The 57671-nt window shown below is 68.2% G+C and carries 39 protein-coding genes, 1 other RNA gene and 1 pseudogene (2 of these 41 only partly in view); 19 read left to right on the top strand and 22 right to left on the bottom strand.

Features of this window, described 5'->3' with window-relative positions; translation table 11 throughout:
- From WAF18_RS04685 to aqpZ, 3 genes are all read left to right on the top strand, one after another.
- Positions 1–5029: the 3' portion of an autotransporter-associated beta strand repeat-containing protein gene (locus tag WAF18_RS04685; protein WP_337244102.1), read on the top strand. The gene continues 1757 nt to the left of window position 1, outside the view; 5029 of the gene's 6786 nt are visible here — the last part of the coding sequence; its start codon lies beyond the left edge, outside the window; it ends in the stop codon at positions 5027–5029.
- A 178-nt stretch (positions 5030–5207) separates the two neighbouring features.
- A complete protein-coding gene (locus WAF18_RS04690; protein WP_337244103.1) occupies positions 5208–11594 on the top strand; it encodes an autotransporter-associated beta strand repeat-containing protein in 6387 nt (2128 codons plus the stop codon).
- A gap of 108 nt (positions 11595–11702) precedes the next feature.
- Positions 11703–12404 carry an aquaporin Z gene (gene aqpZ / locus WAF18_RS04695; protein WP_337244104.1) on the top strand — a complete coding sequence of 234 codons (702 nt, stop codon included), beginning with the start codon at positions 11703–11705 and terminating at the stop codon, positions 12402–12404.
- An 86-nt stretch (positions 12405–12490) separates the two neighbouring features.
- On the opposite strand, the gene WAF18_RS04700 is transcribed toward aqpZ, so the two are convergent.
- From WAF18_RS04700 to WAF18_RS04715, 4 genes and pseudogenes are all read right to left on the bottom strand, one after another.
- Complete coding sequence (locus WAF18_RS04700) at positions 12491–13291, bottom strand: hypothetical protein (RefSeq protein ID WP_337244105.1); 801 nt, start codon at positions 13289–13291, stop codon at positions 12491–12493.
- Between the two features lie 798 nt (positions 13292–14089).
- Positions 14090–14179 (bottom strand): annotated as a pseudogene (locus WAF18_RS04705) (prepilin-type N-terminal cleavage/methylation domain-containing protein); the annotation flags it as partial.
- A 388-nt stretch (positions 14180–14567) separates the two neighbouring features.
- Entirely contained in the window at positions 14568–15659 is a 1092-nt protein-coding gene (locus WAF18_RS04710) for a hypothetical protein (protein ID WP_337244106.1), read from the bottom strand.
- A 965-nt stretch (positions 15660–16624) separates the two neighbouring features.
- Positions 16625–18094: an ATP-binding protein gene (locus WAF18_RS04715; protein ID WP_337244107.1), complete on the bottom strand. Its 1470-nt coding sequence runs from the start codon at positions 18092–18094 to the stop codon at positions 16625–16627.
- An 88-nt stretch (positions 18095–18182) separates the two neighbouring features.
- Between WAF18_RS04715 and WAF18_RS04720 the strand changes: the two genes are divergently transcribed.
- Complete coding sequence (locus WAF18_RS04720; RefSeq protein ID WP_337244108.1) at positions 18183–20117, top strand: diguanylate cyclase; 1935 nt, start codon at positions 18183–18185, stop codon at positions 20115–20117.
- 91 nt (positions 20118–20208) lie between these two features.
- Here WAF18_RS04720 and WAF18_RS04725 read toward each other — a convergent pair whose 3' ends face one another.
- Together WAF18_RS04725 and WAF18_RS04730 are read right to left on the bottom strand one after the other, a co-directional pair.
- Positions 20209–21606, bottom strand: coding sequence for a sigma-54 dependent transcriptional regulator (locus WAF18_RS04725; protein WP_337244109.1), 1398 nt, complete (start codon positions 21604–21606; stop codon positions 20209–20211).
- Positions 21607–21783: 177 nt separating this feature from the next.
- Positions 21784–23358: an ATP-binding protein gene (locus tag WAF18_RS04730; RefSeq protein WP_337244110.1), complete on the bottom strand. Its 1575-nt coding sequence runs from the start codon at positions 23356–23358 to the stop codon at positions 21784–21786.
- A 194-nt stretch (positions 23359–23552) separates the two neighbouring features.
- Here WAF18_RS04730 and sucC point away from each other — a divergent pair, with 194 nt between their 5' ends.
- From sucC to rpoD, 7 genes are all read left to right on the top strand, one after another.
- Positions 23553–24716, top strand: a complete 1164-nt coding sequence (sucC, locus tag WAF18_RS04735) for an ADP-forming succinate--CoA ligase subunit beta (protein WP_337244111.1) — start codon at positions 23553–23555, stop codon at positions 24714–24716.
- A 26-nt stretch (positions 24717–24742) separates the two neighbouring features.
- Positions 24743–25615, top strand: a complete 873-nt coding sequence (gene sucD / locus WAF18_RS04740; RefSeq protein WP_241945328.1) for a succinate--CoA ligase subunit alpha — start codon at positions 24743–24745, stop codon at positions 25613–25615.
- A gap of 309 nt (positions 25616–25924) precedes the next feature.
- Positions 25925–26227, top strand: coding sequence for a type II toxin-antitoxin system CcdA family antitoxin (locus WAF18_RS04745; RefSeq protein ID WP_337244112.1), 303 nt, complete (start codon positions 25925–25927; stop codon positions 26225–26227).
- Entirely contained in the window at positions 26224–26538 is a 315-nt protein-coding gene (locus WAF18_RS04750; RefSeq protein WP_337244113.1) for a CcdB family protein, read from the top strand. The genes WAF18_RS04745 and WAF18_RS04750 overlap by 4 nt, the downstream gene beginning before the upstream one ends.
- Positions 26528–28177, top strand: coding sequence for an NAD+ synthase (locus WAF18_RS04755; RefSeq protein ID WP_337244114.1), 1650 nt, complete (start codon positions 26528–26530; stop codon positions 28175–28177). The genes WAF18_RS04750 and WAF18_RS04755 overlap by 11 nt, the downstream gene beginning before the upstream one ends.
- Positions 28178–28737: 560 nt before the next feature.
- Positions 28738–29175 carry a D-aminoacyl-tRNA deacylase gene (gene dtd / locus WAF18_RS04760; RefSeq protein ID WP_337244115.1) on the top strand — a complete coding sequence of 146 codons (438 nt, stop codon included), beginning with the start codon at positions 28738–28740 and terminating at the stop codon, positions 29173–29175.
- 54 nt (positions 29176–29229) lie between these two features.
- On the top strand, positions 29230–31116 hold the full coding sequence (rpoD, locus tag WAF18_RS04765; RefSeq protein ID WP_337244116.1) for an RNA polymerase sigma factor RpoD: 1887 nt from the start codon (positions 29230–29232) through the stop codon (positions 31114–31116).
- Positions 31117–31621: 505 nt separating this feature from the next.
- Here the strand turns inward: rpoD and rpiA are convergent.
- The 7 genes from rpiA to WAF18_RS04800 form a co-directional block, all read right to left on the bottom strand.
- On the bottom strand, positions 31622–32269 hold the full coding sequence (gene rpiA / locus WAF18_RS04770; protein WP_337244117.1) for a ribose-5-phosphate isomerase RpiA: 648 nt from the start codon (positions 32267–32269) through the stop codon (positions 31622–31624).
- Positions 32266–32745, bottom strand: coding sequence for an EVE domain-containing protein (locus WAF18_RS04775; protein WP_337244118.1), 480 nt, complete (start codon positions 32743–32745; stop codon positions 32266–32268). The genes rpiA and WAF18_RS04775 overlap by 4 nt, the downstream gene beginning before the upstream one ends.
- A 9-nt stretch (positions 32746–32754) precedes the next feature.
- A complete protein-coding gene (locus WAF18_RS04780; protein WP_337244119.1) occupies positions 32755–33348 on the bottom strand; it encodes a 5-formyltetrahydrofolate cyclo-ligase in 594 nt (197 codons plus the stop codon).
- 54 nt (positions 33349–33402) lie between these two features.
- A non-coding RNA gene (ssrS, locus tag WAF18_RS04785) (6S RNA) lies at positions 33403–33587 on the bottom strand.
- A 151-nt stretch (positions 33588–33738) separates the two neighbouring features.
- The gene (locus tag WAF18_RS04790; RefSeq protein ID WP_337244120.1) at positions 33739–34038 is read right to left on the bottom strand and encodes a cell division protein ZapA; all 300 of its coding nucleotides are present in this window, start codon (positions 34036–34038) and stop codon (positions 33739–33741) included.
- A complete protein-coding gene (locus WAF18_RS04795; RefSeq protein ID WP_241945337.1) occupies positions 34035–34256 on the bottom strand; it encodes a TIGR02449 family protein in 222 nt (73 codons plus the stop codon). The genes WAF18_RS04790 and WAF18_RS04795 overlap by 4 nt, the downstream gene beginning before the upstream one ends.
- Before the next feature lie 44 nt (positions 34257–34300).
- Complete coding sequence (locus WAF18_RS04800; protein WP_337244121.1) at positions 34301–36496, bottom strand: EAL domain-containing protein; 2196 nt, start codon at positions 36494–36496, stop codon at positions 34301–34303.
- 67 nt (positions 36497–36563) lie between these two features.
- Here WAF18_RS04800 and WAF18_RS04805 point away from each other — a divergent pair, with 67 nt between their 5' ends.
- Positions 36564–37175, top strand: a complete 612-nt coding sequence (locus WAF18_RS04805) for a UPF0149 family protein (protein WP_337244122.1) — start codon at positions 36564–36566, stop codon at positions 37173–37175.
- A 13-nt stretch (positions 37176–37188) separates the two neighbouring features.
- On the top strand, positions 37189–38499 hold the full coding sequence (locus WAF18_RS04810; RefSeq protein ID WP_337244123.1) for an aminopeptidase P N-terminal domain-containing protein: 1311 nt from the start codon (positions 37189–37191) through the stop codon (positions 38497–38499).
- A 171-nt stretch (positions 38500–38670) separates the two neighbouring features.
- On the opposite strand, the gene pepQ is transcribed toward WAF18_RS04810, so the two are convergent.
- From pepQ to rph, 4 genes are all read right to left on the bottom strand, one after another.
- Positions 38671–40020 carry a Xaa-Pro dipeptidase gene (gene pepQ / locus WAF18_RS04815; RefSeq protein ID WP_337244124.1) on the bottom strand — a complete coding sequence of 450 codons (1350 nt, stop codon included), beginning with the start codon at positions 40018–40020 and terminating at the stop codon, positions 38671–38673.
- A gap of 69 nt (positions 40021–40089) precedes the next feature.
- On the bottom strand, positions 40090–41244 hold the full coding sequence (gene hemW, locus WAF18_RS04820; protein ID WP_337244125.1) for a radical SAM family heme chaperone HemW: 1155 nt from the start codon (positions 41242–41244) through the stop codon (positions 40090–40092).
- A gap of 64 nt (positions 41245–41308) precedes the next feature.
- Positions 41309–41923, bottom strand: coding sequence for an RdgB/HAM1 family non-canonical purine NTP pyrophosphatase (gene rdgB / locus WAF18_RS04825; protein WP_337244126.1), 615 nt, complete (start codon positions 41921–41923; stop codon positions 41309–41311).
- 1 nt (position 41924) lies between these two features.
- A complete protein-coding gene (rph, locus tag WAF18_RS04830; protein WP_337244127.1) occupies positions 41925–42653 on the bottom strand; it encodes a ribonuclease PH in 729 nt (242 codons plus the stop codon).
- A gap of 129 nt (positions 42654–42782) precedes the next feature.
- Between rph and WAF18_RS04835 the strand changes: the two genes are divergently transcribed.
- A complete protein-coding gene (locus WAF18_RS04835; protein WP_337244128.1) occupies positions 42783–43643 on the top strand; it encodes a YicC/YloC family endoribonuclease in 861 nt (286 codons plus the stop codon).
- A gap of 656 nt (positions 43644–44299) precedes the next feature.
- Here the strand turns inward: WAF18_RS04835 and WAF18_RS04840 are convergent.
- The 5 genes from WAF18_RS04840 to WAF18_RS04860 all read right to left on the bottom strand — a co-directional run bounded on the left by WAF18_RS04840 (position 44300) and on the right by WAF18_RS04860 (position 52797).
- Entirely contained in the window at positions 44300–47284 is a 2985-nt protein-coding gene (locus WAF18_RS04840; RefSeq protein WP_337244129.1) for a TonB-dependent receptor, read from the bottom strand.
- 112 nt (positions 47285–47396) lie between these two features.
- Positions 47397–48908, bottom strand: a complete 1512-nt coding sequence (locus tag WAF18_RS04845) for an amidase (protein WP_337244130.1) — start codon at positions 48906–48908, stop codon at positions 47397–47399.
- A 157-nt stretch (positions 48909–49065) separates the two neighbouring features.
- A complete protein-coding gene (locus tag WAF18_RS04850) occupies positions 49066–51156 on the bottom strand; it encodes a S9 family peptidase (RefSeq protein ID WP_337244131.1) in 2091 nt (696 codons plus the stop codon).
- A gap of 101 nt (positions 51157–51257) precedes the next feature.
- Positions 51258–52250, bottom strand: coding sequence for a FecR family protein (locus tag WAF18_RS04855; protein ID WP_337244132.1), 993 nt, complete (start codon positions 52248–52250; stop codon positions 51258–51260).
- Positions 52240–52797, bottom strand: a complete 558-nt coding sequence (locus WAF18_RS04860; RefSeq protein ID WP_183427572.1) for an RNA polymerase sigma factor — start codon at positions 52795–52797, stop codon at positions 52240–52242. The genes WAF18_RS04855 and WAF18_RS04860 overlap by 11 nt, the downstream gene beginning before the upstream one ends.
- Positions 52798–53058: 261 nt before the next feature.
- On the opposite strand from WAF18_RS04860, the gene gmk reads away from it, so the two are divergent.
- The 5 genes from gmk to recG all read left to right on the top strand — a co-directional run.
- The gene (gmk, locus tag WAF18_RS04865; protein ID WP_183427625.1) at positions 53059–53676 is read left to right on the top strand and encodes a guanylate kinase; all 618 of its coding nucleotides are present in this window, start codon (positions 53059–53061) and stop codon (positions 53674–53676) included.
- A gap of 138 nt (positions 53677–53814) precedes the next feature.
- Positions 53815–54117, top strand: coding sequence for a DNA-directed RNA polymerase subunit omega (gene rpoZ, locus WAF18_RS04870; protein WP_047135361.1), 303 nt, complete (start codon positions 53815–53817; stop codon positions 54115–54117).
- 168 nt (positions 54118–54285) lie between these two features.
- On the top strand, positions 54286–56457 hold the full coding sequence (locus WAF18_RS04875) for a bifunctional (p)ppGpp synthetase/guanosine-3',5'-bis(diphosphate) 3'-pyrophosphohydrolase (protein WP_337244133.1): 2172 nt from the start codon (positions 54286–54288) through the stop codon (positions 56455–56457).
- 71 nt (positions 56458–56528) lie between these two features.
- Entirely contained in the window at positions 56529–56912 is a 384-nt protein-coding gene (locus tag WAF18_RS04880) for a RidA family protein (protein WP_337244134.1), read from the top strand.
- Between the two features lie 19 nt (positions 56913–56931).
- A protein-coding gene (gene recG / locus WAF18_RS04885; protein ID WP_337244135.1) for an ATP-dependent DNA helicase RecG crosses the window boundary here: on the top strand, positions 56932–57671 show its 5' portion. Its footprint extends 1354 nt past the window's final position; 740 of the gene's 2094 nt are visible here — the first part of the coding sequence; the start codon lies at positions 56932–56934; its stop codon lies off the right edge, out of view.

Genomic DNA, 57671 nt, shown 5'->3' on the forward strand with positions numbered 1-57671 from the left:
CATCGAGGCCGGCACGCTGCAACTGGGCGACGGCGGCACAGCGGGTGCGGTCGCCGGCAACATCGTCAACAACGCCGCACTGGTGGTAAATCGCAGTAACGCCGTGGCGCTTGGCGGGGTGATCTCCGGCAGCGGTACCGTGACGCAGTCGGGCTCGGGTATCACCACTCTTGCCGGTGCCAACAGCTACACCGGCGCGACCAACGTCACCGCCGGCACGCTGCTGGTCAATGGCGACCAGCGCCTGGCGACCGGTGCGACCAGTGTCGCCAGCGGCGCAACGATCGGCGGTGCCGGCACGCTGGGCGGCGATGTCGCCGTTACCAGCGGCGCAACACTCGCGCCGGGTGTGGCCGCGGGTGCGCCCGGCACACTGACCATTGCCGGCGATCTGTCGCTGGCCGATGGCGCGGTGCTGAACTACCAGTTCGGCCAGGCCGGCACGGTCGGTGGTCCGCTCAACGATCTGGCCATCGTGGAAGGCAACCTGACGTTGAATGGCACCTTGAACGCGACCGCCTCGCCAGGCGGCACCTTCGGTGGCGGCCTGTATCGCGTCATCAGCTACAACGGCAACCTCACCAACAATGGGCTGACACTGGGCACCGGGCTCAACCCGGCGACGTTCAACGTGCAGACCTCGGTGGCCAGGCAGGTCAACCTGGTCAATACCGCTGGGCTGAGTCTGAACTTCTGGGACGGCAAGGCAGGTGGTCGCAACGATGGTTTCATCGATGGCGGCGACGGCTCCTGGCAGGCGCGTACCGCTGGCGGCGACGACAACTGGACCGACGCCGATGGCGCGATCAACGCGACCTATTCGGATGGCGCCTTTGCGATTTTTGCAGGCACCGCCGGCACAGTGAACGTGAATAACGATGCTGGCGCGGTGACTGCGGGCGGCCTGCAGTTTGCAACCAACGGCTATGTGGTGCAGGGCGATGCGCTGACGCTGGTCGAGGAGGTGCCGGAGAGCGCAATGATCCGTGCGCTGGGCGGAGCGACAGTTCGCGTCGGCGATGGTACGGCGGCCGGTGTCGACTACACCGCGACGATCAATGCGGTGCTGCAAGGCGATGCGGCGGTGACAAAGACCGATGCCGGCACCCTGGTGCTGGGTGCCGACAATACGTACGCAGGTGGGACGACGATCGAGGACGGCACCCTGCAGTTGGGCAATGGCGGCGCCACGGGCAGTGTGCTCGGCGACATCGCCAACGAAGGCACGCTGGTGCTCGACCGCAGCAATGCCGTTGTGATGGCGAACACCATCTCCGGCACCGGCGAGGTCACCCAGGCCGGCACCGGCGCGACGACGTTCACCGCCAACAACACCTACACCGGCGGCACGACGATCTCGGCCGGCACGCTGCAGCTGGGTAATGGCGGTACGACCGGTGGTCTGGTTGGCGAAGTGGTCAATGACGGCGCGCTGATCGTCAATCGCAGCAATGCGGTGACGATGGCGGGCACGATCTCGGGCACCGGCAAGGTGACCCAAGCGGGCACCGGCACCACGACGCTGATGGCCGACAACACGTATACCGGTGGCACGACGATCTCGGGTGGCACGCTGCAACTCGGCGATGGCGGCACCACGGGTAGTGTCGTCGGCAACGTCGTGAACGACGGTGCGCTGGTGATCGACCGCAGCAACGCGGTGGCGATGGCCGGTGTGATCTCCGGCAGTGGCACCGTGACCCAGGACGGGAGCGGCACCACCACGTTGTCTGGCGCCAATACCTATACCGGTGCGACCAATGTCGCCAACGGCACGCTGCTGGTCAACGGCAACCAGCGCGGTGCGACCGGTGCCACCAGCGTCGCGACCGGCGCGACGATCGGCGGCTCTGGCGTCATCGGTGGTGATGTCGCCGTGGCCAGTGGTGCGACGCTGGCGCCGGGTGCTACAGCCGGTGCGCCCGGCACGCTGACCATTGCCGGCGACCTGTCGCTGGCGGATGGCGCGGTGCTCGACTACCAGTTCGGCCAGGCCGGCGTGGTGGGCGGTCCGCTCAACGACCTGACCCTGGTCGAAGGCGACCTGGTGCTCGATGGCACCTTGAACGTCACCCAGTCGGCCGGCGGTGCGTTCGGCGGTGGTCTGTACCGCGTGATCGGCTACAACGGCGCGCTGACCAATAACGGCCTGGCCCTCGGCGCCGATCTCGACCCGACCACGTTGAACGTGCAGACCTCGGTTGCGAACCAGGTCAACCTGGTCAACACCGCCGGGCTGAGCCTGAACTTCTGGGACGGTGAGGCGGGCGGGCGCAACGACGGCACGATCACCGGTGGCGACGGCACCTGGCAGGCGCGGGCGTCGGACAGCAACGACAACTGGACCGACGTCGACGGCGCGATCAACGCCGCATACTCCGATGGCGCGTTCGCGATCTTTGCGGGCACTGGCGGTACCGTCGATGTGGACAACAGTGTCGGCGCGGTTACGGCGAGCGGTCTGCAGTTCGCAGCTGACGGCTATGTCGTGCAGGGCGATGCGATCACGCTGGTTGACGAGGCCGCGGACGGCACCGTGATTCGCGTGGGTGACGGTACGACCGCGGGTGCAGGATTCACGGCCACCATCGATTCGGTGCTGCAGGGCGACACCGGCTTGGTCAAGACCGATGCCGGCACGCTGGTGCTGGGCGGTGCCAACACCTACACCGGTGGCACGACCGTCACCGGTGGTGCGGTCGCGATCTCCGAAGATGCCAACCTCGGTGCAGCGACCAGCGGGATCACCCTCGACGGCGGCACGCTGCGGGCGCTGGCGGATCTGGACAGCGATCGCGCGATCGCTGCGCAGGCCGGCGGCGCGACAGTCGACACGCAGGCCCACGCGGTGACGCTGGGTGGTGCGATCGACGGCGCTGGTGCGCTCACCAAGGCCGGCACCGGCACGCTGACGCTGACGGCCGACAACGGCTATGCCGGCGGCACGACGATCTCGGCCGGCACGCTGCAACTGGGCGATGGCGGCACGACCGGTCATATCGTCGGCGACATCGTCAACAACGGCACGCTGGCAATCGACCGCAGTGACGCCGTGACGCTGGCCGGTGCGATGTCCGGCACCGGTCACCTGGCCCAGATGGGCACGGGCACGACCGTGCTGACCGGCGCCAACACCCACACCGGCGGCACGACGATTGCAGCGGGGACGCTGCAGGTTGGCGACGGCGGCACCACGGGCAGCCTGGCCGGTGACATCGTCAACAACGCGGACCTGGTGATGAACCGCTCCGACGAGACGATGCTGACCGGTGTGATCTCCGGCACTGGCCATCTGACTCAGGCGGGCACCGGCACCACCGTATTGGTCGGCGACAACACCTACACCGGCGGTACGACGATCTCGGCCGGCACGCTGCAGGTCGGTAACGGCGGCGACACCGGCAGCCTGATCGGTAATGTCGACAATGGCGGCACGCTGGCGTTCGATCGTGCAGGTACGACCCGCTTCGACGGCACGATCACCGGCGCAGGCCGCGTGGTGCAGTCCGGTCCGGGGGCGGTGCTGTTCGGCAATGCCAACACCTATGCCGGCGTGACCGAAGTGGCCAGCGGTTCACTGCAGGCGGGCATGGCCAATGCCTTCAGTGCCAACTCGCGGCATGACGTGGTCAAGGGCGGCACGCTGGATCTGGCCGGCTACGACCAGACCGTGGGCGGCCTGCGCAACAGCGGCACCGTGTCGCTGATGGGGGCCACCCCCGGCACGACGCTGACCGTGCGTGGCGACTATGTCGGCGATGGCGGCGTGCTGCGGATGAGCACGACGCTGGAGGATTCGTCCAGCCCGACCGACCGCCTGGTGATCGATGGTGGCGCGGTGAGTGGCCGCACGTTGATCGACATCACCAACCGCGGCGGCCTCGGCGCGCAGACGACCGGTGACGGTATCGAACTGGTGCGCGCGATCAATGGCGCCACGACCACCGCGCAGACGACCAAGGATGGCTTTGCGCTGGTCGGTGAGTACGTCGATGCCGGTGCCTACGAGTACCGCCTGCACGCGGCCGATGCCGCTGGCCTGGGCGAGAACTGGTACCTGCGCTCGACCAACCGTGGCGAAGTGCCGCTGTTCGCCTCGCTCAGCGGTCAGCTGCGTGAGTCGTCGGCCGGCATGCTCGGCAACCTGCATCAGCGCATGGGCGACGCGACGATGGGCAGCGGCTCCGAATCGGCGGGCTACCGCCAGTCCTGGGGCCGTCTGGTCAGCATCGATCGCAGCCTCAAGCAGGGCGGCGATGCGACGCCGAGCAGCCGCGGCCGCCAGAACGGCCTGCAGATCGGCTCTGACGTCTGGGCCGGCGGCAACTGGCACGTGGGCGCGTACTTCGGCACGTTGGCCGGTGAGATGCAGGTCGAGGGTTCCGCCCGCGGCAGTAGCAATCTTGCCGTCGGCCGCACCGACCTCGACAGCAAGTTCGTCGGTCTGTACGGAACGTACGAGGGCGAGAACGGTTTCTACGTCGACACGGTGCTGCAGGGCGGCCGCCTGCGCTACAAGCTCGTGCCCACGGCCAGCGACATGGTCTCGGGCAAGGGCGACAGCCGGACGGTGTCGGTGGAAATCGGCCAAGCGTTCCCGATCGGGCGCGACTGGCAGATCGAGCCGCAGCTGCAGCTGATGCACCAGCGTCTGAGCAATGACGACGTGCAGATCGCCAATGCCTTGATCCAGCAGGACACGGCCAACAGCCTGACCGCGCGCGTGGGCGTGCGGCTGAAGGGTGAGTTCGAGACCGGCGGCGGGCTGCTACAGCCCTACACCCGGGTGAACTACTACCGCACCCGCTCGGACGAGGATGTATCGCGCTTCATCGGCCCGTCGGCGACGGCGGACATCGTGACCCCGACCGGCGGCCGCAGCAGCGAGGCGGCCATGGGCATGACGTTGTCGGTCAACAGGGAAGTGAGTCTGTTCGGCGAGGTCAGCAAGCTGTGGGCGCATGGCGATGAGAGCCGGGCGCGCAGCGACGACCTGTCTGCCAACGTCGGCGTGAAGATGGGTTGGTAACACCGACACGTCATCCCTGCCGCGCGCCGGTGACGGTCGCGCGGCAGGGCGATGACGGATGTCCCGAATGCCTTGCTTTGACTGGATTCAAGGCCGATCGATGCCTCCGCATCGACAGGACCTGCAAGACCCACGTCGCCATAGAGCGACGCCCCTATAAAACTCAGGACTTTGTCGCATGAATCGCATCTACGCACTCCGCTGGAATGTCTCCATCCGTCGCTGGGTTGTGACCAGCGAACTGGCACGACGCCGTCGTCCCGCAACCAGTGAATCGGCAGCAAGCAGCCGTACGCTCGGTGCGGCCTTGCTGTCGGTCAGCCTGTTTGCGGCGGGCATCCCCTTCGCGCATGCCCAGGATGGCGCACCCGGCGGGACGTTCAACAGCACGAACTTCATGAACAATACCGGGGCGCTCATCGGGGGCGAGCCCGGAACGGCCGCCAATACCGGTGGTTGGGGCGCGTTGATTTCAGGCGGGGACGACCATCGCAACAGCGGGACGATCGTCGGCGGGGGGAGTGGCGCGGTCAATGGCAACGCTGGCAATGGCGTTTCCTTAACTCAGAATGGTACAGACCTAATCAACACTGCCACGGGCCGGATTTCCGGCGCGAACGGCGGTCCAGGCCGCAGTGGCGGGCACGGTCTTGTCATCAGTGCGCCCGACCCGGAGACAGAAGATCCACGAATCAGCAATCTCGGCACGATCACCGGCGGCAACAGTGGCGGCGGCGGACAACCCGGCGGTAATGCCATCCGCGGCAACAACGCCTACGTGATCAACTCCGGCGTTCTCACCGGTGGTCAGAACGCCGACGGCAGTCGAGCCAACGCGATTCTCTTCACCGGCGGGCGAAACTCGGTCGAAGTGCAGCCGGGCAGCGTCATCAATGGGAATGTCGTCGCGTTCAGCCGCGCGGACGGGTTGTACCTCGGTGGCGTGGACGGGGTCGCTGGCACATTCAACGCCAGCGAGATCGGCGATGCCGCGAAGTACCGGGGCTTCGGTATCTTCCTCGTGCCGGCGTCGAATTGGACGTTGACTGGCACGACAACTGCGGTCACGCCTTGGCAGGTGCTCCTCGGCTCGCTGGCGGTGGCCTCCGACGGTGCCCTTGGCGCGAGTTCCGGGACCCTCAGGCTGCTGGCCAACGGTACGTTGCGTGTGACGGGCGATACGTTCACCAGCACCGCGCGGCGCATTGAACTCACGGCGGGTGGCGGTGCCTTCGACATCGCTAGTCCGACCAACACATTCACGATTTCCCAGGCGCTGACTGGCGATGGGCAGCGTGTCGGCAAGCGCGGCCCCGGCACGCTGGTCTACACCGGCAATAACACCTACACCGGCGGCACGACCATCGAAGCCGGAACGCTGCGTCTGGGCAATGGCGGCACGACCGGCAGTGTGGTCGGCAACATCGTCAATAATGGTGCGTTGGTGATCGACCGGTCGAACGCCTATACGCTTGGCGGCGGAATGTCGGGCCGCGGCAGCCTGACCCAGGCCGGCGCCGGCACGACAACGGTGACCGCCGCTCAGACCTATACCGGCGGCACGACCATTTCGGCCGGCACCCTGCGCCTGGGCAATGGCGGAACGGCCGGCAGTGTGGTCGGCGATATCGTCAACAACGCGGCGCTGGTGGTCGATCGCAGCAACGCGATCACGCTTGGTGGCGCGATCTCGGGCAGCGGTACCGTGACCCAGTCGGGTGCGGGCACCACCACGTTGACCGGCGCCAACCGCTACACCGGCGCAACCCAAGTGGCGGCCGGCACGTTGCTGGTCAATGGCGACCAGCGCGCCGCGACCGGTGCGACCACGGTGGCCAGTGGCGCGGCGCTTGGCGGCGCGGGCGTGATCGGCGGCGATGTCGCCATCGCGGGCGGCGCCTCGCTCGCGCCGGGCGCGACCGCAGGCACCCCGGGCACGCTGACCATCGCCGGCGACCTGTCGCTGGCCGGGACCAGCACGCTCGACTATCAGTTCGGCCAGGCCGGCACGGTCGGCGGCCCGCTCAACGACCTGACCGTGGTCGAGGGCGACCTGGTGCTCGATGGCACCTTGAACGCAACGGCATCGCCGGGTGGCACCTTCGGCGGTGGCCTGTATCGCGTGATCAGTTACAGCGGCGGCCTGACCGACAACGGCCTGGACCTCGGCACGATGCTCGACCCGGCGACGTTCAACGTCCAGACCTCGGTGGCGAATCAGGTCAACCTGGTCAACGCCGCTGGCCTGAACTTGAACTTCTGGGATGGCGACGCCGGCGGCCGCAACGACAGCACGATCAGCGGCGGCAACGGGACGTGGCAGGCGCGGACACCGCGCGGACGCGACAACTGGACCGATCGCGATGGTGCGATCAACGCGCTGTACACCGATGGTGCGTTCGCGATCTTCACTGGCACCGGCGGTACGGTGAATGTGGACAACGATGCCGGTGCGGTGACCGCAAGCGGCTTGCAGTTCGCGACCAGTGGCTATGGGGTCCAGGGCGACGCGCTGACGCTGGTCGACGATGGAACAGGAAGCGCGACGCTGCGTGTCGGCGACGGCACGACCGCCGGCGCCGGTTACACCGCGACCATCGATGCGGTGCTGCAGGGCGACACCGCGGTGACCAAGACCGACGCCGGCACGTTGGTGCTGGGCGCCGACAACACCTATGTCGGTGGTACCACGATCGAAGGCGGCACCTTGCAACTGGGCCATGGCGGCACCACCGGTAGCGTGATCGGCAACATCGCCAATGATGGCGCGCTGGTGATCAATCGCAGCAACGCGGCCACGCTGGCCGGCACGATCTCCGGCACCGGCAAGGTCACCCAGGCCGGCACTGGCACGACGACGTTCACGGCCGACAACACCTACACCGGCGGCACCACGATCTCGGCCGGCACGCTGCAGCTGGGCACGGGTGGCACGACGGGCGGTCTGGTCGGTGATGTGGTCAACAACAGTGCGCTGATCGTGAACCGCAGTAATGCGGTTGCGATGGCGGGCACGATCTCCGGCACCGGCAAGGTGACCCAGGCGGGCACCGGCACCACGACGCTGACCGCCGACAACACCTACACCGGCGGCACGACGATCTCGGCCGGCACGCTGCAGCTGGGCAACGGCGGTACGACCGGCGGCGTCGTCGGCAACATCGTCAACGACGGCGCGCTGGTGATCGACCGCAGCAATGCGGTGGCGATGGACGGCTTCATCTCCGGCACGGGCACTGTGACCCAGAACGGCACCGGCACCACGACCTTCTCCGGCGCCAACAACTACACCGGTGCGACCGATGTTGCAGCCGGCACGCTGCTGATCAACGGCGATCAGCGTGGTGCGACCGGCGCCACGCGTGTCGCCAGTGGCGCAACGATCGGAGGTGCCGGCGTCATCGGTGGTGACGTTGCTGTGGGCAGTGGTGCGACGCTGGCGCCGGGCGCCACGGCCGGTGCGCCAGGCACGTTGACCATTGCCGGCGACCTGTCGCTGGCCGAAGGTGCGGTGTTCGACTACCAGTTCGGCCAAGCCGGCGTCGTGGGCGGCCCGCTCAACGATCTGACGACCGTCGAGGGCGACCTGGTGCTCGATGGCACCTTGAACGTCGCTCAGGCTCCAGGCGGCGTGTTCGACACCGGGCTCTACCGGGTCGTCAGCTATGGCGGCGCGCTGACCAACAACGGCCTTGATCTGGGCACGATGCTGGATCCGGCGCAGATCAGCGTGCAGACCTCGATCGCCCAGCAGGTGAACCTGGTCAACGCGACCGGACTGACCCTGAACTTCTGGGACGGCGACGCGGGGGGGCGCAACGACGGCACGATCAGCGGCGGCAACGGGGCCTGGCAGGCGCGTGCGGGCAACGACAACTGGACCGATGCCGACGGCACGCTCAATGCCCCGCACAACAGTGGCGCGTTTGCGATCTTCGCCGGTGCGGCGGGCACAGTCGATGTCGACAACAGCCTGGGCGATGTGGTCGCCGGTGGCATGCAGTTCGCGACCGATGGCTATCGCGTGCAGGGCGATGCGCTGACGCTGGTTCCTGACGATGCGAATGGAGCCACGATCCGCGTTGGCGACGGCACGACGGCGGGCGCGGGGTACACCGCGACGATCGACGCGGTGCTGCAAGGTGACGTCGGTGTGGTGAAGACCGATGCCGGCACCCTGGTGCTGAGCGGTGCCAACACCTACACCGGTGGCACGACGGTGACCGGCGGTGCAGTGGCGATCTCCAATGACGGCAACCTCGGTGCTTCCACCAGCGGCCTGACCCTCGACGGCGGCACGCTGCGGGCATTGGCGGATCTGGACAGCGATCGCGCGATCGCCGCGCAGGCTGGCGGTGCCACGATCGACATGCAGTCCCACGCGGTGACGCTGGGCGGTGCGATCGATGGCGCGGGCGCGCTGACTAAGGCGGGCACCGGCACGCTGACGCTGACGGCCGACAACGGCTACACCGGCGGCACGACGATCTCGGCCGGCACGTTGCGGTTGGGTGACGGCGGGACCAGCGGTCATATCGTTGGCGACATCGTCAACAACGGCACGCTGGCCATCGACCGCAGTGACGCCGTGTCGCTGGCCGGTGCCATGTCTGGCACCGGCCATCTCACCCAGATGAGCGCGGGCACCACCGTGCTGACCGGTGCCAACACCCACACTGGCGGCACGACGATCTCGGCCGGTACCTTGCAGGTCGGCGACGGCGGCACCACGGGCAGCCTGGCGGGCAACGTGGTCAACGACGCGGCGCTGGTGATCGATCGCGCCGATGCCATCACGTTGGCCGGCACGATCTCGGGCACCGGGCATCTGACCCAGGCGGGGGCCGGCACCACGGTACTGACCGGCGACAACACCTACACTGGCGGGACGACGATCTCGGCCGGCACCCTGCAGGTGGGCGATGGCGGGACCACCGGCAGTCTGGTCGGCAACGTCGCCAACGCCGGCACCTTGGTGTTCGACCGGTCCGATGCGGTGCGTTTCGATGGTGTGGTATCCGATAGCGGCAGCGTGCGCCAGGATGGCGCCGGCCGGGTGACCTTCGGCGGCGGCAACACCTATGCGGGCGTGACCGAGGTCGCCTCGGGTTCGCTACAGGCGGCGATGGCGAATGCCTTCAGTGCCAATTCGCGGCATGCCATCGCGAGTGGCAGCACGCTGGACCTCGCCGGCTACGACCAGACCGTCGGCGGCCTGCGCAATGCCGGCATCGTGTCACTGATGGGGGCCACCCCGGGCACGACGCTGACGGTGCGCGGCGACTATGTTGGCGATGGCGGTGTGCTGCGGATGAGCGCGGCGCTGGGCGATTCGTCCAGCCCGACCGACCGGCTGGTGATCGACGGCGGCGCGGTGAGTGGACGCACGTCAATCGAGTTGACCAACCGCGAGGGGTTGGGCGCACAGACGACTGGCGACGGCATCGAACTGGTGCGCGCGATCAATGGTGCCACGACCACCGCACAGACCACCCAGGACGGCTTTGCGCTGGTCGGCGAGTATGTCGAAGCAGGCGCGTTCGAGTACCGGCTGCATGCAGCCGACGCCGCGGGTCTTGGCGAAAACTGGTACCTGCGCTCGACCAACCGAGGCGAAACGCCGCTGTTCGCTTCGTTGAATGCGCAACTGCGTGAGTCGGCGTCTGGCATGCTCGGCAACCTGCACCAGCGCCTCGGCGACGTGACGATGGGCAGCGGCTCGGCCGCAGCGGGCGACCGCCAGTCCTGGGGCCGTCTGGTCAGCATCGACCGCAGCCTCAAGCAAGGCGGCGATGCGACGCCGAGCAGCCGTGGTCGTCAGAACGGCCTGCAGATCGGCTCCGATGTCTGGGCCGGCGGCAACTGGCACGTGGGTGCGTACTTCGGCACGTTGGCCGGCGAGATGCAGGTCGAAGGCTCAGCCCGCGGCAGTACGAATCTGCCGGTCGGTCGCACCGATCTGGACCAACGCTTCGCTGGCCTGTACGCGACCTTCCTAGGCGAGAGCGGCTTCTACGTCGATACCGTGCTGCAGGGCGGGCGCACGCGTTACAAGCTCATCCCCACGCTGGGCGACCGGGTGGCCGGCGATGGCGACAGCCGGACGGTGTCGGTGGAAATCGGCCAAGCGTTCCCGATCGGACGTGACTGGCAACTCGAGCCGCAGCTGCAGCTGATGCACCAGCGTCTGAGCAACGACGACGTCGAGATCGCAAATGCGTTGGTGCAGCAGGACACGGCCGACAGCCTGACCGCACGCGCGGGCGTGCGGCTGAAGGGTGCATTCGAGACCGGCGCGGGGCTGTTGCAGCCGTACACGCGAGTGAACTACTACCGCACGCGCTCGGACGAGGACGTGTCGCGCTTCATCGGCCCGTCTGCGACGGCGGACATCGTGACCCCGACCGGCGGCCGCAGCAGCGAACTGGCGATGGGCGGCACGTTGTCGGTGAACCGTGAGGTAAGCGTGTTCGGCGAGGTGAACAAGCTCTGGGCGCATGGCGATCAGAGCCGGGCGCGCAGCGACGACCTGTCTGCCAACGTCGGCGTGAAGGTGGGCTGGTAACTCCCGTTTTGCTTTTGAACGTGCGCCGGCGCCCGATCCAGGGCGTCCGGCACGTTCGATTCCACCCGCCATCCGGCGGTTCATTTCCCTGAAAGAGGTGCGCTCCACATGAACTTCAAACCCCTGGTCGCGGAATTCATCGGTACTTTCTGGCTGGTCCTGGGCGGCTGCGGCGCTGCGGTGTTGGCGGCGTCGTCGCCTGGTGCGGGGATCGGCACCCTTGGTGTGTCGTTCGCGTTCGGCTTGAGCGTCGTGACCATGGCCTATGCCCTGGGCTCGATCTCGGGCGGTCACTTCAACCCGGCGATCACGTTGTCGTGCTGGGTGGCCAAGCGCATCACCGCAGGCCGCGTGGTGCCTTACGTCATCGCGCAAACGGCCGGCTCGATCTGCGCGGCGGCTGTGCTGTACTACGTCGCCAGCGGCAGCCCGGTCTTCGACCTCAGCCAGGGATTCGCGACCAATGGCTACGGTGCGCATTCGCCCGCCGGCTATCCGCTGGAAGCGGCCATCGTTATCGAGTTCGTGTTGACGATGCTGTTCACCGTGGTGGTACTGGGCGTGACCGCCAAGCCGGTGACCGCGCCGTTCGCGCCACTGGCGATCGGTCTGGCGCTGACCCTGATCCACCTGGTGAGCATTCCGGTCACCAATACCTCGGTCAACCCGGCGCGCAGCACGGGCGTGGCGTTGTTCGCGGCGGGCCCGGCGTTGCAGCAGCTGTGGGTGTTCTGGCTGGTGCCACTCGTTGGCGGCGCGGCTGGCGGTGTGCTGCATCGGCTAGTGCTGGCGCCGCGTCGCGAGCTCTGAGGAAGCGGCGACACCGTAAGGCGCACGGGCCGCGGATCGATCCGCGGCCCGTGCTTTTGATAGTGACCCGCGCTTCGGTGGGCGGGTCAGTGCGGGCGCGGTCGAGTGGATGCGTGCGTTCCCAGCGGCGGGTGTGCCGACAGCGGCCAGCCCGGGATGGCGGCATTGTCGTCGTGCATGGCGTTCACACCGTAGGCTGCCCGCGGCTCGCGCACGCTACTGCGCTTGGTCGGCGGCAGGATCATCTGATCTTCCACCGTTTCCATCAGCTTCCGGAGTGCGTCAGCGCCGCCCACGATCGCCTGGCTGAGCGCGGGCAGCGTGGCATCGGCCAGGGCGTTGTCCTCGCTCGAGGCGATGACATCACCATGCGCCGCGAGCGTCATGATGATCTCACCGAGCGCATCCGCCTGATCGACGCTCATGCCGAACACCAGCCGGTCGCCACCTGGATCGACCCAGCGGCCTGCCGCATCCACGGCGGCGACCTGGCCTTCGAACCCAAGCTCGGGTTCTGCCACAGTCGATGCATCGGCCGTGGCGTGCGCCGTGCTGGTAGCGGGAGCGTCTGCAACCTCGTCGCTCTCGTCTTCGTCTTCGTCTTCGTCGTCCTCGGCCGCATCCGCCTCGCCTGCCATGCGCGGGAAGTCGGCGCCCCACGTCAGGTCGTTCAACACCAGCTCTGCCTGGTCGGCCAGCAGGGCCAGGCAGGTGGCCAACTCGTCCATGCCGACCTCCGGCGCCCACTCACTGGCCCCGTCGTGCGTACGCGGGCGTGCCAGCCGGGACAGGAAATGAATGTAGGTGTGCAACTGCTTCAGCCGAAGCTGGCTGTCTTCCGGCAGGAAATAGCCCGTGCCCGGATCGTTCAACGTGTCATGCGACATCTCAACCTCCTCATTCCATGAAAGGCCCCGCGCACCGGGAATCGGCGACGGGAAGTCGGGAGGTTAGAAACCGCTGCAAGACGGCGGGCGTATTTCCCCGAAGGGTGTTGTATTAGCCGCCCTCCCGACGCAGGCAGCGCGTCGGTCTGCGACCGTCAGGATACGGGCGCGAAAAACCCACCGGTTTGACGGAGGTGGAGACCGCTTGCAGAGGAGTTTCTACGCTCCTTGAGGCCGAGTTTGCCGAGGCCTGCGGCGAGGGTAAGCGCGCGGGTGTCAGGGAATCCCTTGATGGGCGCAGGGATTTCCTGCTTCCTGTGACCGAATTGCGTGACTGCGGCCATGGACTGAGACGGATGATCGTCGCGTCGCCAAGCGTAGTGGGTCATGGCGATTGCAAGGCTTCTGCTCTGTGGCTTGCAACAAAAAGCCCCGCCTAGGCGGGGCTTTTAAGCGATCGCAATGAGCGATCACAAAAAATAGTACTCGCTATCAGCCGCCGGTGTTACCGCCACCCGTATTGCCGCCACCGCTGGTGCTGGCGGTCAGAGCGCAGCTAGCGGTACCCGCATTGCAAGTAGTCGAAGTTTGGCCGGCAGGACTGCTGGTCGGATTAAACACGACGGAGCCCTTCGAAGCGACGGTTGCTGCAGTTACTTCCCCCGTCTTGCTCGCGCATGCCTTCGGAACGTAATCATCGATAGTCATGTTGGCATGCACCGCAGAAACGGCCGAGTTCATGTATGCCTTTGCCTCACCGAGGCAAGCGTTCTCTGCTGCCTTGACGCGATAGTTGTTGTAAGCCGGCAGCGCGATGGCGGCCAGGATGGCGATGATCGCAACGACGATCATCAGTTCGATCAGGGTGAAACCTTTCTGCGTCTTCATGGAGCAACTCCCCAAGGGTGGATGGATTCACGTGCCTGGAAGGCGGCGGGTGCCGATCCGTGGGCAGCCGTGCGACATGCACGTGACTAGGGGTATCGCATGGGTCGTGCCAATCGTGCGAGCGCGTTGGCTCGGGCTTTCTGAACGCGTTTTAGGTGAACAACCGTGAGCGTTCCGCCCCGAAGCTGTCAGTTAGGGGCGTGTTGTGACGTTTCGCGTCAGGTGGTGGCAGTGGTCTTGTGTGATGCCCGTCGCAGATCAAGCTAGGTAGCTCATGCGTCGAGATTACGGAACTGATATCGACGGCGTATCGCTTAACTTGAGCCAGCGTTGTTATGCAGGTCACTAGGCGACGCCGCCCGCTGCTTTAGACACAGGCGTGAGCGAGTCAATGGAGGTCTTGTGCAGCCTGAGCTTGTTCGTCGTTTGCTCGTTGTTCGGCGTCCCGGCAGTCGATACCGGCCATGGCCAGGATGGCGTCGCGCCGTATGAAGTAGGTGGTCTCCGGCGCGCCGGGTCGTTGGACGAGCAGCGTGTCGCCGGCCGGCGCGACGACGCGTAGCCGGCGGTCCACGCCTTCGGGCGCGCGATCAGGGACCCAGGTGATCTGGACGCAAGCCGCGCCGCCGGTAAGTGGGGCTCGTAGTGCGAAGCTCGCCAATGCGGAACCTGCGGGCGGGATGGCGATCGTGACAAGCAGCATCAGTACCGCGCCGGCTGCCAATGCTTCGCCCAGCGGATGCGGACGGCATCGAAGTCGCTGGACAAATTGATAGGTACCCAGTTGGACGATGCTCACCATGACGAGCGTTGCGGCCGCCATGCTCAGGGTTGTCGGCCAGTCGGGTGCGTGCCGCGGGTAAAGTAAAAGCAATGACAGCATGCAAACCAGTTGGGCGAAGGCTATAGCGAGCGCGTTCCAGTACGTGCTGAATGACCAGCGGCGCGTTGGTTGTGGGGGGATTTGCAAGACGACAAGTGCGCCGAGCATTACAGTCGCTAATGCGCTGGTTAGGACTGATAGCCCAGGCGGCCAAGTTTCCGTCAGCTGACCGACGAGTAGCAATGTAAGCGCCTGTGCAATCGATGTGCCTATCCAGCCGAAACCGAGACGGCGGCGGGCGGCGAGCATCTTCTTGGCAGCTTTAGGGTTGGCATCCAACGGTTTCAACGATTCGCCTAGCGGCGGATCCCCGACATATAAGGACCATGAAAGCAGCCACGATGGTGTCAAGAAGATCAGGGATAATAAAGCGGACGCAAGTACGATTAAAGCGAACAGCACTGGTACTGCGGTGATCACTGACGGCGAAGTCAGATCAAGGGGGATCCTCTCCTGCCTGGCGTAGTGCAGCAGACACACCAAGGTTGCGACTAAACCGATGCCGCCTATTGGCCATGCACGTTTGTGCAGCCATTCCAGCGTGGGGCCGAGGTCAGCTGCTAAGCGTGTGTGAAGCGGGGGTTGCGTGTCGGACATTTCATATTTCCATGAAACTGTGATTCTCTGCGCTGCCATTGCGCTGCCAACTGTCCATCGGCGGAAGCCGGAGAAAATTGAGGGGCTCAGTCGCGGTGCTGGGTTTGACGTCGCCGAAGCGATGCAGTGCAATTCGCTTTCGCGTTTGGTGTCTGAGGATCCAACATTGTCGGTAAACAGCCGGTTCTCAAATGTTCGTTGGCTAAATCAGTCGCCTTCGCGAACGTAGATGCGGCACTTCTAGAGGTCCTGATGCCCGCTCAGCAGTCGGCATCCTCGCCGGTCCCACACCTGCCGCGCATCAGCGCTCATGCCGACTGGCCTACTTCTTGAGCAGTTGTTCCCGCTTGGGAAGCGGCCTGGTGTTAGCGCATGGGTTGCGGGGGTTTCGATACCCTCGGTCGCTGGCTTGCCGCAGACTTCTCGCGGTGATGACGCAGATACCACTGAAGTGCTTGATCGCTAAATGTCGTTCTCATGGTCGGAAGTCGGACGGCAGCGGATTGAATTGTATCGAGCGCGGTCTTGGCACCTCGCCAGAGACTCGCAACCCGGGTTACCTCTCGGCCTGTGGTGCGGCATTAAAATATTGTTCGCCGCGACCAACGCCCCTTCTCCGACAGCTTCAAGGCCTCTACTGACATTCTCGAGGAGGCTGAACGCCTGCGTCGCTCTCTGGTGGTTCGAGACGATCGGTCGTCGCCCCCACCCCAGCCCTCCCCCGCAAGCGGGGGAGGGAGTGAGGCGCGCAATGCGCGATGACTTGATCGCGAGTGATCGTGCTCACAAGAAGTTCTGGATCGCGCGTTCCTACTCGGGAACCGGAGGCAGCATGTCCTTCAACGCCTCTTGATGGCGTGCGTTGGCGGCGAAGGCAGCTTGGCGAACGTCAATCCCGAGGGCGTCAAGCACGGTCGAGCCCGCGTCTTCTCGCGTCTTACTCCTGCCGGCTGTCGATCAAGACGTCAGCTATTGCGGCCTGTCTGAGGGACCCGCTGTGTCTGCACCTTCGGAGTCCGAGACGGGCGAGTGCGCGGCGCTGTCTCCTGCACCTGTTCTTGCCGCGGCAGCACGATACGGAAGGCGCTGCCTTGGCCCGGTGCGCTCTCGACGGTGATGTCGCCGCCGGCTTCGCGGACGAGATGGGCGGCGACGGCAAGGCCGAGGCCGGTGGCCTGGGCGGGGGGGCGGGTGGTGAAGAACGGCTCGAAGCAGCGTGCGCGGGTGGTGGCGTCCATGCCGCGTCCGGTGTCGCGGGCGATGATCTCGACCCGGTCGAGAGCGTAGGGGGCGACGGACAGCGTGAACCGTCCGCCGTCGGGCATCGCCTGCTGGGCATTGGTGGCCAGGCCGAGCAGGATCAGTTCGAGGTGGGCGCGGTCGAAGTGGATCGCCAGGGCGGTGCTCGGGTCGAGGTCGAGGACCACGTCGACCGTGGACAGGAAGGTCCGTCGTAGCACGGGCTCGAGGTCGGCAATGGCCTCGACGGCGTCGAAGGTCTCGGGCGCGGTGTCCTCGTGGCGGCTGAAGTCGACGAGGCGGTGGCTGGCCTCGCCGGCGCGGCGCGCGGCGGATTCGGCGCCGCGCAGCGCCGCTTTCATCTCTGCCGGGTCGTCGCTGGCGAGGCCACGGCCGGCATGGCCCATCACCAGTGCCAGCAGGTGGTTGAAGTCGTGGGCGATGGTCGAGGCCAGGCGGCCGACGGCCTCCATCTTCTGGGCGTGCAGCAACTGGGTCTGCTGGCGCTCGCGCTGTTCGATCTCCAGCAGCAGCCGGTCGCGGGCGCGCGCGAGTTCGGTGCCGCGCTGGCGGGCGAGGCCCAGGCTCTGGTGCAGAGCGATCAGGGCTTGGTCGAGGACGAAGGCGACGAGCGTCAGGCCGACCAGCGCCGCGCTCACGTTGAACGAGACGCGCCAAACGTGATCGGGGCTGACCATCAGTGCGCGCGTGTCGGTCCAGGCGCCGAGAATGAGCAGGCCGCCCAGCCAGGCGGTGGCGGCCCATAACGTACGGCGCCCGATGAGAACGCCAGCGACCAGGATCGGCAGCAGGTGCAGCATCTGTTGCGGGCCGAGGACCGTGAGGCCCCAGCGTGGGTAGGCGATCGACAGCACGACGAGGCTTCCGAACACGAACGCTTGGGCAGCCTGGCGGCAGAAACCGAGACGTGCAGCAACGAAGCTGCCCCAGATCAGTGCGATGTGGGCGAACGCCAGCCCTAGGGCGACTGGATCCGTAGGGCCGCCGAGGCGTTCCCAGCCCAGCGCGGTGGCCACGGGGTGGTACACGCCGTAAACGGCGAGCACGCCCTGCAGCGTGGCCGCATTGCGGTGGACGACCGAATCGGGCGGTGACTCATGGCCGCGCGACGGTCGTGCGGCATCGGGTCGTGGCGGTACGGTCCCTGTCGATTTGGAGCTCGGCTTGCCTGACATCATGTGTTCCCCCTGGCAGCGAGTATATTGGGTGGCGGCCCGCGTCTCCTCTCCAGCGCCATGGCGCTGCCGTCCGCCGAGGTTCCTGATGCCCCATTGTTCCGTTCGTCTCGCCCGTGCGGTGCTGTTGCTCGCGTTCGCGCTGCCTTGCGTGTCCGTGCTGGCCCAGAGCGCACCCGCCGCCCCCCCGTATGCGGATCGGATTCGGCATTGTCACCACCTGGCGGCGATCGAGCCTGCACAGGGCCTGGTCGCGGCGCAGGCGCTGCTGGCCGACGGCGGGTTGCCGGTCGAGGCCCGGGCGATGGCGACCCTTTGTCTGGGTGTGGCGCAGTTGTCGTCGGGGCAAGGCGAGGCGGCCGAGCAAACTGCGACACAAGCGCTTGCGTTGTTGGACGATCCCGGGCTGCCTGCCGAATTGCGGATAAATGGGCATAACCGGATCGCGCCACTGGTCGCCCGGACGGGTCGACCGGATCTCGCGCTCGAGTTGGTGCAGGCATCGCTGTCCGAGGCAATGCGCACCAAGAACGCGCCCGAGCAGCTCAACGCACTGATCACGATTGCCCATCTGCGAGGGAACGATTTCGACGATCCTGAAGGTGCGTTGCCGTTCTTCGAACAGGCGTTGGCGCTTGATCGCAAATTGGGTATGCCGGACACGCCGCAAAACATCACGCTGCGTCACGATCTGGCAGTGACGTTGGCGCAGATCGGCAAGCTCGAGAAAGCTTCGGTTCTGTTCGACGAGGTCGACGCAGCAGCGGCCAAGTTCCCTGACATGCAGGGTATTCGCAACAGGGTCGGGATCCACCGCGCGGAAACAGCTCGTAATGAGGGGGATCTGCAGCGGGCTGAGGCACTGTTTCGCTCGGTGATTGAACGAGCGCGCGAGATGGGGGATGCCAGCGCTGAGGCAGGCGCCACTGATGGCTTGGCCCGGGTGCTGCTGGCCAAGGGGCAAGCCGAGGCTGCCAAGCCCTACGCCGAACGTGCGTTGGCGCTCGCTGAAGACGCGCGGATGCCGTCGGGTCATCGCAGTTCGCTGTATCTGATGGCGGATGTCGCCACTGCGCTGGGCGACACGAACGCGGCGGCCGAGTATGCGAGTCGCGCGCGTGAACTCGACCGGGCGAACAGCCGTGATCAGACGGCTCGGCAGCTGGCGCGACTACAGGCTGAAGCGGAACGCGATCTGCAGCCCGAACAAGTCGTCGCGCGCCAGGCCGCGGCGCGCAATCGCACGCTGCGCGACCTCGGGCTGGCTGCGCTGGCGATCATCGCGCTGGTCTCGCTGGCGCTGCTGGTCCGCACGCGTCGGCAAAAGCATCGCTTGGCGGAGTTGAGCACGATCGATCCCTTGACCGGGCTGGCGAATCGCCGCGCCGCCGATGGCGCGCTGCAGGCGCTGACCGCCGACGGCCGGAGGGCGGCGCTGCTGCTGCTGGATGTGGATGCGTTCAAGTCGATCAACGATCGCTTCGGGCACGACATCGGCGACGCTGCGCTGGTCGAGGTCGCTCGCTGTCTGCGCGAGGCCTGCGACGCGGGCGATGTGGTGGCGCGCTGGGGTGGTGAGGAGTTTTTGGTCGCGCGTGGCGACACGTCGCGGATGGCGGCGTTTGCGCTCGCCGAGCATCTGCGTCGGCAGATCGAGCGGTTGCGCGTGGACGATGGCCGCGGCGGCACGCTGCCGTTGACGGTGTCGACCGGGGTGTCGTCGTTGCCGGTGTTCCCGGGCGACGCGCCGCGCTGGCAGGATGCGATCCGTGTTGCAGACCGGGCGCTGTACGTCGCCAAGCGCGCCGGCCGCAACGCTTGGGCGGGCGTCTGGGGGCTGGAGGCCGGTAATGGGGTGGATGTCTACAGCGTGCTGGACAATCCCACTCATGCCTTGCAGCAGGGCTGGATCGAGATCGGCGGCAACCGTCCGATGGATTGGTCACAGGTGCGGCCCAAGGCGACGGGGGGCACGCGAGGCGGCGGCGGTCCGGTGCGACAGGAGACGGTCAAGCGGCCGTGATCCAAGAAGCCGGGATCTAGTACCAAAACCGGGGTCAGAGTGCAATTTCAAAGAAATTGCACTCTGACCCCGGTTTCGCTCCGGCTCGGTTTCAGTCGATGCCGAGCTTCTTGAGCTTGTAGCGCAGGGCGCGGAAGGTGATACCGAGCACGGCTGCGGTCTTGGTCTTGTTGTAGCGGTTTTCCTGCAGTGCCTGCTGAATCGCGGCGCGCTCGATGTCTTCGATGTACGAGGGCAGGGCGGTGCCGGCGGTCTCATAGGGGCTGAGCGTGCGCGGGTCGGGTGGCAGGCGGGCACCGACCTGGGCCGCCGCGGCGTGGCTGCCGGCCATGCCGGGCTGGGCGGTCGGCAGGTGCAGGTCGGCGGCGGTGATGCGGTCGCCGTCGGCCATCGCCAGTGCGCGTTCGAGGATGTTTTCCAGTTCGCGGATATTGCCGGGGAAGGCGTGCGCTTCGAGGGCGGCGATCGCGTCCGGCGCGAGCACGGGCGCCGGACGGCGCATGGCCTGGGCGAGCCGGCGCAGGATGGCGTCCGACAGCAGCGGCAGGTCGCCGGCGCGTTCGCGCAGCGGCGGCACGGTCAGGCCGATGACGTTGATGCGGTAATAGAGGTCGTGGCGGAAGCGGCCTTCGTCGACGAGCGTCGCCAGGTCCTTGTGCGTGGCCGACAGGATGCGCACGTCGACCTGGACTTCGGCCGAGGCGCCGACTGGGCGCACCGATTTTTCCTGGATCGCACGCAGCAGCTTGACCTGCATCGGCAGCGGCAGTTCGGCCACTTCGTCGAGGAACAGCGTGCCGCCTTCGGCCGCCTGGAACAGGCCCGGCTTGTCGCTGTGCGCGCCGGTGAAACTGCCCTTGCGGTGCCCGAAGAACTCGCTTTCCATCAGTTCGGTGGGAATCGCGCCGCAGTTGACCGGCACGAACGGCCCGCCGGCGCGTGCGCTCTGCGCATGCAGCATGCGCGCGACGAGTTCCTTGCCGGTGCCCGATTCGCCGTTGATGCAGACCGGCGCCTGGCTGCGTGCCACCTTGGCCAGTGTATTGCGCAGCGTGACCATGGCCTCGGACTTGCCGAGCAGGCGGCCGCCGGCCGCGTCGTCGCTGTGGCGACCACGCTCGCCCAGTTCCAGCGCCTGGCGCACCAGGCCGCGCAGCACGTTGATGTCGACGGGCTTGCTGACGAAATCGAACGCGCCGGCCTTCAACGCATCGACTGCGGCTTCGACGTTGCCGTAGGCGGTGATCACCGCGACCGGGGTGCCGGGAAAGCGCGTGTTGATTTCGCCGACCAGGTCCAGGCCCGAGCCATCGGGTAGGCGCATGTCGGTCAGGCACAGGTCGTAGTGACCGTTGGCCAGCAGTTCGCGAGCAGCCGCGAGATTCGGCGCGGTATCGGTGCGCAGGCCCATGCGGCCCAATGTGAGGACCAGCAGTTCGCGGATGTCGTGTTCGTCGTCGACGATCAGGGCGCTGCGGTGCTCGCTCATCGAAATCTGGCTGGACGCTTGGCTTTTGCGGGGTGACCCATAGTGACAGCTTTTGCCAATAGTGACGAGGGTCACACTGGTGACGCCGGTCACACCGAACGCGGCCGGGAGCCTGTTTTCGTGAGGGTTTGTGCGTTTTCCTCGTCGTCCGGGCCTGTGCGAGAGGCAGGCTGCGGTTCAGCCGCGCAGCGTACCGCGCCGTACTGAGAGCGCGATCCGGAAGCAGGCGCCGCCACCCGGTGCCGGGACATAGTCGAGCCGTGCTTCGTTGGCGCGGCACAGTTCGTGGGCGATGTAGAGCCCCAGGCCCGTGCCGCTTTCGGAGGTAGTGAAAAACGGTCGGAACAGCTGCGCCAGGGCGGTGTCCTCGATGCCGGGGCCGCGATCGCACACGCTGATGCAGGGGCGCTCGCCGTCTTCGATGCGCAAGGTGATGCGCGCCGGCTCGCCGGGCTGGCGTCCATAGCGCACGGCGTTGTTGACCAGTGCGGTGAGCACCTGGTGCAGGTGGCGGGGGTCGACTACCGCGCGTACGCAGGCGGTGTCGCAGTCCACATCCAGGCTGGCGTTATCGTCGGTGACGATCAGCCGGTAGTCCTGCACGAACGCATGCGCAGCAGCGACCAGTTCGACGGGTTCGGGCCGGGCGCGTTCGCGGCGCGCCAGGCCGAGCACGCTTTCGACGATGCCGTTGGTGCGCACGCATTGCTGGTGGACGATCTGTAACAGGCGGCGATCGCCATCCTGGATGGCGTCCGATTCTTCGAGCAACTGCGTCGCGTAGCTGATGGCCGCCAGCGGGTTGCGGATCTCGTGGGCGAGGCTGGCGGAGAACCGGCCCATCGTGGCGAGGGTCAGCGATTCGGCACGGCGGGTGACCAGCGAGGTGTCGTCGAGGAACACCAGGGTGTTGTCGCCGTCGGCGAGCAGGCGCACGAAGCGCGGCATGACATCGACATGTTCGCGCAAGGCGAGTGGCGCGTCGTCGCTGCTGCCGCTGCGCAGCCAACTGGCCAGGCGCAGCGCCAGCGGCGGCGACAGGCGCGATAGCGGGCGGCCATGCGGGTCGCCGTCGGCATCGAGCAGCGCAAGTGCCGCCTCGTTGGCCCGGCGCACATGGCCGGCACCGTCGACGAGCAGTACGCCGGTCTGCATGCGGCGGATGATCAGCTCGTTGATCTCGGCCAGGCTTTCGGCCTCGGCCTCGTGGTGGTCGGCCAGCGCCTGGCTTTCGCGGATCTGCTTGCCCAGCAGCCGGGTCAGCGAGGCGGCGGCGAACAGGCCGAGCGCGAACATCAGCGGCTCGGCGACCGGGCGCGTCGGCGCGCGAGCGCTGGTCAGCCCCACGAGCGGGCCGATCAGCAGCGACGCGGCCGCCGCCACGCAGATCAGCAGGCTGACGCGCAGGTTCACGAACAGCGAGGCGGCCGCGACATTGAACAGCAGCAGCATCGCCACACCGGGCGCGACATCGGGCGCAGCATGGCTGGTCAGCGCTGCGACCAGGATGTCCACGCCGATGCCGACCGTCGCGTGGGCGGCGTAGTCCGGGTTGGGCGCACGGGCGTGGATCAACAGGCCCACCGAGGCGACCAGGTAGCCCAGGCTCACCGGCACCGCGATCGCGGCGATCTCCACGCCGCCCAGCGCCTCGCCCCAGGGGCTGAAGACGACCAGCGCCAGCAGTGCGGCCTCCAGGACCCGGTAGAGCGAGAACAGGGCCAGTTCGCGCTGCATCAGCGACCGGGACATCGCGGGGGCGGCCAGCGGCACGGGGGCTCCAGGGGGACGGTCCGGCGCCAGTATAGGCAGGCGCCGACAGTCCCGGCCGCCCCCCGGTTTTGCCCGGCGGGCGCGCATGCGCGAGAATGGCGGACCCCGTCGGCCCGCCGCGCCCTGTGCGCCCGCCGGCGGTCGGCGACATTTCCTTCCCGTACGGACCCCACATGAACTTCCACGAATACCAGGCGAAGCAGTTGTTTGCCGATTACGGCATCCCCGTGCCGGCCGGGCGCGTTGCGTCCACCGCCGACGAAGCAGTCGAAGCAGCCAAGTCCCTGGGCGATGGCCCCTGGATGGTCAAGGCCCAGATCCACGCCGGTGGCCGCGGCAAGGCCGGTGGCGTGAAGTTCTGCAAGACCCACGATGACGTGAAGGCCGCCGCCGAGAAGATGCTTGGCACCAACATGGCGACCTACCAGTCGGCGGGCGTCGCCCTGCCGGTGAACCTGGTGCTGGTGACCGAGGCCGGCGAGATCGCCAAGGAACTGTACCTGTCGGTGCTGGTCGACCGTGGCACGCAGTCGATCACCTACATCGTCTCCAGCGAGGGTGGCGTGGATATCGAGCAGGTCGCTGCCGAGACCCCCGAGAAGATCGAGACCCTCAACGTCGGCTTCGTCGAAGGCTTCCAGGCCTACCAGGGCCGCGACATCGGCTTCAAGATCGGCCTCAACGCCAAGCAGGCCAATCAGCTGGCCAAGATCATGGGCGGCCTGTATCGGCTGTTCAACGAGAAGGATCTGGCGCTGGTCGAGCTCAACCCGCTGGCGATCCTCGACAGCGGCGACCTGTACGCGCTCGACGGCAAGGTCAACAGCGATGACAACGCGACCTTCCGTCACAAGGATCTGGCCGCGATGCGCGACACGACCCAGGAAGACGAGGCCGAGGTGCGTGCCAGCGAGTACGACCTCAACTACGTGACGATGGACGGCAACATCGGCTGCATGGTCAACGGCGCGGGCCTTGCGATGGCGACGATGGACGTGATCGCGCTCAACGGCGGTTCGCCGGCCAACTTCCTCGACGTCGGCGGCGGCGCGACCAAGGAGCGCGTGACCGAGGCGTTCAAGCTCATCCTGTCCTCGGACAAGGTCAAGGCGATCTTCGTCAACATCTTCGGCGGCATCGTGCGCTGCGACATGATCGCCGAGGGCATCATCGCCGCGGTCAAGGAAGTGGACGTCAAGGTGCCGGTCGTGGTCCGTCTGGAAGGCACCAACGTGGAAGCGGGCAAGAAGCTGCTGGCCGAATCCGGCCTGGCCATCACCCCGGCCGACGACATCAACGACGGCGCCAAGAAGGCCGTCGCGGCCGTTGCCGCCTGACCCCACGCGACCAGGAAAATCATTCAATGTCTGTTCTGATCAACAAGAATACGAAGGTCATCGTGCAGGGCTTCACCGGCCAGCAGGGCACCTTCCACGCGACCCAGATGGTCGAGTACGGCACCCAGGTCGTCGGCGGCGTGACCCCCGGCAAGGGCGGCACCACCCACATCAACCTGCCGGTGTTCAACACCGTGCGCGAGGCGGTTGAAGCCACTGGCGCCGATGCGTCGGTGATCTACGTGCCGCCGCCGTTCGCGGCCGACGCGATCCTCGAGGCCGCAGCTGCTGGCATCAAGGTCATCGTGTGCATCACCGAGGGCATTCCGGTGCTCGACATGCTGCGCGTGAAGAACGTGCTCAAGTCGCACCCCGATGTCACCCTGGTCGGTCCGAACTGTCCCGGCGTGATCACCCCGGGCGAGTGCAAGATCGGCATCATGCCGGGCCACATCCACCAGCCGGGCAAGATCGGTATCGTCTCGCGCTCCGGCACCTTGACCTATGAAGCCGTCAAGCAGACCACGGCGGCGGGCCTGGGCCAGTCGACGGTCATCGGCATCGGCGGCGACCCGATTAACGGTCTGAACTTCGTCGACTGTCTGAAGCTGTTCAACGAAGACCCGCAGACCGAGGGCATCATCATGGTCGGCGAGATCGGCGGCGATGCCGAGGAAGCGGGCGCCGAGTACATCAAGGCGCACGTCAAGAAGCCGGTCGTGGGCTTCATCGCCGGCGCCTCGGCCCCTCCGGGCAAGCGCATGGGCCACGCCGGCGCGATCGCGTCGGGCGGCTCGGGCACGGCTGAAGGCAAGTTCAAGGCGATGGAAGCGGCCGGTGTGAAGACCGTCCGTTCGCCGGGCGACCTGGGCGCGGCGATCGCCGAACTGGTCAAGTAAGCGATCCGGGAAACCGGTGCTTCTCGAAAAGGCCGCCTCCGGGCGGCCTTTTTCGTGGTTGCGCCGCCCTTGGAATCCTGCGAGCTGAGGCCGATGGTGCCAGACGCCCTGCGGGCGACTCTGTGTCTGAACGCTCACAGCGGCGGATTGACCGCCGGTGGTGGCGTCGAGTGCCGTGGGCAAGCCCGCTCTGCGCGTCTGCGGGCTGCGGAGCGGTCACGCTCGCGCAGTCGGCAGACGTGTATCTGCACCGGTCGGCCGCCAGTCCGACCAGGCGGTTGACATGGTGTCGGTCGATGCGCATGCTCGATGCGCATCGAAGAGGGCCGCCTTATGCGCATTCGCGAAGACTATGCCGGCTACGGCAAGCGCGCGACCAATGTCAGCATCAACCAGGGATTGCTCGAACAGGCGCGTGCGCTCGACATCAACCTGTCGGCGACGCTGGAAAAGGCGTTGGAAGCCGAGGTGCGCGCCCGCAGGCGCGCGCAGTGGCGGGAGGAGAACCGCGAGGCGATGGCCGCGTACAACGCGCGCATCGCCCGCGACGGGCTCGCCAGCGACCACGTTCGCGCATTCAAGGCATCGCTGAAGGACCCGACGGGGGTATGAGCCAGTTCTGTGTCTATGCCAATGCCGATCCGGCTTCGCGTCGCGCGGTGCCCTGTTGGCTGAACGTGCAGAGCGATTTGATCGACACCGTGGAGTCGCGTGTCGTCGTGCCGCTGATTCCACCCGAGCAGGCCGGCCCGCTGCTTACCCGCCTGATGCCGGCGCTGCCGGTCGCCGGACACACGATGGTGATGGACACTGCGCAGATCACCAGCGTACCCATGCAGATGCTCGGTCGACAGGTCGCGGACCTGTCGGGCGAGCGACTGCGCATCATCGAAGCCCTGGATTTCCTGACGTATGGCCTCTGACCCCGCCCGCTCCCTGCGCATCGCCCTGGCCCAGTTCGACTTTCCAGTCGGCGACGTGGGGCGCAATGCCGAACGCATCGCCGCGATGATCGAGGAGGCGAAGACCGAGTTCGGTGCCGACATCGTCGTTTTCCCCGAACTTGCGATCAGCGGTTACCCGCCCGAAGACCTGCTGATGCGGCCGGGCTTCCTGATCGACTGCGAGGCGGCGTTGATGCAGGTCGCCAAGGACGTGCACGGCATCGTCGCGGTCGTCGGCTGGCCCGAATCGGCCGGCAGCGTGCTCTACAACGCCGCCAGTGTGCTGCGCGACGGCAAGGTCGAGCGGACGTATCGCAAGCGCGAGTTGCCCAACTACAACGTCTTCGACGAGCGGCGCTATTTCCACGTCGACCCCGATGGCGGTTCGTGCGTGATCGACGTGCGCGGCGTGCCGGTCGGTGTGTTGGTGTGCGAGGACCTGTGGTTCCCCGAGCCGCTCGACGACACCGTGCGCGCCGGCGCCGAACTGGTCGTCGTGCCCAACGCCTCGCCCTACGAGCGTGGCAAGCATCGCCAGCGCGACGCCTTGCTGGCCGAGCGCACGCGCGATGCCGGTGTGGCCTTGGCTTACGTCAATGTAGTCGGCGGCCAGGATGCGCTGGTGTTCGATGGCGCCTCAGTTGTCGCCGATGCCGATGGCACCGTGCACCCGGCGGCGGTCGCGTTCGACGACCAATGGCTGGTGGTCGATTACAACCGGCAGCGCCGCGGCTTCACGCCGGTGCTCTGGGTCGACGATGGCGATGAGAGCATCGACGCGCTGGCCTGGCGCGCGGTGGTGCGCGGGCTGCGCGACTACTGCGGCAAGAACGGTTTTTCGAAGGTGTGGCTGGGGCTGTCGGGCGGCATCGATTCGTCAGTCGTGCTGGCGATGGCGGTCGATGCCCTCGGGGCAGATAACGTCACGGCGGTGCGATTGCCGTCGCGCTACACCGCCGGCTTGAGCAACGACCTGGCGGCCGAGCAGTGCGAGCACCTGGGCGTGCGCATGCTGACCATCCCGATCGAGCCGCCGTTCCAGGGGTTTCTCGACACGCTGGTTGAGGCCTTCGGCGACGCGGCGCCCGATGTGACCGAGGAGAACCTGCAGTCGCGCACGCGCGGCGCGATCCTGATGGCGCTGTCCAACAAGCACGGTGGGCTGCTGCTGACTACCGGCAACAAGAGCGAGTACGCGGTCGGCTACGCGACGATCTACGGCGATATGTGCGGCGGTTACGCGCCGCTGAAGGATCTCTACAAGACCGAGGTCTTCGGGCTGGCGAAATGGCGCAACACGGTCGCCGGCAGCCCGGTGATCCCGCCGGCGGTCATCGACCGGCCGCCGTCGGCCGAACTGCGCGCCGACCAACTCGACCAGGACTCGTTGCCGCCCTACGACGTGCTGGACGCGATCCTGCGCCGCTTCGTCGATCAGGAGGAGTCGCGCGACGAGATCGTTGCCGCCGGCTTCGACGCGACGACCGTCGACCGAATGCTGCGGTTGGTGCGCACCAGCGAGTGGAAGCGCCACCAGGCCGCCCCCGGCCCGAAGATCTCGCGCCGCGCCTTCGGCCGCGAGCGCCGCTATCCGATCAGCAACCGGTACTCGGGTTGATGGCCAGCGCCTCACTCCTTCCCCCGCTTGCGGGGGAAGGCTGGGATGGGGGTGCAACGTCGAGGCGCCTGATGGATGGGGGCGGTCTTCCTCATTCGTCGCTCGTGTCTGGCGTCTGCATCACCTGACCGCTGGCCCCCACCCAACCCTCCCCCGCGAGCGGGGGAGGGCGACGGACAGCGCGCGACAGGCCTATTTGCAAGGAGCGCCGCAGTGCGCCTTCCCCCGCCTGCGCGGGAAGGTTGGGATGGGGGCGTAACGTCGAGGCGCGGGATGGATGGGGCGGCCTTCCTCATCCGTCGCTCGCCCTTGGCGTCTGCATCGTCTGATCGCTTGCCCCCACCCAACCCTCCCCCGCAAGCGGGGGAGGGCGACGGACAGCGCGCGACAGGCCTATTTGCAAGGAGCGTCGCAGTGCCCCTTCCCCCGCTTGCGGGGGAAGGCTGGGATGGGGGCAGCGCTTCGCTCCTTCCCCCGCGAGCGGGGGAAGGCCGGGATGGGGGCGTAGCGGCGAAGGGCGCGAGGGGACGGTCCGAGCGGCCGGCCGCGGCGGTGGCGTCATGCTCGCCTTGATCCAGCGGGTCAGCGAGGCGTCGGTGCGGGTCGACGGCGAGGTCGTGGGCCGGATCGGGCCGGGACTGCTGGCGTTGGTCGGCATCGAGCCCGGGGACAACGAGGCGCAAACCGCGCGGATGGCCGAGCGGTTGCTGGCCTATCGGGTGTTCGCCGACGAAGCTGGCCGGATGAACCGGTCGCTGGCGCAGACCGGCGGCGGGCTGCTGCTGGTCAGTCAATTCACACTGGCCGCCGACACTCGCTCAGGTAACCGGCCCGGCTTCAGTACCGCCGCGCCACCCGAGGAGGCTGAACGGACCTTCAGTCACTTGGTCGCAGCCTGCCGTGCCCGGCATGGGGGGGTGGAAACGGGGCAGTTCGGGGCCCATATGGTGGTCAGCCTGGTCAACGACGGCCCGGTCACCTTCCTGCTGCGGGCATGACCCCGGCCCTGCAGGTGGTATAATTACGGGTTCACTTTGACAACGGTGCGCCACATGGCGAATGAACGTCCCGCCCAGCAGTCCGATATCAAGCTCCTGATCAGCAAGGGCTTGGAGCAGGGTTATCTGACCTACGCCGAGGTCAACGACCACCTGCCCGACGACATGGTCGACCCGGAGCAGATCGAAGACATTATCGGCATGATCAACGGCATGGGCATCGATGTCCATGAGGTCGCACCCGACGCCGAGACGCTGCTGCTGGCGGGTGAGTCGAGCGGCAACCGCGAGGTCGACGAGACCGCGGCCGAGGAAGCCGCCGCGGCGCTGACCTCGCTCGATACCGAAGGCGGTCGCACCACCGACCCGGTGCGCATGTACATGCGCGAGATGGGCACGGTCGAGCTGCTGACCCGCGAGGGCGAGATCGCCATCGCCAAGCGCATCGAGGAAGGCCTGAACCAGATGATGGCCTCGGTGGCCAGCTTCCCGTGGTCGGTCCAGCTGCTGCTCGAGGAATACGAGCTGCACAAGGCCGGCAAGAAGCGCCTGGCCGAAGTCGTGGTCGGCTTCAACGATCAGTTGCTCGAAGAACTCGCTGCCGAGGAAGAGGCCGCTGCCGGCAATGCGCCTGCGCCGGTCGCTGCCGATGCGGACGATGACGACAGCGACGACGACGATGCCGACGACGACAGCGGCGACGAGGAAGAGAGCAGCGGCCCCAGCGGTCCGGACCCGGCCGAGGTCGCGCGCCGCATGGAGGTGTTGGCCGACCTGTTCAATAAGTTCCAGAAGGCCTATGCCAAGAACGGCGCGTCGGCCAAGCCGGTGGTCAAGCTGCGCGGCGAGATGGCCGACCAGTTCATGACCTTCAAGCTGCCGCTGCCGTTGAGCGACCTGCTGGTGCGCAAGCTGCGCGACGTCGTCGGCGAACTCAAGGACCACGAGCGCCGCATCCTCGACCTGTCGACCCGCGTCGCCAAAATGCCGCGCAAGGACTTCATCCGCGCCTGGGACGGCAACCAGACCAATACTGGCTGGGCGGACGAGATGATCAAGCGCAAGCAGAAGTGGTCGTCCGGCCTGAAGGACGTGCGCGACCAGATCGTCGCCGAGCAGGAAGCCACGTTGGCGATCGAGAAGGCCATGGGCGTGACCCTGGCTGACCTGAAGGAAATCAATCGGGCGATGGCCTATGGCGAGGCCAAGGCCCGCAAGGCCAAGAAGGAGATGGTCGAGGCCAACCTGCGCCTGGTGATCTCGATCGCCAAGAAGTACACCAACCGCGGCCTGCAGTTCCTGGATCTGATCCAGGAGGGCAACATCGGCCTGATGAAGGCGGTCGACAAGTTCGAGCACCGCCGCGGCTTCAAGTTCTCGACCTACGCCACGTGGTGGATCCGTCAGGCGATCACCCGTTCGATCGCCGATCAGGCGCGCACCATCCGGATTCCGGTGCACATGATCGAGACGATCAACAAGTTGAACCGCATTTCCCGTCAGATGCTCCAGCAGTACGGCCGCGAGGCCACGCCGGAGGAGCTGGCCAAGGAAATGGATATGCCCGAGGACAAGATCCGCAAGGTGATGAAGATCGCCAAGGAGCCGATCTCGATGGAGACCCCGATCGGCGACGACGAGGACTCGCATCTGGGCGACTTCATCGAGGACACCAACGTGGAGTCCCCGATCGACGCGACCACCAACACCAACCTGATGGAGACGGTCCGCGACGTGCTCGCCGGCCTGACCCCGCGGGAGGCGAAGGTGCTGCGGATGCGCTTCGGCATCGACATGAACACCGACCACACCCTCGAGGAAGTCGGCAAGCAGTTCGACGTGACCCGCGAGCGGATCCGTCAGATCGAGGCCAAGGCGCTGCGCAAGCTGCGTCACCCCTCGCGCAGCGAACAGCTGCGGAGCTTCCTCGACGTCGAGTGATCCGTTGATATCGAGATGCGAAGAAGCCCGCCGAAAGGCGGGCTTTTTTGTGGCCGATCGCCGAAGTGCGGGAGGAGCCTGCGTCGGGTTGGGCCAGTGGAGTGGCCTGCCGGCCGGAAGCCTGCTCCCCGTGGTCAATGCCGCTGCGCGGCTTAGCTACGCGAAGCACGCGTGGGTTGGCGTGGACTTGCGGCAGTGCTGCGCGATGGTTGTGCGCTCATGGCTTTCACAGCTCTGTACACCACGCTGCTGAGGCTCAAATCACTTCGACTTCTTCCAACAGAAAACGTTGCGCTTACCCGAAGTCCGAGTTGCGAACGCTCAAGGCAGCGGACTGGCGGCCGGTGGCCGCGTCGAGCGCGCCATGGATGGCGCGCGCCCGAGTCAAGGCAGGATGCCTTGACCGAGGGAAAAGCGGCTTCCGGCCGGCAGGCCGCTGCCCGTCCGAAGCGAACACCCGCTACTGCCCGGCAAAGGCGCTTTTGGCGGGGCGTAGCCGAGGATGTCAGAGCACCGTCGGCGTCGCGGTGCCGACGATGACGACATCGGCCTTGCGACGCGCGAACAGGCCAACGCTGACCACGCCCGGGATCTGGTTGAGCTGCGCTTCCAGGGCCACCGGATCGGTGATCGCCAGACCGTGGATGTCGAGCACCCAGTTGCCGTTGTCGGTACGCACCCCTTCGCGCCAGACCGGCTGACCGCCGGTGGTCGCCAGGATCTCGCGGGCGACGAGGCTACGGGCCATCGGGATGACCTCGACCGGCAGCGGGAACGTGCCCAGCACTGGCACCTGCTTGGCCGGGTCGATGATGCAGACGAAGCGCTCGCTGGCCTCGGCGATGATCTTCTCGCGCGTCAGCGCCGCGCCACCGCCCTTGATCAGGTGCTTGCCCGGATCGCACTCGTCGGCGCCGTCGACGTACAGCGACAACGGGCCGGTGGCGTTGAGGTCCAGCACCTCGATACCGTGCCGGCGCAGGCGCTCGGTGCTCTGATCCGAGCTCGAGACCGCGCCGTCGATGCGGTGCTTGATCTTCGCCAGCGCGTCGATGAAGAACGCCACCGTCGAGCCGGTGCCGACGCCGACGATCATGCCGTCCTCGACGTATTCGATCGCCTTCTCGCCGGCCAGACGCTTGCCTTCGCTCATCGCTTTTTCTCCAGGGACGACAACAGCTTCCACTGCGCGGCCGTGACCGGCAGCACGGACAGGCGCGCGCCCTTGCGGATCAGCGCGAACTCTTCACCCAGCGCATCCGCGTGCTCGCGGATCTCGCTCAGCGTGATGGGGTGGGCAAGTGTGCGCACGTAGCGCACATCGACGAGGAACCAGCGCGGCGCTTCCTGGCTCGCCTTCTCGTCGTAGTACTTCGACGACGCGTCGAACTGCGTCGGGTCGGGGTAGGCGGTGCTGGCGACCTCGGCGATGCCGTAGATACCGGGCACGGCCGCGTTGGAGTGGTAGAAGAACACCGCATCGCCGATCCGCATGCCGTCGCGCATGAAGTTGCGCGCCTGGTAGTTGCGAACGCCGGTCCAGGGTTCGGTGCCGACGCGGGCGAGGTCGTCGATCGAGAAGTCTTCCGGTTCGGACTTCATCAGCCAATAGCGCTTGCGGGTGCTCATCGCGTCTCGTCAGGCGGCAGGGGCGGGGGGCGAGGATGGAAACAGGGTCGCCGATTCGGTGCAGACCGCGTCGAGCGGCACATCCCAGTCGGCGGCATCGAGTGCGTCGACCTGCTGCGAGGCGAAGGCGGCGCCGACCAGCATGGGCGGCGCGCCCTGCGCCCGGCGGAACGCGAAGCTGCGGTCGTACCAGCCGCCGCCCATGCCCAGGCGATGGCCCTGCGCGTCGAAGCCGACCAGCGGTGCGACCACCAGCGCCATCTCGCGCGCATCGAGCGCCGAGGCCGGCTCGACGTCCGGTTCGGGAATGCCGTAGCGGTTGGTCACCAGCGCATCACCGGCACGCCAGGGCGCGAAGCGCAGCGTGTCGCCGTGCAGCAGCGGCAGGCAATAGACCAGGCCGGGTGGAAGACGGAGTTGGAAGACATGCAGGCCGATCTCGCCGTCGCTGGCCCAATAGCCGGCGACGTAGCCGGTGGCGGGCAGTGTGGGCAGGGCGAGCAATTGCGCGGCCAGGCCTTCGGCGGCAGCGATCCGCGTCGCGGCTGGCAGCGCGCGGCGCTGGTCGCGCAGGCGGCGGCGAAGGGCGGGGCGGTCGGTCATGCGGCCGGACTCGTCGTCGAAAAAGCGCCGGCGACGCGGCAGGCGAAAAGAAATACGTTCTCCGCACATGTCGATGCACGCGAAACGACCTTGAACCCGGGGTTCAAGTGGGAACGCCGGAATTCCTTTGGGCTTTCCGCTCGAGGGCGGATATGCACTCCCGGTTTTCCTGCATCCCCGGTGTCGTTCTTAAGGGACAAGGCGAATGTTTTGCACGCTGTCGGACACGGCAGAGAACGCAGGCGCAGTATAGCGCCGCAACGCCGATACGCGCAGCCGTTCGTCGGCGAGTGCGTTCGGCGATGGAACAAGTTCAGCCGCGTGGCGGTGGTGCGAAGAAGGCGCGGTTAGGAACGCGCCGCCATCGTTCCAGCGCCTGGTGGCCCGCGATCAGAGCTCGGCTTCGAACGCGTCGAGCCGGCGATGCAGCGACGCGATGGCCTCGGCGATCGCGCGGCCGTCGCTGCCGCCGGTCTGGCGCAGTTGCAGCAGTTCGTGGGCGAAATTCAACGCCGCGAGCACGGCGATGCGGTCGACGGCCGCCATGCGGTTGGCGCCGCGGATCTCGCGCATCTGGGTGTCGACCAGGCGCGCGGCTGCCGTCAGGCCGTCGCGCTCGCCCGGCGCAACGCCCACGGTGTACTCGCGGTCCAGCACGCGGACACTGACCGCCTCGCTGGCACTGCTCACGTGTGTTGCTCCAGGGATTTGAGGCGCGCGATCATCGCTTCGACGCGCGAGCGCGCCTGTTCGTTCTTCGACACCAACTGGGCACGTTCGACGACGATGCTTTCCTGTTGCTGGCGCAGGCTGCGGTTCTCGTCGCGGAGCAGACGGGCGCGCTCGATCAACGTCTCCACGCGCGCGGTCAGGCGGGCGAGCTGGGTGATGACGTCGGGCGTGTCCATGTCGGCACGATAGGCAGCGCCCCGGTGCCGGTCAAGGCGGCGCCTTAGCGGTGGCTGTCCGCGGCCGGGGCGGCGCCGGCGGGATGGGCACGGACGAAGGCCAGGCACTGGGCCGGTGGCAAGGGCCGCGAGATCCAGTAGCCCTGCAGTTCGTCGCAGTGGCGGTCGGCCAGGAAGCGCAGTTGGGCCTCCGTCTCCACACCCTCTGCGACAACCCGCAGGCCCAGCGCATGTGCCAGCGAGATGACCGTGGCGGTGATCGCGGCGTCTTCCCGGTCATCTGGCAGCCCGGCGACGAAGGCCTTGTCGATCTTGATCGTGGTGATCGGCAGCCGCTTGAGATAGGCGAGCGACGAGTAGCCGGTGCCGAAATCGTCGATCGCCAGCGACACGCCCATCGTGCGCAGGGCCTGCAGGCGCGCGGCCGCGTGTTCGGCGTCGGCCATCAGCACGCTTTCGGTCAGTTCCAGCTCCAGTCCTTGGGGCGGGAATCCGACGTCCTCGAGCACACGGCGCACGACGCCGGGGAAATCGCCGCGCAGCAGTTGCAGCAGCGAGACATTGACCGAGACCGAGATGTCGGCCAGCCCCTGGCGGCGCCAGTCCAGCACGGTGCGGCAGGCTTCGCGCAGCACCCACTCGCCGATCTCGTGGATCAGGCCGCTCTCTTCGGCGATCGGGATGAACTCGCTGGGCGGGATCTCGCCCAGCGTCGGGCTGTTCCAGCGCAACAGGGCCTCGACGCAGGCGATGCCGCCCTGGGCCCGGGCGTGACGCGGTTGCATGACCAGGCGCAGTTCGCCGCGGTCGAGCACTTCGCGCAGTGCGCCGGTCAGCGTGGTACGTCGGCGGGCGGCGATGTCCATCGCATCGTCGTAGCGCTTGAAGGTCCGACGTCCGGCGGCCTTGGCCTGGTACATCGCGATGTCGGCCTGCTTGAGCAGTTCGATCGCCCCGCGCGCATGGTCGGGATACACGCTGATGCCCAGCGACGGCGAGATCGTGATCTGCCGCCGGTCGTCGATGCGCAGCGGCGCCTCGAAGGCATGAATGATCTCGCGCGCCATGCGATCGGCGGCCTGCACGTCGTCGAGGTTCTCGATGACGATGGTGAACTCGTCGCCGCCCAGTCGCGCCACGGTGTGGTGCATGCCGACCGTTTGCTGCACCCGGGTGGCGGCGGCGCACAGGATGCGGTCGCCGGCGGCATGGCCCAGCGAATCGTTGATGTCCTTGAAGCGGTCCAAGTCGAGGAACAGCACCGCGATGCGGTGGCCGTTGTCGCGGGCGCGCGTGATCGCTCGCGACAGGCGCTCCGACAGCAGCGAGCGGTTAGGCAGGCTGGTGAGCGTGTCGAAGTTGGCCAGGTAGCGCAGCTCCTGTTCGGCGCGCTTCTGATGGGTGATGTCGTTGAGCACGAACACGTGCAGGGGCTGGCCCATGTCGGCGTCGTAGACGGTGCGGCACTCGACGGCGGCGAGGAACTGCTCGCCGTCCTTGCGCCGCTGCCGCAACTCGCCACTCCAGTGGCCGTGGCGCGCGGCCTCTTCGCGCAGGTGGCGCGAGACATCCTCGTCGTCGGGGTTGTCGTCGAGCAGACGGGCGTCCTGGCCCAGCACCTCGTTCTCGGTGTAGCCGGTCATGCGCAGGAAGGCGGGGTTGACCGCGACGTAGCGGAAGCCGGCATCGATGACCGCGACCGCCTCGCGCATGCTGCGCAGCACCTCGGCGGCGATTCGGTGTTCGCGCTCGGCCGCGCGCGTGCCCGTGATATCGAGCGCGGTACCGGCGATGCGCGAGATTGCGCCGTCGCGGTCACGGCCGACCGCGCGGCCGCGCACGCGGACCCAGCGCCAGTCGCCGCCGTCGATGGCGACGCGCACCTGCAGTTGCAACTGGCCGCCGCCATCGCCCGCGATATAGCGCGCCAGCGCCTCGCGGGCGCGCGGGCGGTCCTCGGGGTGCAGCAGCGCATCGATCGGCACCACGTGTTCGACCGCGGCCTCGCCGTGCGGGTCGGTCTCGCACACGGTGTGCCGGACCTCGCCGGACCCCATGTCGTAGTCCCAGTCGCGCTCGCCGGTGGCCCACAGCGCCAAGTTCAACCGCGCCGCCCGCTCGTCCCGGGGGTGGGGGCGGGCCCGCCGGCGCTGCCGTCCGAGCACCAGCACCGCGCACAGCACCAGCAATGCGGTCAGCAATGCAGTGACCGGAACGTGCAACGAACTGGGGACGATCACGCGGACTCCGCGCCGGAGGGGCGGCGTCGAGTTTAGGCATCGCGTGGCCGGGACAACAAGCGCGGCGATGAGGGGACGACGGTGCGGTTGCTACACTGCGCCGTCCCTCGCCGCCCTCGTGAGTCCTGTGTCCGAACACCTGCCCAGTCCCGCCGAGATCGACGCCGAGACCGGCCGTCTGCAGTTGGCCATCGGGGCCAGCGAATTGCATGGAAGCCTCTGCGGCTGGCTGGCCGGTGGCGGGGCGTCACGGCCCGACTGGCTGGCCCCGGTGCTCGCAGATGACGCCCTGCCTGCCCCGGTGGCCGGCAGCGCGCTCGACCGGCTGCGCGAGGTCAGCGCGGCGCAGCTGGAGGATCGCAGTTTCGGGTTTGCGCTGGTGCTGCCTGACGAGGACGCGACGCTGTCGGCGCGCAGTGCGGCGCTGTTCGACTGGTGCCGCGGGTTTCTTGGGGGCTTCGGCCTGGCTGCGGGCGCGGCCCCGGGCCTGTCGGAGGAAGGCACCGAGGCCTTGGCCGATCTCGCGCGGCTCGCGGCGGCCGACGCGCAGGCCGATGCCGAGGACGACGATGCCGAAGAAGACGCGTTCGCCGAGATCGAGGAATTCGTGCGCGTCGCGGTGCTGTTGCTGCACGGCGATGCGGCGCTGGGCCGGCGTCATCGCAACCGGTTGAACTGACGTGGCCGACGCGATGTCCGTGGCCGCCTGCCAGAAGCGGCGGCGCCAGTTGATGCGGATGGCCGGTAACGACGCTATCGTGGTGGTGCCCTCGGCGCCTGAGCGCATCCGCAGTCGCGATACCCACTTTCCGTATCGTCAGGATTCCGACCTGTGGTACCTGACCGGATTCGCCGAACCCGATGCGGTGCTGGTGCTGGTGCCGGGCCGTGCGCATGGCGAGGCACTGCTGTTCTGCCGTGAGCGCGATGCCGAGCGCGAAGCCTGGGACGGGCCGCGGGTCGGTCCCGACGGCGCGGTGGATGCGTTGGGCGTGGACGATGCGTATCCGATCGACGATCTCGACGAGATCCTGCCCGGGCTGCTCGAGGGCAGGACCCGGGTGTACTACCACTTCGGGCGCGACACCGAATTCGATCTGCAGCTCATCGGCTGGCTCAACCGTGTGCGCGCGCAGGTACGGCTGGGCGCGCAGCCGCCGCACGAGTTCCTCGAGCTTGGCCACCTGCTCGACGAGATGCGGCTGATCAAGACCGCCGACGAGCTGAAGCTGATGCGCCGGGCGGCGAAGATCAGCGTCGAGGCGCACGCTGCGGCGATGCGCGCGGCGCGGCCGGGTGTGCGCGAGTACGAACTGCAGGCGGAGCTGGAGTACGTGTTCCGCCGCCACGATGCGGTGCCGGCCTACGAGAGCATCGTCGGTGCGGGCGCCAATGCCTGCGTGCTGCACTACCGGGCCAATGCCGCGCAGGCGCGCGACGGCGACCTGGTGTTGATCGACGCGGGGGCGGAGTACCGCGGTTATGCCGCCGACATCACCCGGACGTTCCCAGTCAACGGCCGTTTCACCGCGGCGCAGCGCGCGCTGCATGAGGTCGTGGAAGCGGCGCAGCAGGCGGCACTGAGCAAGGCACAGCCTGGCAGGCCCTATGAGGCCGGGCACCACGCGGCGGTCGAGGCGCTGACCGAAGGCCTGCTGCGGCTGGGTCTGCTCAAGGGCCGTCTGGAGACGTGCATCGCCGAGGGCCGCTACAAGCGTTATTACCCGCACAAGACCGGGCACTGGTTGGGCCTGGACGTGCACGATGTCGGCGATTACCGCATCGAGGGCGAGTCGCGCCTGCTCGAGCCGGGCATGGTCTACACGATCGAGCCCGGGCTCTACGTGCCGGCCGACGACACGTCGGTCGATGCGAAGTGGCGCGGCATCGGCATCCGCACCGAAGACGACGTGCTGATCACCCGCGCTGGCCACGAAGTACTTACTGCGGGCCTCGCCCGCACGGCCGACGAGATCGAAGCCTTCATGGCGCAGGCGCGCTGACGGCCAAGTCGCTTCGGGCCAGCGCGCGCGCATGCCGATGACGGCAATGCTTCAGTCCGCAGTACAAAGCCCTCCCAGCGCGGGAGGGCGATCCGCTTGCGCGGCACTGCCGCGCGGGCCGACCGAACGCCCGGTGCGCTGCGCCGGGCCGGACGGGTGGGGTGGGGCGGCTTACTCGGCCGATGCGTCCCACGCCTCGCGCGTGAGGTTGATCGGGGCATCGTCGGTGCACACCACGTTGTCCTCGATACGGATGCCGCCGTAGGGGCGGAACGTCTCGACCCGGTCCCAGTCGACCGCATCGCCCTTGCCCGCGGCCTTGAGGTCCTCGAGCAGCATGTCGACGAAGTACACGCCCGGCTCGATCGTGACCACCATGCCCGGCGCCAGCGTGCGAGTCAGCCGCAGGTAGGGATGGCCGTCGGGCTTGGCGATGGTGCCACCGGTCTCCGAGGCCGCGAAGCCTGCGACGTCGTGCACCTGCAGGCCGATGCCGTGGCCGATGCCGTGCGGGAAAAAGGCGGCGCTGACGCCGGTCTCCAGTGCTTCCTCGGGCGAGACGCGCAGCACGCCGAAGTCGCGCAGCACGCCCGACAGCGCCAAGTGCGCGTCCAGATGCAACTGCTTGTAGTCGAAGCCGCTGCGCACCTGCGCGCACATCGCCCGCTGCGCACGGTCGACGGCATCGATCATCGCCTGGAACTCGCTGTCGGTGTCGCGCGCGTAGCTGCGGGTGATGTCGGCCGCGTAGCCGGCATGGCTGGCGCCTGCGTCGATCAGGAAGCTGTGCACCGGGTCGGGCGCCAGACGGCCGAGTTCGGTGTAGTGCAGCACCGCGGCGTGTTCGTTGAGCGCGACGATGTTGTGGTACGGCAGTTCGTTGGCGTCCTGGCCGGCGGCCTGGCAGTAGGCCAGGTGGATGCCGAACTCGCTGGCGCCGGCGCGGAATGCGCGCTCGGCGGCCTGGTGGGCGCCGACCGCGATGCGCGTGGCCTCGCGCAACATCGCGATCTCGTAGGGCGTCTTGAACGCGCGGTGGTAGTCGAGATGGTCGATCACTGCCTGCGGATTGTTCGGGCGGTAGGCGCCGTACTGGCCGAGCGCGCTCTGCGGCTCACCGAGGATCGCGCAGCGCGCGGCATTCTTGGGCAGGTGCTGCTGGGCGTCTTCCGGGTTGCGGATGACGACGATATCGAAGTGCGCCACCCAGTAACCGGAGGGCGCCTCGGGCACGACGTGCCAGTAGTCGCGCGGCTGCAGGTAGATCAGCTTCGGCTTCGCGCCGGGCGTCACCACCAGCCAGCTGCCTGGGTTGCGGGTCAGCGGCACCCAGGCCTTGAACTGCGGGTTGACCGCGTAAGGGTAGTCGCGGTCGTCGAAGACCTGGTAGTGCAGCGTGCCGCTGGGGATCACCAGGTGGTCGAGGCCTGCGCGCTCGAGCGCGGTGTGCGTGCGCTGGGACAGCGTCGCGAGGTGGTCGGCGTAGAGGTCGGCAGCGGACGGCACGGAAGTGGTGGACATCTCGATCCTGCGGGAAAAGCGTGAACGCCTATTCTGCCGCAAGCGCCCCCAAGCCTGGGGGCGGGCGGCTCAGTCTTCCAGGAACAGCGACACCACGTCGTTGGCGAAGCGATGGCCGAGCGCGGTCGGCACGATGCGGACGCCGTCGTCGTGCAGCCAGCCGGCGTCGAACGCGGCCTGCAGCGGGGCGGCGATCGCCGATGCCGGCAGGCCGGTGCAGGCCTCGAAATCGTGCAGCGTGAAGCCCTCGACCAAGCGCAGCGCGTTGAGCATGTACTCGAACGGCCGGCGCGCCTCGGCGATGCGCTCGTCGCCACCGATCGAGTCCGGCGTGCCGGCGGTCGCCAGCCAGGCCGTGGGGTGCTTGTGCTTCCAGCGGCGCGCGATCGTCTGCTCGCTGCCCAGCGTAAGCTTGCCGTGGGCCCCGGCGCCGATGCCCAGGTAGTCGCCGAAGCGCCAGTAATTGAGGTTGTGGGCGCATTGCCGGCCGGGCCGCGCGTAGGCCGAGATCTCGTACTGCGCGTAGCCCGCGTCGGCGAGCCGCGCCTGGCAGCGTTCCTGCATGTCCCAGGCCAGGTCCTCGTCGGGCAGGTCCTGCGGCGGGCGCGCGGCGTAGACGGTGTTGGGTTCGAGCGTGAGCTGGTAGTGCGAGATGTGCGCCGGCGCCAGCGCGATCGCGCGCGCGATGTCGTCCTCGGCCATCGCCAGTGTCTGGCCCGGCAGCGCGTACATCAGATCGAGGTTGACGTTGTCGAACCCCGCTTCGCGCGCCAGCGCGACCGCCGCCAGCGCCTGCGCGCTGTCGTGGATCCGGCCCAGGCGCTGCAGGCAGCCATCGTCGAAGCTCTGGATGCCGAAGCTGATCCGGTTCACGCCGGCGCGGCGGTAGTCCTCGAAGCGGCCGTGCTCGGCGGTGCCGGGGTTGGTTTCCAGGGTGATCTCCGCGCCCGGGGCGAAGCGCAGCCGCGAGGAGGCGCCTTGCAGCAGCCGGTCGATCGCGTCGGCCGGGAACAGGCTCGGCGTGCCGCCGCCGAAGAACACGCTGTGCACCGTGCGGCCCCACACCAACGGCAAGTCCTGGTCGAGGTCGGCCAGCAGCGCGTCGACATAGGCATCGAACGGCAGCGCACCGCGTTGCTCGTGCGAGTTGAAGTCGCAGTACGGGCATTTGCGCACGCACCAGGGCAGGTGCACGTACAACGACAGGGGCGGGGGAATCAGCATCGGCCGGAAGAGTGGAGGGGCCGGGTGGCCCGACACCAGGGGCGGGCGGGCCCGCCAGGAGGGATCAGGATGCCAGGCCGGTCAGGCGCTGACGCAGTGCCTGGAGCGCGCGGGCGCGGTGGCTGAGGCGGTTCTTCAGTTCGGGCGCCATCTCCGCGGCGGTCAGGCCGTGCTGGGGGTCGAGAAACACCGGGTTGTAGCCGAATCCGTGCTGGCCGCGCGGGCTTTCGAGGATGCGGCCCTCCCAGGCGCCCTCGGCGATCAGCGGCTGCGGATCGTCGGCATGGCGCAGCACCACGATCACCGCGTAGAAGCGCGCCGTGCGCCGGTCCTCGGGCACGTCGCGTAGCGCCTCGAGCAGCTTGGCGTTGTTGGCGGCGTCATCGGTTGGCGTGCCGGCATAGCGCGCACTATAGAGGCCGGGCGCGCCGCCGAGCGCATCGACGATCAGACCCGAGTCGTCGGCCAGCGCGGGCAGTCCGGTGGTGGCACTGGCGTGGCGAGCCTTGATCAGCGCGTTCTCGACGAAGGTGGTGCCGGTCTCGGGCACGTCGTCCACACCCAGTGCGCGCTGGGCCACGATCTCCAGTGGCAGGTCGGCGAGCATCGCCTGCAGCTCGGTCAGCTTGCCGGCATTGCCGCTGGCCAGCACCAGGCGCGTGCGCGTGGACGTGTCCACGTCAGCGCGCCAACGCCGCGCGCTGCAGCGCGACCAGCTCGGCCACGCCGGCCTCGGCCAGGCCCAGCATCGCGTCCATCTCGGCGCGGCGGAACGCATGGCCCTCGGCCGTGCCCTGGATCTCGATGAAGCCGCCGCCGTCGTTCATCACCACATTCATGTCGGTGTCGCAGTCGCTGTCCTCGGCGTAGTCGAGGTCGAGCACCGGCACGCCGCGGTAGACGCCGACCGAGACCGCGGCGATCGCGCCGTGGACCGGATCGCGACCGAGCTCCCGACGCGCCTGCAGCACGCGGATCGCATCGACCAGCGCGACATAGGCGCCGGTGATCGCGGCGGTGCGGGTGCCGCCGTCGGCCTGCAGTACGTCGCAGTCGAGGGTGATCGTGCGTTCGCCCAGCGCGCGGCGGTCGACGCAGGCGCGCAGGCTGCGGCCGATCAGGCGCTGGATCTCCAGCGTCCGCCCGCCCTGCTTGCCGCGCGCAGCCTCGCGGTCGTTGCGGGTGTTGGTGGCGCGCGGGAGCATGCCGTACTCGGCGGTGACCCAGCCCTCGCCCTTGCCGCGCAGGAACGCGGGCACCCGGTTCTCGACGCTGGCGGTGCACAGCACACGCGTGTCGCCGAAGCTCACCAGCACCGACCCCTCGGCATGACGGGTGAAGCCGCGCTCGAAGCGCACCTCGCGCAGTTGGTCGGGCGCGCGGCCGCTCGGGCGAGAAGAATCGGACATGTCGGGTCGCTGCAGGAAAACGGGGGGCGATTCTAGCAGCCGGCCGGTGGGTGGCTGGTCGTATCGGCTCGGCGCCAGCGGCCTTCAGGCATACTGCCGCGCTCCATCGCGCTTGATTTCGGGACCGCCATGATCCGCAGCATGACCGCCTTCGCCTCGGGCGAACGCACCACGCCCTGGGGCACGCTGAGCTGCGAGTTGCGCGCGGTCAACCACCGGTTCTTGGAACTGGGCACGCGGATGCCCGAAGAGCTGCGGGCGCTGGAACCGGTGCTGCGCGAGCGCATCGCCGCCCGCGTGTCGCGCGGCAAGCTGGATCTGGGCCTGCGCCTGCGTCCGGTCGAGGGCGGCGGCGAGCTGCAGCTCAACCGCGCGCTGCTCGATCAACTCGGCCAACTGGCGCAGGACCTGCGCACCGGCTTTCCCGAACTGCGCGCCAGCCTGACCGAACTGCTGCAGTTCCCGGGCGTGTTGCAGTCGCGCGGCGTGGACCCGGCGGCGCTGCAGGTCGAGGTTGTGGCGCTGCTCGACGAGGTGCTCGACGGCTTCATCGCCGCGCGCGAGCGCGAGGGCGCCAAGCTCGTCGCCGCGACACTGGAACGGGTCGACGGCATCGCCGCGATCGCCGCCCAGGTCCGCACGCTGATGCCGGCCATCCGCGAAGGCCAGCGCGCCAAGCTGCAGGCGCGGCTCGACGACCTGGCCCAGCCGGTCGATCCGGGGCGGATGGAGCAGGAACTGGTGCTGTGGCTGCAGAAGCTCGACGTCGACGAGGAACTCGACCGGCTCGACAGCCATGTCGACGAGATCCGCCGCGTGTTCGCGCAGCGCGAGCCGGTGGGGCGGCGGCTGGATTTCCTGCTGCAGGAATTCAACCGCGAAGCCAACACGCTTGGCTCCAAGTCGGTCGACAAGCGCAGTTCTCAGGCCGCGATCGAGTTGAAAGTGCTGATCGACCAGATCCGCGAGCAGGTGCAGAACATCGAGTAGGGCGCCGAAAGGCGCATGCCTTTCGCACACCGCAGAATCAATCGCTGCGTACTGTTTATCGGACTGGATCGCAGGTGCGCGCCGTGCCGCCGCCCGCGCTCCTCTCCCTCCACACTTGCGGGGAGGGCCGGTGCGGGGGCGGACGCTCGCGCGAACGCTTGTTCCCAAAGCGAAAAACCCAGGCGCGATGTCCTGGGCTTTTCATGCAACCGAAAGCGCCCCCACCCCAGCCCTCCCCCGCGCGCGGGGGAGGGAGCGTAAGGCCCACCTGGCGCAGCGCCCAAATCGCAACCCTCCCCCGCGCGCGGGGGAGGGAGGGGTGAGTTCGAGACCGGCGCGGGGCCGCTGCAAACCCTCCCCCGCAGGCGGGGGAGGGAGCCTCCCATGCCCAGACATATCCCGAAGACAACCCTTCCCCGCGCGCGGGAGAGGGAGCGATTGCAGCTCACCGCTGTCGGCCGGAGTGGGCGCATGCAGCTTCCTTTGCCGCCGCCCGCGCTCCTCTCCCTCCCCCCCGCCTGCGGGGGAGGGCCGGGGAGGGGGCAGACGCTCGCGCTGATGCCTGTTCCCAAAAAAAACGAAAACCCAGGACGCGATGTCCTGGATTTGCGTGTCTGTCCCGGATGCTCGAGCGAAGGCGCCCGTGCCGGCGCGCCTCAGAACCGCAGACGCGCGCCGACCGAGTAGTAGCGCCCCAGCACGTCGTAGTAGGCCGAGAATGCCGACGAGGCGGGCGGGCCCTTGTCGAGCAGGTTGTTGATGTTGGCGTAGAGCTCCAGGTCCGAGTCGGCGAAGGCCGCGGTCCGCATGCTCATGCCCAAGTCGAAGTACGTGACGCTGCCGATGTGGTTGTTGACGATGTCGACGGCCGAGTTGTAGTTGCCCGATGAGATGTAGCGGGCCCGCAGGTTGGCGCCGAAGGTGTCACCGCGATAGGCGAGGGTGTTGGTCACGCGCAGCCGCGGGATGCCGGGGCCCGAGAACGCCGAGCCCTGGGAGCCGACGTAGCTCAGCTTGACCTCGCCATCGTCGGTCGTCAGCGCATTGATCCAGGTCGCCAGCGCGCGCCACTGCACCCGCCCGCCGGCCGAGGGCACGAGCCGTGAGGCGGGAAAGGTGTAGAGGATCTCGGCGTCGATGCCATCGGTCTTGTACTGGGCGAGATTGACCGGCGTGGAGCGGATCAGCTCGATGCTGCCATTCGCATCGCGGGTGATGCGGCCGCACAGCACCTGGTTGCCGCGGGCGCAGCGGTTGACTACTTCCTGCACGCCCAGCGACATGATCACGTCGTTGATGGTGATGTCGAAGTAGTCGATCGAGATGTCCAGACCTTCGGTGAACTGCGGCGTCCAGGCGATGCCGAAGGTCGTGGTGTCGGCCTCTTCCGGGGTCAGGCCGGGATTGCCGCCGCTGATGACCTGGGCCTGTACGGTCTGTCCGGTGATGGGGTCGGCAACGTTGTTCCAGCCGGTCAGCGCAGTGGTGAACAGCTCGGTGAGGTTGGCCGAGCGGATGTCGCGCGAGCGCGTGGCGCGTGCACGCAGCCCCGGCAGGAACTCGTTGGTCGCGCCGGCCTTCCAGGACCAGATCGAACCGGTGGTGTCGTAGTCGCTGATCCGCGCGGCAGCATTGAACTCGAGCTTGTTGAGGCCGGGCACGTCGCGCACCAGCGGCACCAGAATCTCGCCGAAGGCTTCCTTGACGCGGAATGCGCCGAACATCGACGCATGGCTGAACGAGCGGAACGCACCGGCTGTGTCGAGTGCGCCCGCGGTGCTCTGCTGCCATTCCCGACGCGCCTCCACGCCGAGCGCGACCGAGACGTCGCCAGCAGGCAGGGTCCACGGGTCGCCCTGCAGGCTGAGGCCGCCGGCATCGAGCTTGATCAGGGTCTCCTGCGTGGGCGCGCCGGTGACGTAGGCGATGGCCTCGGCGGACGGCGACCCGCTGCCGAACAGGTTGATCGGCACGCAGTCGGTGGTCGGATCGGTCAGGGCCACGCGACAGATCGGCTGGCCGGTCGTGGGACTGAGCACCGAATCGACTGCGCGTGCGTAGTTGTCGCGCAGCAAGAAGCCGGGATTGCGCATGTCCTGACGGTACTCGCCATGCGTGTAGTACGAGCGCCAGGTCCAGCCAGCACCGAGTGCGCCGTCGATCGCCAGCGTGGCTTCGGTGGTCTTGCGCTGGAAATCGATCGTCGCGTACGCGAAGTCGGAATTGAACCGTCCCATCTGGAACGACGACTCGCCGGCCGCGGCCAGCGCATCGCGTACCGGTGTGGGCAGGAACGCGTTGTCGGCCGAGATCCGCAGGCGGGTGCTGCCGCGGTTGTGGTCGCCGAACCACGGGTAATCGTTGTACATCCGCGAATGCCGGACATCGAGGGTGAGCCGGGTGTCATCGGTCAGGTCGAAGTAGGCGGTGCCCATCGTTGCGTAGCGGCGCTGCGGGGTGACCAGCGGGCTGAAGTGGTCCGCGCTCGGGCCGTTGCCGCCGACCATCTGTGTGCCGCCGACCACGCGCCCGTACTCGAACGGACGCAAGGATCCGTCCGGCTCGAAGGCCTGGCCGGCGAGCGCGCCCGACAGGATCAGGCCGCCGTAGGCAGCGTCGGCGATCGACACGCCGTGGGTGAGCACGAAGCGGCCGTTGCCGTCGGGCAACGTCGCCCAGCCGGCGACGTCCGGCCGGCGCGATCTGGGCACCAGGCCATCGTTGTCGAGGAATTCGGCGCCCAGCACCAGGTGGCCGCGGCCACCGAACAACTCGCGACCGAAGGCCGCTTCGAAGCGCCGTTCGCTGGCGTCGCCGCGGTCGGAGACGCCGAACTGCGTGCCGAGCTTGGTGCCGACGAAGGTCCGGTCGATGGCGATGTTGACCACGCCGCTGACCGCGCCCGAGCCCCATGCGGCCGACGCGCCGCCGGTGACGATGTCCGCGCCCTGCACCATGACCGAAGGAATGGTGTTGAGGTCGTTGGTGCTGGAGAAGCGGCGGCCGTCGATCAGCACCAGGGTGCGGTTGACGCCGAGCGCGCGCAGGTCGACCGGCGCCGAACCGGCATCGGTATTGGTGCCGGTGGTCTGCGGCGAGACGCCGGCGCGAAACTGCGGCAGATCGTTCAACGCCGCGGCGATATTGGGCCGCCCACCGACGGCCAGGTCCTGTGCGCTGAGGCTCGTGGTCGGCGTGGGCGCGTCGAAACCCGGGCGGTCGAGCCGCGAGGACGAGGCCCGGACCTGGACCGTGTCGAGATTGGTTGCGGCATTGCCGGACGTGGCGCCGATGGCCGCGCCGGGCGTCGCGGTGCCATCGTCGGGCAATCGGATCAGGATCGATCCGTTCTCTTCGGTGACGTCCAGTGAGGTGCCGTCGAGCAAGGCCTCGAATGCAGCGCGCGGCTCGAGTAGCCCGCTGACGCCTTCGGTGCGCAGGCCCCGGACCTGGCGCGCCGGATAGATCGCATTGACGTCGAACTGTCTGGCCAGCGCGTCCAGCGCATCGGCCAGGTCGCCGGCGGCGACCTCCACCTGACGGGGTTCGGCCGCGATGGCGATCGGGGCCGACAAGGCCGACAGTGCGGCGAGGATGGCAGCATGGATGAGGCTGGATCGCAGGCGGTTCGAACGTGGCATGGCCTTCCTCGGGTTCGGCTCGGGCGCGAGCCGCTGATTGGAATGTCGAACGAGCGTGCGGTTTCCGGCAACGCGCGCGTGCGGGCCCGGGAATCCCGGGCCCGGCAATTGGTCAGGCGTCCGTGTTCAGTGCGGGCGGGCGACGCGCCGCGATCCACGGCGAGGCTTGCTCGTAGGCATGCGCGACCTGCAGCACGGCCAGGTCGGCATGCGTGGGCCCGATGATCTGCAGGCCGAGCGGCAGGTCGTCGGGTCCGCCGAAACCGGCCGGTACGGCCAGCGCCGGCAGACCCGCCATCGTTGCCGGCAGCGTCACTTCCATCCAGCGGTGATAGCTGTCCATGGGCGTGCCAGCAATCTCGCGCGGCCAGTGCTGCTCGATATCGAACGGGAACACCTGCGCGGTGGGCAACACCAGGAAGTCGAATTGCTCGAACGCCTTGCGGAAGGCTTCGTAGATCCGCGTACGTCCGGCCTGCGCATCGGCGATGCGCTCGGGCGTCAGCTGCTGGAAGCCCTCGACCTCCCATAGCGCCTCGGGTTTCATCAAGGCGCGCTTGGCCGGATCGGTGGCGTAGGCACGCAGGTCGTCGCCTACCGACAGGTGGCGCAGGGTCACGGCGGTGCGCCACATCGCCTCGGCCGGCTCCCCGAGCGTGGCCGCGTCCACGCGCATGCCGATGGCCTGGAACGCCGAGAGCGCGCGCTCGCAGGCCTCGAGCAGACCGGCTTCCATCGGCAGTGCGCCGCCCAGATCGCCCAGCCAACCGATCCGCCGGCCAGTCCAGTCGCGCGCCAGCGGCTGGGCGAAGATCGCCGGATCGTCCTTGAGCGAAAACGGTGCACGGGGATCCGCGCCGGCCTGGACCGAGAGCATCAGCGCGAGGTCGGCCACGGTGCGCGCCATCGGTCCGGAGGTGGCGTAGGTCTGACTGAAGACATCACTGGACGGCGCGGAGGGCACACGCCCGAACGACGGCCGGAAGCCGAACACGTTGTTCCAGCCTGCCGGGTTGCGCAGCGAGCCGCCGAAATCGCTGCCGTCGCCCAGCGGCGTCATCCGCAGCGCGAGCGCCACGGCGCTGCCGCCGGAACTGCCGCCGGCCGACTTGCGCGGGTCGTAGGCGTTGCGGGTCACGCCGAATATCGGGTTGTAGCTGTGCGAGCCGAGCGCGAATTCCGGCACGTTGGTCTTGCCGGTGAAGATCGCACCGGCGTTGCGCATCCGCGACACCACCAGCGAATCGGACGCAGGCACGTTGTCGCGCAGCAGCGGCGAGCCTTGCGTGCTGCGCATGCCGCGCACCGGTGCGGTGTCCTTCACTGCATGCGGGAACCCGTGCAACGGGCCGTGGAAGCGGCCCTTCGCAGCGTCTTCGTCCTGCGCCGCGGCTTGGCGCATCAACAGCTCGGGATCGACCGACGAGACGATGGCGTTGAAGCGCGGATTGAGCGTCGACAGCCGTGCGAGGTAGGCGGTCATCGTCTCGCGTGCGGAGACGCTGCGCTTGCGGATCGCCGCCGCGAGATCCACGGCGGACAGGTCCAGCACGTCCTCGCGCGGTCGTGCGAACACGGTGCCGACACCGCCTGCCGCATACGCCGCCACTGCGGCGGCCCCCATCTTCAATGCCGTGCGCCGTGTCACTGGCATGCAAGCCGCCCCTGGATCATGTGCGTCCCCTTGCCCGGCCCGAAAGGGGCCGCTGCCTATGGAGTCGAACGAGGATGCGAGTTCCGGCTATCGATCTGCGCGGCGATGCATCGCCGCGGTGGTCGCGTTACAGATGGCGCTCGAGCCAGCCCACTACGCGTTCGAGCACGTCGCGTTCCTGCTCGCGTGCCTCGAACCAGTGCGGGCCGCGCGGATAGCGCACCATCTCCACTGGCGTGCCGTTGACCAGCAGCGCGCGATGGAACTGCTCGCCCTGCGAGATCGGCACGCGGCGGTCCTCCTCGCCGTGCAGCACCAGTACCGGCACCGCCACGTTGTGCGCGCTGCGGATCGGCGAGTTGCGGTCGTAGAGCTCGCGCTGCTCGAGCACGTTGCCGAAATAGCCGGGCAGGTATTCGTAGGGCACATCGGTGGTCAGGGCCATCACGGCGGTATCGATGACGGCCGCGCCGACGATCGCAGTGCGGAAGCGGTCGCTGTGACCGACCGCCCAGGCCGACAGGTAGCCGCCATAGCTCCACCCGCCGATGGCCACGCGTTCCGGATCGGCGATGCCCTCGGCCTCGAGCGCGTCCAGCCCGTCGAGCACGTCCTGGAATGGGCCCTCGCCCCAGTCACCGCGCGCCAGCGAGGTGAAGTCGTCGCCTTGCCCGTAGGAGCCGCGTGGATTGGGCAGCAGCACTGCGTAGCCACGCATGGCCAGCGATTGCGCCCAGTCATGCCAGGACCCCAGCCAGCCCGACAGCCAAGCATCGGCCGGCCCGCCGTGCGCTTGTACCAGCGTCGGCAGCCGCGTGCCGGGGCGCCAGTCGGGCGGCAGTACGAGCACGCCATGGATCGGCCGGCCATCGCGCGAGCTTGTCCAGACGCGGTCGCGGACCTGGCCCAGCGGCCAGGCGCGCACCTGCGGATTGGTGTCGGTGAGCCAGGTCACGCGGCCGCCGCCCAGGACCTCGGCTTCCGACAACGTGCCGACCTCGGGTGGCTGCTCGGCTCGGCCATGGGCCAGCGCGACCCGACCGTTGCGCGCCAGGCTCAGGCCGCGAACAGGCCCTTGCAGTTCGGCCAGTTCCACGACCTCGCCGTCGCTCGGGTCGATCGCCAGCAGATGCGGCCGTACACCGCGCAGCCCGACCCCGACCAGCGTGCCGTCGTCGCGCCACTGCAATGTGCGCAGCGTGCCGGGCCATGCCGTTGCGAGCGCGACGTGGGTGTCGGTGGCGGGGGCATAGACCATGCGCGTGGCGGTGTGCCCATGCGGGCCGAGCTGTCCGTACAGCAGCCGGGTGCCGTCGGGCGACCACGCCAGCGGCCCACCGGAGGCACGTGTGGTGACCGTGCCCAGCATGCCGCCGTCCTCGGCCGATACCAGCACGACCCGCGAGCGGTACCACATCGCGCCGAGGCCGACCTCGTCGGAGACCCGCAGCGCGAAGCTGCGGCCGTCCGGCGACCAGGCCAGGTCCTGGACCTGCAGGTCCGGCGGGGTCAGGGCCCGGGCATCGCGGCCGTTCGCATCGCTGATCCACAGCCGCGTGAACTGCGCATCGCGTCCGACCTCAACCGCGTCGTCCTTGCGCGCGATCCGGGCAGCACGCCCGGGCGAGGGCGGGTCGATCGCCAGGTAGGCCACGCGCGTGCCGTCGGCCGACCACGAGAACGCGGTGACGTCGCCGGCCGAGGTGGTCAGCGGGCGCGGTGTCGCGCCGTCCGCGGTCGTGACCCAGACCTGGCTCGCTGCCCGCGGTGTCGCGGTGTCCTCGCCTGGCGCGGCGCGCGTGGACAAAAACCCCAGGCGCGTGCCATCGGGCGACCAGCGCGGCATCCGGTCGGCGGCGGTCTCCGGCGCGGCGAGTTCCACCGGCGCGCTGCGGCCGTCGCTGGCCACGCGCCAGATGCGCCGCAGGTTCGTTGCGCCCGCCGGGCGCGGCGTCTCTACCGTGTAGGCGATGGTGGCCCCGTCAGGACTGATCTGCGGGTCGCCAACCTCCTTGAGGTCGACGACCTGCGCCGGGGACGGAACGCCATCGCGTGCCTGCAGTGGCAGCACACAAGCCATCGCGATGCTGGCGCCGATCGATGCACGCAGCGCCAGCGCGCGCAACGTCGCGCGGGCGGGCAGGGTGGTGCGGCAACCTTCGGCGTCGGATGTCCGCATGGCCGCGTGCGCGCTGCGGCCTGGTTCGAATCTCGGCATGGGAGTCTCGGTCTCGGGCCCGGAATGGGGCCGCCAGCTTAAGAGGTCGAACGATCGCTGGCATTCCGGTAAGAGGGGCAGCACAGCGCCGAGGTTGCGCGTTACTGGCGCGCGGTCAGCACGATGCGGTCGTCTTCGGCCTGGGCCTGGACCGGGAAGCCCTGCTGGATCAGGCTGACGAACGCATCCAGTTCGGTGGCGCGGAAGATGCCGCCCACGCGCAGTGCGCCGACCGCCGGATCCTCGACGACCAGCTTGCGGGTGTTGTAGCGGTTGAACTCGGCGATCGCCTCGGCCATCGGCGTGTCACGGAAGACCAACTGGCCGGTGCGCCAGCTCAGATCCTGGGCAAGCTCCACCGGCGAGCGCGCCCGCACCAGCACCGCGTCGCCCTGCGTGCGCGCCGCCATGCCTGCCTCCAGCAGCGGCGCCTGCAGCACTTCGTCGCGGCCACCTGCGGTCTCGATCCGCACCCGGCCTTCGGTGACCACCACCTGCACATCGTCGCCATCGCGCCGCACGGAGAACGCGGTGCCGACGGCAATGACCCGCTTGTCGCCCGCTTCGACAACAAACGGCCGGGCCGGATCCTTGGCGACTTCGAAGAAGGCTTCGCCCTGGCGCAGGCGCACGCGCCGGTCGTCGCCGGCCATGTCGACGCGCAGGCGGCTGTCGGTGTTGAGCGTCAGCCGCGAGCCGTCCGGCAGCGCCACCGCCTCCAGCGCGCCGATGCGGGTGGCGTAGACGTCGTCGCGCGACCAGGACAACTGCACCAGCGCGGCCAGGCCGACAGCGCAGACCAGGCTGGCCGCGACCGCCAGACCGGGCAGGCGCCAGCGCCGCGCGCGTACCGGGATATCCGGCGGCGGCGCGGCGCGCACCGGTTCCGGCGCGGCGCCTGCTGGCCCCAGCAGCGCCTGCAGCCGGCCCACCTCCTGCCAGGCGCCCTTGAAGCGGTAGTAAGCCGCCCGATGGCCGACCGACTGCGCAAGCCAGGCCTCGAGCTCGGCGGCGTCGTGCTCGCTCCAGGGGCCGTTCTCTTGCCGCAGCAGCCAGGCCGCGGCAGCCTGTTCGTCGCGTTCCCTATTGCCCATGACGCGTTGCCATCCTTGTCCACGTGTCCTCGGTGTCACGATGTTCGCCCGATTTGCCGTACAGCGCGTCGGCCAGCAGGGCGATGCCGCGCATGAGGTGTTTCTCGACGGTCGCTTCGGCGATGCCTAGGCGGCGGGCGATCTCTTTTTGCGGAAGATCCTCGATCCGGCGCATCCACACCACCTGGCGACAGCGCGGCGGCAGACGCCGGAACAGCGTCGAGAGGCGGTGCATCTGTTCGCGACCGGCGGCGCGCCGCTCCGGCGAGAGCTCATCGATCAGCACGTTCAGGCTGTCCACGTCGGCCAGCAGGTCGAAGGCCACGATGCGTTCGCGGCGCACGCGGTCCACCAGCAGCTTGCGCGCCACGTCGAACAGAAACGCCTTGGGCGAGTGTGGGCGCTGGCGCTCGGCAGCCAGCAGCACGCGGATGTAGATGTCGTGCCGGATGTCCTGCACTTCGTTGGGGTGCACCCATTTGCGGGCCAGGAAGCGGACGAGCGCGGCCTCGTGAGGCAGGATCTCGCGCTGGAACCAGGTCTCCAATGCAGTGTCCATCGCGCCGCCGGTCCGCGCTCCCCGCGCGGTTCGTCTCCGACGCTATCCCAAGCGCCGGGCAAAATCGATTGGAGGAACCTGCCCGCTCGTTCGACTCCGGGTCGAATGGCGGGCCGGCGGGCGATGGATGCCCGCTGGCCGGCGCATGGCGACGGGCCTGCGCGTAAAGCGGTACGATGCGCGGCTTTCCGGGCGCCGGAGCCAGGCGTGACCCATCGCGAACCCGCACCCCAGATCGCCGCCGCGCCCATGCGCGGCACGCTGTTCATCGTCGCGGCCCCGTCGGGCGCCGGCAAGTCGAGCATCGTCAACGCCTGCCTGTCGCGCGATCCGGACATTGCGCTGTCGATCTCGTTCACCTCGCGTGCGCCCAGGCCGGGCGAGCGTCATGCCGAGCATTACCACTTCGTCGGCAAGGACACCTTCCAGCAGATGATCGAGGCGGGCGAGTTCTTCGAGTACGCCCTGGTGCACGGCGACTGGAAGGGCACTGCCCGCCAGTCGGTGGAGCCGCAACTGGCCGCCGGCAAGGACGTGCTGCTGGAGATCGACTGGCAGGGCGCGCGGCAGGTCCGGGCCTTGGTGCCCGAGGCGGTCAGCGTGTTCATCCTGCCGCCCTCGCGCGAGGCGCTCGACCAGCGCATGCGCAAGCGCGGGCAGGACAGCGAGGCGGTGATGGCCCAGCGCTTGGCGGCGGCGCAGGAAGAGATGTCGCACTACGACGAGTTCGACTACCTGGTGGTCAACGAGGACTTCGATCGTGCGGTCGCCGAGATGTGCGCGATCTTCCGCGCCAGCCGCCTGCGCCGCGAGCGCCAGGCCGAGCGCCACGCCGAGCTGATCGCAAGGCTGCTGTCGGGGCATTGAGCGGGCCGTTGGTCTGCGCCGCGTGGCGCAAGTGATTGATTCGTTGAGGCGCGCCTTGCGCGGCGGGTCGTCCGGCCGTATCATGCTCGGCCCTTTTCCCCGAATTCGCGCGACCTGTGCCGGTCGCCGGGAGCCCGCATGGCCCGCATCACCGTAGAAGATTGCCTGGAAGTCGTCGACAACCGCTTCGAGCTGGTCATGATGGCCGCCAAGCGTGCGCGTCAGCTTGCCAATGGCGTCGAGGCTCAGCTCGACAACAGCGAAAACGACGACAAGCCGACCGTCCTGGCGCTGCGCGAGATCGCTGCGCGCCGGATCGACCAGCCGTTCATCGACGCGGTCGACAAGTCCGAGCGCGAGCGCAAGGAGCGTGAGGCGCTGGAGTGGGCGGCGGCCGAAGTCGTTGCCGACGAGGACATGGCCAAGGGCGACGATCTCTGATCGCAGCGTGCCGCGCTGACGCCCCGCGTCGCACACAGGTTGATCGACGGCCCCGCTTTCGAGCGGGGCCGTTGCGTTTTGGCAGTCCCATTACCGGTTTCCGGTAGCGGGGCCTGCCCGCGGCGAAGCCCGGTTCACAAACGCCGACCTTGCCCGTAGGCTTCGGGGATGACGCCCGCCCCTCCCGCCAGTCTCGTCATGCCGGACGTTCCCGGCGACGACGCGCTGCCCGATTACGTCCGCGACCTCGACCGCGCCGCGCTTTATCTGCCTGATGAGCAGCGTGCGCTGTTGCGACGTGCGTGGGAAGTGGGCGCGGCGGCGCACGCGGGGCAGATGCGCAAGTCCGGCGAGCCCTACATCACCCATCCAGTCGCGGTCGCCCGGGTGTTGGCCGAGCAGAAGGTCGACGTCGAGACCCTGGTCGCGGCGATCCTGCACGACACCATCGAGGACACGCCGCTCACGCGCGAGCAACTGGCCGAACAGTTCGGCGAACCGGTGGCCGAACTCGTCGATGGCGTGACCAAGCTCGACAAGCTCAACTTCAGCAGCCGGCAGGAAGCCGACGCCGAAAGCTTCCGCAAGATGATGCTGGCGATGGCGCGCGATCTGCGCGTGATCCTGATCAAGCTTGCCGACCGTCTGCACAACATGCGCACGCTCGGCGCGCAGCCGGGGCCGTCGCGCGAGCGCATCGCGCGCGAAACCCTGGAGGTCTATGCGCCGATCGCCCAGCGTCTGGGCATGAACCGGATCAAGGCCGAGCTGCAGGATCTGGGGTTCCATGCGCTGCATCCGATCCGCCACATGGTGCTCGAGAAGCGCATCCGCAATCAGCCGCTGGTGCGGCGCGAGGCGCTGGCGAGCATCGAGGCGCAACTGGCACAGCGCCTGACCAGCGCCGGGCTGCAGTACCGTCTCGTGGGACGGGTGAAGTCGCCCTGGAGCATCTACAACAAGATGCAGGGCGAGGGGAAAACCTTCACCCAGGTCATGGATGTGTTCGGCTACCGGATCATCGTCGGCAACGCCGCCGACTGTTACCACGCGCTGGGCATCGCCCACGCCGTGTTCAAGCCGCTGGACGGGCGCTTCCGCGACTTCATCGCGATCCCGAAGGCGAACGGCTACCAGTCGTTGCACACCGTGCTGTTCGGACCGTATGGCGCGCCGATCGAGGTGCAGATCCGCACCGAGGAGATGGACCTGATCGCCGAGCGCGGCATCGCCGCGCACTGGGCCTACAAACACGGCGGCGAGGGGCCCAACAGCGCCCAGTCGCGCGCGCATTCGTGGATTGCCGGCCTGCTGGAATCCCAGCGCACGACCGGCTCGTCGCTGGAATTCCTGGAGAACGTCAAGGTCGACCTGTTCCCCGACGAGGTCTACCTGTTCACGCCCAAGGGCGACATCATGTCGCTGCCGCGCAATTCGACCGCGCTCGACTTCGCCTACTCGGTGCACACCGACATCGGCAACCAGGCGGTCGCCGCGCGCGTGGATGGCAAGCTGGTGCCGCTGCGCACGCAGCTCGCGAGCGGCCAGCGGGTGGAGATCGTCACCGCCAAGTCCTCAATGCCGCGGCCGCAGTGGCTGGAGTTCGTCGCCACCGGCAAGGCGCGGACCGCGATCCGCGCCCAGCTCAAGCAATTGCAGCACGAGGACGCGGTGCAACTGGGCCACCGCATGCTCGACCGCGCGCTGGAAGGGCTGGGGACCTCGCTCGATCGGCTGCCGCAGGAGCGGCTCGACACCTATCTGGCCGAGGCGCGCTACCCGCGGCTCGAGGAGTTGATGGCCGACATCGCGCTGGGCAACTGGATGCCCGCGCAGGTTGCATCGGCCCTGGCGCAGCACGATGCCGACGCCGAGGGCGATCGACCGGCGGCGCGGGCCGGCGAGACGATCCGCATCCGCGGCGACGAGCGCGGGGTCATCGCATTCGCCAACTGCTGCATGCCGATCCCGGGCGACGACATCATGGGCTACCACACCACCGGGCGTGGCATCGTCGTGCATCGGCTGGATTGCCCCAATGTGGCCGAGTTCCGCAAGTCGCCCGAGCGCTGGGTCGCGATCGACTGGGACCGCGAGGTCGTCGGCGACTACAACGTCGCGCTGCGCATCGAGGTCGAGAACCATCCTGGCGTGCTGGCGCAGGTGGCCGCGGCGATCGCGCGCGCGCATTCCAACATCGATGGCGTCGAGTACCTCGAACGCGACAGCACGGTCGCCGCAATCCGGTTTTCGATCGAGGTCAAGCACCGCAAGCACTTGGCCGACGTCATCCGTCGCACCCGGCGGCTGCCGGTCGTCCACGGCGTGCAGCGGATGTAGCCCGCCGCCGCCCGGGCGACCGCGCGCGGGCATCACCCTACAATGGCGGGATCTTCCACCGGAGTTCCGCCATGCCCCGCACGCCTATCAACACCCAGGACGCGCCCGCCGCGATCGGCCCGTATTCCCAGGCCGTCCGCGCCGGCGACACCGTGTACTTCTCCGGGCAGATCCCGCTCGATCCGGCGACCGGCGAGATCGTCGAAGGCGACATCTCGGCGCAGGCGCGCCGCGCCTTCGACAACCTCAAGGCGGTAGCCGAAGCGGCCGGCGGCAGCATGGCCGATATCGTGCGCGTGGGCCTGTACGTCACCGATCTGGGCGAGTTCGCACAGGTCAATGCGGTGATGGCCGATTACTTCGACGCGCCGTATCCCGCGCGCTCGACGATCGAAGTGCCGGCGCTGCCGAAGGGCGCGCGCTTCGAGGTCGACGCGGTGATGGTGCTCGCCTGATCCCAGGCGTGCTGCGCAGATGAGCAGGCCGGCGCTCGCCGCCGCCGGCGCCGCCTCGGTGTCGACGCTGCCCGGCGTCGGCCCGAAGGTCGCCGACAAGCTGACCGCGCGCGGGCTGGCCACGGTCGGCGATCTGTGGCTGCACCTGCCGCGCCAGTACGAGGACCGGACCCGGGTCGTGCCGATCCGTGCATTGCGTGGCGGTGTACCGGCGCAGGTGCAGGGCCGGGTCGAGGCGGTGGATCGTGCGTTCCGTCGGCGTCCGATGCTACGCGTCGCGATCGGCGACGGATCGGGGGCGACCCTGGTGTTGCGGTTCTTCCATTTCCGTGCCGCCCAGTTGGCGCAGTTCGCAGTCGGCACGCCGCTGTGCGTCTACGGCACGCCGCGGCCGGGGCAGCACGGCCTGGAAATCGTCCATCCCAGCTACCGGGTGATCGGCGATGCCGCCGATCCGGTGGTCGAGGACGCGCTCGACCCGGTCTATCCGGCTATCGAAGGCATCGGGCCGGCGACGCTGCGCCGCATGATCGGGCATGCGCTCGACCGCTTGCCCGACGGCGACGCGTTGGAGCTGGTGCCGGCCGACCTGCTCGCCGGACTCGCATTGCCGAGGTTGCGTGAGGCGCTGCTGACGGTGCATCGCCCGCCGCCGGATGTGGACCTGGGCGCGTTGTTGTCCGGACGTCATCCGGCGCAGCGGCGGCTGGCCTTGGAGGAGCTGCTGGCCCATCACTTGAGTCTGCGGCGGCAGCGGAT

This window comes from Luteimonas sp. gir (genome assembly GCF_037198055.1).
Taxonomy (GTDB): domain Bacteria; phylum Pseudomonadota; class Gammaproteobacteria; order Xanthomonadales; family Xanthomonadaceae; genus Luteimonas; species Luteimonas citri_A.

Excerpts from the sequence above, each read along its gene's own strand:
- WAF18_RS04690 (WP_337244103.1), top strand. The coding sequence starts at position 5,208 with ATGAATCGCATCTACGCACTCCGCTGGAATGTCTCCATCCGTCGCTGG.
- aqpZ (WP_337244104.1), top strand. The coding sequence starts at position 11,703 with ATGAACTTCAAACCCCTGGTCGCGGAATTCATCGGTACTTTCTGGCTG.
- WAF18_RS04700 (WP_337244105.1), bottom strand. The coding sequence starts at position 13,291 with ATGTCGCATGACACGTTGAACGATCCGGGCACGGGCTATTTCCTGCCG.
- WAF18_RS04710 (WP_337244106.1), bottom strand. The coding sequence starts at position 15,659 with ATGTCCGACACGCAACCCCCGCTTCACACACGCTTAGCAGCTGACCTC.
- WAF18_RS04715 (WP_337244107.1), bottom strand. The coding sequence starts at position 18,094 with ATGTCAGGCAAGCCGAGCTCCAAATCGACAGGGACCGTACCGCCACGA.
- WAF18_RS04720 (WP_337244108.1), top strand. The coding sequence starts at position 18,183 with ATGCCCCATTGTTCCGTTCGTCTCGCCCGTGCGGTGCTGTTGCTCGCG.
- WAF18_RS04725 (WP_337244109.1), bottom strand. The coding sequence starts at position 21,606 with ATGAGCGAGCACCGCAGCGCCCTGATCGTCGACGACGAACACGACATC.
- WAF18_RS04730 (WP_337244110.1), bottom strand. The coding sequence starts at position 23,358 with ATGTCCCGGTCGCTGATGCAGCGCGAACTGGCCCTGTTCTCGCTCTAC.
- sucC (WP_337244111.1), top strand. The coding sequence starts at position 23,553 with ATGAACTTCCACGAATACCAGGCGAAGCAGTTGTTTGCCGATTACGGC.
- sucD (WP_241945328.1), top strand. The coding sequence starts at position 24,743 with ATGTCTGTTCTGATCAACAAGAATACGAAGGTCATCGTGCAGGGCTTC.
- WAF18_RS04745 (WP_337244112.1), top strand. The coding sequence starts at position 25,925 with ATGCGCATCGAAGAGGGCCGCCTTATGCGCATTCGCGAAGACTATGCC.
- WAF18_RS04750 (WP_337244113.1), top strand. The coding sequence starts at position 26,224 with ATGAGCCAGTTCTGTGTCTATGCCAATGCCGATCCGGCTTCGCGTCGC.
- WAF18_RS04755 (WP_337244114.1), top strand. The coding sequence starts at position 26,528 with ATGGCCTCTGACCCCGCCCGCTCCCTGCGCATCGCCCTGGCCCAGTTC.
- dtd (WP_337244115.1), top strand. The coding sequence starts at position 28,738 with ATGCTCGCCTTGATCCAGCGGGTCAGCGAGGCGTCGGTGCGGGTCGAC.
- rpoD (WP_337244116.1), top strand. The coding sequence starts at position 29,230 with ATGGCGAATGAACGTCCCGCCCAGCAGTCCGATATCAAGCTCCTGATC.
- rpiA (WP_337244117.1), bottom strand. The coding sequence starts at position 32,269 with ATGAGCGAAGGCAAGCGTCTGGCCGGCGAGAAGGCGATCGAATACGTC.
- WAF18_RS04775 (WP_337244118.1), bottom strand. The coding sequence starts at position 32,745 with ATGAGCACCCGCAAGCGCTATTGGCTGATGAAGTCCGAACCGGAAGAC.
- WAF18_RS04780 (WP_337244119.1), bottom strand. The coding sequence starts at position 33,348 with ATGACCGACCGCCCCGCCCTTCGCCGCCGCCTGCGCGACCAGCGCCGC.
- WAF18_RS04795 (WP_241945337.1), bottom strand. The coding sequence starts at position 34,256 with ATGGACACGCCCGACGTCATCACCCAGCTCGCCCGCCTGACCGCGCGC.
- WAF18_RS04805 (WP_337244122.1), top strand. The coding sequence starts at position 36,564 with ATGAGGGGACGACGGTGCGGTTGCTACACTGCGCCGTCCCTCGCCGCC.
- WAF18_RS04810 (WP_337244123.1), top strand. The coding sequence starts at position 37,189 with ATGTCCGTGGCCGCCTGCCAGAAGCGGCGGCGCCAGTTGATGCGGATG.
- pepQ (WP_337244124.1), bottom strand. The coding sequence starts at position 40,020 with ATGTCCACCACTTCCGTGCCGTCCGCTGCCGACCTCTACGCCGACCAC.
- hemW (WP_337244125.1), bottom strand. The coding sequence starts at position 41,244 with ATGCTGATTCCCCCGCCCCTGTCGTTGTACGTGCACCTGCCCTGGTGC.
- rph (WP_337244127.1), bottom strand. The coding sequence starts at position 42,653 with ATGTCCGATTCTTCTCGCCCGAGCGGCCGCGCGCCCGACCAACTGCGC.
- WAF18_RS04835 (WP_337244128.1), top strand. The coding sequence starts at position 42,783 with ATGATCCGCAGCATGACCGCCTTCGCCTCGGGCGAACGCACCACGCCC.
- WAF18_RS04840 (WP_337244129.1), bottom strand. The coding sequence starts at position 47,284 with ATGCCACGTTCGAACCGCCTGCGATCCAGCCTCATCCATGCTGCCATC.
- WAF18_RS04845 (WP_337244130.1), bottom strand. The coding sequence starts at position 48,908 with ATGGGGGCCGCCGCAGTGGCGGCGTATGCGGCAGGCGGTGTCGGCACC.
- WAF18_RS04850 (WP_337244131.1), bottom strand. The coding sequence starts at position 51,156 with ATGCCGAGATTCGAACCAGGCCGCAGCGCGCACGCGGCCATGCGGACA.
- WAF18_RS04855 (WP_337244132.1), bottom strand. The coding sequence starts at position 52,250 with ATGGGCAATAGGGAACGCGACGAACAGGCTGCCGCGGCCTGGCTGCTG.
- gmk (WP_183427625.1), top strand. The coding sequence starts at position 53,059 with ATGCGCGGCACGCTGTTCATCGTCGCGGCCCCGTCGGGCGCCGGCAAG.
- rpoZ (WP_047135361.1), top strand. The coding sequence starts at position 53,815 with ATGGCCCGCATCACCGTAGAAGATTGCCTGGAAGTCGTCGACAACCGC.
- WAF18_RS04875 (WP_337244133.1), top strand. The coding sequence starts at position 54,286 with ATGACGCCCGCCCCTCCCGCCAGTCTCGTCATGCCGGACGTTCCCGGC.
- WAF18_RS04880 (WP_337244134.1), top strand. The coding sequence starts at position 56,529 with ATGCCCCGCACGCCTATCAACACCCAGGACGCGCCCGCCGCGATCGGC.